Here is a 57,671-nt window from a genome sequence, read left to right as displayed (position 1 = left end):
CTGCTTTGATGACATCCGCATATAGGCGATGGCCTGTTTCATATCTTTTTCTGCCGTATTCCCGTCTTTGTTCATCATTTCGTCCAGTGATGAAATATTCCAATTTGCTGGGTGCCAGCGGATCCATTTCGGTTTCGGGATTTCCGCCTTCTCCAAATAACAGCTGCATCAACAGCTCCCAATAGGAATCCGTATCTTTCAGCATGTTCTTCGTGCCATTGGCTTCATCAGTTAATGCTTCATCAAGAATCGCCTTGAACAAATCTTCCTTATTGGAGAAATATTGATAGAGCCCGCCCCGGCTGACACCGGCTGCTTCCATCACGTGCTTCATCGACGTGTTTTCATAACCCTGTTCGATAAAAACAGTGGTTGCAGCCTGCAGAATTTCAGCCCGCCGCTGCTTCAGATGGTCTTCGCTCACTCGTGGAGCCATGTAATTTCCCCCGTTCCGCTTTCCTTCTTGCAATATATCCTGCCAGCGCCAGGAGCACCAGCAATCCCGACGTTATTATGAATGTCGGAATAATGCCAATCACCGTCGCTAACAAACCGCCCACCAACGGCCCAATGATCGTGGCCGTAGTCATGACACTGTTGATGACTCCAAAAATCCTGCCTGTCATATGGACAGGCGTATCGATTTGGACAGTTGCATGAAATGGCACAAAAATCAGGCTGGCAGAAAATCCGGCGGTAAAGCCGAGAATCGGCAGCCATATTGCCGAATAACTCAAATCGGCGTCAGTTAATATCCCCATCATACCAAAACTCAATCCAATTCCAAAAACACCTGCCAGCATAACCGGATACGGGCGGTAGCCCGTTTTTTTGGCAAGCAATAAACCCGCCAGAAACATGCCAAAACCAGAACCTGTAATCAGATATCCAAATAAATCAGGCGATGCCTCTGTCAATTCCCGGATCAAAACAATGAGCTGGGAGTCCGCCAATTGCAGAACCAGAAGGCTCATCCCCACCAGCGTTAAACCGACCACCATAAAGCGGCTTGATTTTAAGAGAGCAAATCCTTCGGCCAGTTCTTTTTTGAAAGAAGCCTGTGCCTTTTCTTCTTCTGTGGACTCTTGTTTTATTGTATTAGGCAATAATAACAGCAACCCGGCCGACACAATGAACGTGGCGGAGTCGACCAGAAATACCTGTTGTGTCCCCATTGCCACCACGAGCAGTCCGCTGAGGAGCGGTCCAAGGATTTTGGTTGATGAATCAATCATCGAAGTGATAGCCATGGCTGCCTTCATGTCCCCTTCACCGACGATTTCTTTCAGCTTCCCATTTTTCGCTGGAATGAATACTGCTGAAAAAACGCCGATTGTAAACAGGATCGCATACACCATCAGAATTGAACTTGCGGCTGCCAGCAGCAAAATCAAGGCAGCCCTGGCAATATCGGAAACGATCATAATCGTTTTTCGATTAAAGCGATCCGCGACAATTCCTGCGACTGGCCCGAGTAAAGCCATCGGCACTGCCAGGCAGAGAATAAGCAGCCCGATTTCCATTGGTGAGGCATTCCATTTAAATCCCACTACCGTAAAAATCGCGACTATGCTCAGCCAGTCACCGATGCTTGAAATTGCCTGTGCGGCCATCAACGCCATATAGCTTTTATTTCAAAGTAAATTTTTCAATTAGCAACCCTTCTTTCAAAACGACACTAGTGTCGTTATTAATAATTTAATTATATCGACAACCGTGTCGTTTTACAAGCTTCTTTTTATAGATAGCTGTAGATTGGCTAAATCTGAAACGATAACATGGGCGTTTGCACAAGCAGGAAGAAAAATATCCATAAAAAAACCGCAAGCACTCAGTATGCTTGCGGCAAAATCAAGAGGTTCGATTTATTTTTTCAGATCAAAACGGTCAGCGTTCATCACTTTGTTCCAAGCTTTGATGAAGTCGCGAACGAATCTTTCCTTGTTGTCATCTTGTGCGTATACTTCAGCAATGGCACGAAGAATCGAGTTAGAGCCGAATACGAGGTCAAAACGTGTCGCAGTCAGGCCTGTTTCACCTGTCTTGCGGTTTTTGCCTTCGTATTTGTTGAACTCGGACGGCGTCCAATCGATGTTCATATCCAATAAGTTGACGAAGAAATCATTTGTCAACACACCGACTTTGTCAGTGAAGACGCCTTCTGAAGCGCCTGCATAGTTTGCGCCAAGGGCGCGCATACCGCCGACAAGCACAGTCATTTCCGGTGCAGTCAAGCCGAGTAATTGCGCTTTATCAAGCAGCATCTCTTCAGGGCTTGTCGAATATTCTTTCTTCTGGTAGTTTCTGAAACCATCCGAAACCGGCTCCAGCACGTCGAAGCTTTCAGCATCCGTATGTTCTTCAAGCGCATCTCCGCGGCCTTGGGCAAATGGTACGTCAATATCGAAACCTGCCGCTTTTACAGCCTGTTCGATTGCAGCATTTCCTCCAAGGACGATCAAGTCAGCGATGCTGATTTTATTGTCCATGCTTGCTTGTAATTTTTCATAGAAAGAAAGCACTTTTTCCAATTCTTCCGGCTCGTTCGCTGCCCAGCTGCGTTGTGGAGCGAAGCGGATATGAGCTCCGTTTGCACCGCCGCGTTTGTCTGAATCGCGGTATGTGCTGGCAGATGCCCAAGCAGTTTTGATCAATTGCTGCGGGTTTAATCCGCTTTCCATGATCTTCCCTTTCAGCTCTTCCAATTCAGCTGCAGTCAGAACGCCTGGTGCTGCTGGAACTGGATCTTGCCAGATCAATACTTCTGTCGGTACTTCCGGTCCCCAATAACGCTCAATTGGTCCCATGTCGCGGTGAAGAAGTTTGAACCATGCACGAGCGAACGCATCCTGGAACTCTTCCATATTTTCATAGTAACGGCGTGAAATCTTTTCATAAGTCGGATCCATGCGAAGCGCCATGTCCGCTGTTGTCATCATTGTCTTCACTTTGACGGAAGAATCTTCAGCATCAGGTGCCATGTGATCTTCCGGTAAATCTTTAGCCGTCCATTGGTATGCGCCGGCAGGAGATTTCGTCAATTCCCATTCGTAGCCGAATAATTGCTCGAAAAAGCCGTTGTCCCATTGCGTCGGGTTGGCAGTCCAAGCACCTTCGATACCGCTTGAAATCGTATCGCGGCCTTTTCCTGAACCGTAAGTGCTCTTCCAGCCGATTCCCTGGTTTTCCATTACGGCTGCTTCCGGGTCGTCACTGACATTGGAAGGATCTCCAGCACCGTGGGCTTTACCGAATGTATGGCCGCCTGCGATCAACGCAACAGTCTCTTCATCGTTCATACCCATACGTCCGAAAGTTTCACGGATATCGACAGCACTTGCAAGCGGATCCGGTTTGCCGTTAGGGCCTTCCGGATTCACATAGATCAAGCCCATCTGAACAGCTGCAAGCGGATTTTCCAACTCGCGGTCGCCGGAATAACGGTTGTCTTCCAGCCATTCTTTTTCATTGCCCCAATATACGTCTTCTTCCGGTGACCAGATATCTTCACGGCCTGCGCCGAATCCGAAAGTTTTGAAGCCCATCGACTCAAGTGCGACGTTACCCGTCAACACCAACAAGTCAGCCCATGAAATTTTGTTTCCGTATTTCTGCTTGATTGGCCAAAGCAAACGGCGCGCTTTGTCCAAGTTTACGTTATCCGGCCAGCTGTTAAGCGGTGCAAAACGCTGGTTTCCGGTAGAACCGCCTCCGCGGCCATCTGCTGTACGATATGTACCTGCAGCATGCCAAGACATACGGATGAACAGACCGCCGTAATGTCCGTAATCAGCCGGCCACCAGTCCTGGCTGTCAGTCATCAAGTCACGAAGATCCTGTTTCAACGCATCATAATCCAATTTCTCGAATTCCGCTTTATAATCAAACTCATCCCCTAGAGGATTTGTTTTTGTATCGTGCTGATGCAGAATATTCACATTCAGCATATTCGGCCACCAGTCTTTGTTTTGCGTTTTGCCTGGTTTGTTGGATGTTGTTATTGCACTGTCAGCGTGTCCGCCTGTTTGGCTGCTTGGCTGTCCGCCGCCTGCACCCGTAAACGGACATTGTGCATCCGAAGCTGCAGTGTGGTTTTTTTGCTCGTTAGTTCCTTGTTCATTGTTTCCCATTCTCTAAACCCTCCTAATTGATAATGAAAAAACTGCATCTCTCTTTAAATCTGCGATTTTTATGCATTACTGCCGGCAGATAATAATTCTTACATTAGAATTATACTAAACTAGAGACAGACTGAACAGCAGAATGACTGCGAAAGACGATTTTTTTCATATACAACCTAATTAATGTAAAAAAGCGGATGAGGTTTGCTCATCCGCTTTTTTCTGTATTTATCCTGCAGTTGAATAGACGATCCTGTTTCTGCCGCTGTCCTTTGCCGCATAAAGCAATTTATCCGCTTTCTTCACCAATTGATCCGGTTTTTCTCCATTTTGCTTACAACTTCCGAAACTCATGGTCACAGAAAAAGTTTCTCCGTTGCTGTTGAATATGTGGTCCGCAACGGATTTCTTGGTTTCGACCAGCAGCTTATCCACTTCATCCTGCTTATTCGTATAGAGGATAATGGCAAACTCTTCCCCTCCATACCTGAATACCCTTCCCTGTTTGACTGGAATGATGGAAGTAATGATCGCGCCAACCTCACGCAAAACGGCATCCCCCATCACATGTCCATACTTATCATTTACCGCTTTGAACTTATCGATATCGGTGAGAGCAAGATGAAAATCTTTGCCGCTCTCCAAATCTTTCCGCAGGCATTCCTGAAATGACCGATGATTTAGTAAGTCGGTGAGGTAATCCCGGTTTGCCGCTTCTGCCAATATATTTTTATCTGAATGATGCTTTCTTTCTCTCGAAACGATAATGCCGCCCAAGCCGCCGATCATTAATAAAAAGACCGTCTGACTGATATATTCGGTAAAACTATTTAACGTAAACACGTCCGGGACCTGTGTGAAGAAAATAATCGAATAGACAAAAATGAACAGGAATGCAGCGATTATTCCGCCTGTGAACCTCCAATAAACCGTGATATGCAAAATAATTAAATAGGCCAAAGGAAAAAGCGGACTGTCCACTCCCCCAGTTAAAGGTATAAGGGCAGAAAAAGAAATAAAGTCAAAAAGCGGCCCGCATTTTGTCATGATCGTGTATCTTTTAGATCCTTCAGGTGATTTATGTAAATAATAATCGGAGACAGCCATGTATAAGATGCCAAACGCAACTAAAGATGAGAATGGAATCATTGTTGTCCGGTCTGGCTGTCCAATGTATTGAATATAAAAAACAGCTATTGCCATAACCAGAAAAAACCAGCGCAGCGAGGAAAAGATAATCTCCAGCGCATGATCCGAATGATGCGTATTCTTCGATAAAATCTTCATCCTTTTCACATCCCATACAAATTCTTACTTTTCTTAATTATAAGGTAAAAATTATTATTTGCGCTAATTTCAAAAAAATTATCACGCTTCAGGCTTATCCATGGGCAATTTCCCTTCATAATAAAAGCTGCCCCAAAAGTTAAACTTCCGGGACAGCTCCTCTTATTTCCGCGCTTCTATTCCAATTCCTCTTCCGCAATCAGCTTGAACCCTTCAATAATCGTGTCTTCTTCCACCTCGATCAACAAACAGCGCTTGCCGTTGTAATTCACTTCTTTGACGTAACGTAAGTCTTGCGGGCTGATCTTGATATCCGCGACTTTCGTGCTGATCTTAATCGATTTGGATGCGTAGCTTGGCACAATGTGGCTGGCTTTCATCTCGTAATTGCGGTCTTCCACAACTTGCTGGAATGCCCGCTCCACTTTTTCCGTGCTCAAATCCTTCACGCCGCTCGCCTTCAGCACCCGCTCCATTTCTTTTGCATCCAGTACAGGCGTCTCTTCATCTTCGTCGTCGTACTCTTCATCGACCACCAGCATGGCGTTGATTTCGTCGTAGACGTTGGCCAGCGTTTTCGAATTCACTTCATCCCCGATGACCGCTTTGACGATTTCCTCGAATACCGCTTTGTCTTCTTCTGCCGTGACGATTTCATCGCCGTTCAGCACATTCTCGATAAACTGGAAATCCGGTTTATTCGCCTTGCTCGCCGCGTAAAGCACGTGATGAATGTCTGCCGCATTATCCGTAAAGCTTGGGAATAGGAATCCGCCGATCGGCGATGTCAGTTTGATGACCGGATCCGTTACCAGGTTCGACTTGAATTCCTTTTCGACGAAATCAAACACCAGCGAACTTTTCGGCAGCTCGGTCGTGTTCATGCTGCACAGGATAAACGGCGTCGTGAACACTTCATCGCGCATATCGATCTCTGTTTCATCCGCCTCGCGCTTCGTCGTCTTGAAATAAGTCCCGCGGATGAACGTGACGACCATGTCCTTTTCGTACTGCTTGTCCAGCACCATCTTGAGCGCAAGCTGCTGCATATTCTCCTGCCACTCGGCCGAATCGTCCGCTTCCAGCCCTTCATAGAGAAGATGCTGCGTGTGGTCCGTCTGCCCTTCTTCCTGCGGCTGGAACTTCACTTCGAACAGCTTCTGATCCAGCTTCCCGCCCAATACCTTCTTGAAGTTGGCAAGAAACAGCTCCTGCTGCTCCCGGTCCAATAATGAAAAGGAACGGCTTTCTTCGTGAAAAATTTCACTGCTTTCCTTTTGGATATATACATTATAAATTTCATTGATTTTCAGTAAATCCGTATCCAGCTTAAACCGTTTGCGGATATCGGCTATGTCTTTCTTATTCATCTTTAATTCCAACTCCCTGGCTAATAAAATCCGTGCTGCGTACAAAAAAGAGCATCCAAAGCTGAGTCAGCTTTTGGTGCTCTATCATTATAACAACTATTGGGGTGGATGACGGTAGGTAAACCGTCCCTTAAAATAAAGAAAGCGATTATTTACCCTTTCGCCTCATGCAGCCGCCGATGGAGCTGGTGAACCATTTCCGCGAGTTCCGGAACAGGGCCGTCGACTGCCGGATCTTTAATGACATCTTCAATGGCCAGATTCCGGACAGGTGACGGCGGAGCACCCAGTTCACTCAACCAGCCGCCCAATTGCTCCGATGAACTGGCGAAGACGATCCTGCCGAGGCCAACCCAGCCGTGAGCCGCCGCACACATCGGACAATGTTCGCCGGACGTGTAAACCGTCGCCTTGCTGCGTTCTTCAGGAGACAGGTTATTGGCCGCCCACCTGGCAATCGCAAATTCAGGATGCTGCGTATGGTCGCCTCCCGCCACATGGTTATGGTCTTCAAAAAGCACTTCGCCATCAGCTGAAACCAGTATGGATCCGAACGGCTCGTCGCCTTTCTCCAAAGCCGTTTCGGCCAATACCACACAGCGGTGCAAATGTTTTAAATCGGTTTCGTTGATCATTTTGGGTCCTCCTTTTTAATGCCCTTTATCTTTAATATTTATGGTTGGCGTATAGAATCTCATGATTTGGATGAGTTGATCCGCCATATACGCCGAGGAGTTTTTGAAATCTGATTCGATCCATTCCTGGATTATGCCGATAATGCCGTATATCCGATAAGTGATAAAAAGCTCAATATCAATATTGGGCGCATTTTCAGTAATCGGAAATTCAAATTCTTTCCGGAATAAGCGATTCAGTTCTTTTATCATTTTCGTGTGAAACGGATATGTGGTTGAAGGTTTCATCATAAGTCTGTAAAATCTTTTATTTTCCAGGAAATGGTCAAAGAGAATAATGGAACTCGCGGGTATTTCGTTGAAATCAACAACTGATAAACCAGCATAAGGTTTCCGGATCGCTTCCGTCAATTGCTCAAACATCCCCTCCACAATCTCTTCCAATAAATCTTCCTTTTTCTCATAATGGGCATAAAAAGTTCCGCGATTGAAATCTGCCCGCTTAACGATTTCTGTAATCGTGATCTCATCGATGCTTTTTTCTTCCATCAGGTCCAACAGAACTTCGCTGAGTTTCTCTTTTGTCCTCATCACACGCTTATCGGGATATTGTATAGGCATATTCAGGCTCCTTCTAAATACTTTTAACATACAAATTCCAATGCTTTGTCCATTAACATACATTTTTCTAATTATTGCATATTGAAACTCTTTTACAACTATCTTATGCTTGAAGCGTCAATATATCTCGATTTCAAGATAATTAAGCAAAAGAAGTGGAAGCTTTTCACTTCGGCATCATCAGCCAGACCAAAATTTTTATTAAAAGGAGAGATTTCAAATGAATTTCGAAGACAAAGCAGTCATCATTACAGGTGCAGCCGGCGGTATCGGAAAAGAAGTGGTACGCAAATTGGCCAACGCACAAGCGAAAGTCGTATTGGTGGATGTAAACGAAGATGCAATCAAAGCTGTCCAAAAAGAACTGGGGTTAACAGAAGAAAATAGCCTAGTCGTCAAAGCGGATGTTTCAAACGAAGCAGAAGTCAAAAATTATGTGGATCAGACCATCTCCAAATTTGGACGTATCGATGGCTTTGTAAATAATGCAGGCGTCGAAGGGCCCGCTAAGTCGATTGAAGAAATCACCGAAAAAGATTTCGATTTTGTCTATGGCATCAATGTCAAAGGCGTACTTTACGGCCTTAAATATGTGCTGCCGGTAATGAAAGAGCAAAAGTCCGGTTCAATCGTGAACACATCATCGGTAGCCGGTTTAATCGGTTCACCGAACATGGCTTTGTATAATTCGTCCAAACATGCGGTCATGGGGCTTAATAAAGTTGCTGCTGCAGAAGCCGCAGCATTCAATGTCCGTGTGAACACAGTGAATCCAGGCGTCATCAATACCCAAATGATGCGCAACATCGAATCTAACGTTGCGTCAGGCTCAGCCGAAGGAGCGAAAGCTGCACAAACGGCATACAATGACGCTGTCCCGATGAAACGTTACGGGGAGCCTCAGGAAGTAGCGAATGTCATTGCATTCCTATTGTCTGATGAAGCTTCTTACGTAAGCTCATCTTCTTATACCATCGATGGCGGTTTGTACAACGTATAAACACGTATACAAAAAGGGATGTCCCAGCAAGTCAGTAAAATGACTCGGAGACATCCCTTTTTTTGTTGAAATCGGTTCCTTCAGAAAGTGAAATTCTGATTGCAAGAACATCAAACCGTCTTCTGCTGCTCAATATACTCTTTCAATTTTTTCAAATGATCTTTGTCTTCTTTTTTCAGGATCCGTTCGAACACGGGGCGGATCAATGCGTTTTTCAAGCCTTTGGACTGGATGGAACCAGTAAAATCGATGGTCGTGCCGCCTTCTTTTGCAGCGAACTCGTACCGGTAGACAACGGTCATGCCGGTACTGTCACTCTTCACCGAATACGTTTGATGCGGAACGTATTCAGAGACCGTCAGCACCGTTTCGATTTCCCGCCCTCTGACATTTCGGACTTCCTTAACTTCGGTCCCCGCCTGCATCGGCCCTTCCGTTAACTTTTCCGTCCTGATGACCGTCTCCATTATCGATGGCGCGTGTTCAAAATCCGTGGTGATGTCAAACACCGTTTCCACAGGTGCATCGATATAAACGCTTTCCTTAAAAGCCATGTCCACTCACTCCTTCGTCTCTGTGGTGCCTGATGAACGGTGATGCAATAAAAAAATGGATTCCCCGTTCTCTTCATCAACCTGTGCAAACCCCAATTTCTCCAGCAACTGTATAGAAGCAATATTCTTCGGCGCCGCTCCGGCCATAATTTTAAATTCGCCTTGCCGCTGGATCCACTGGATCATTGCCTGGACTATTTCATAGGCATACCCCTGCCGTTTAAAGGCCGGGCTGACGGTATAGCCGATCCAGAAAGTATCATCTTCCTTTTTAATGTAGACATCGCCAAGGAGAACTTGGTCGTCTGTCCGGACAATTGCAAATTGCGCCCCGCTTTCCACAGACTGTTCCTTCAATAAAGCCTCTTCATATTCTTGCCGCGACAGCCCTTTAAAATATTGATATTTCATCCATTCCTCGTTGTTGCGGTATTCGACAAAAGCATCCAGATCGCTTTCGGCAAAACGTCTTGTGTAGCATCTTTGGGATTGGAAGATTGGTTGTGAGTTATTCATGTTGGACACCTTCACTCTCGTTCATCATTCACTGATGATCATTTGAGCCACTTTAATAGTCTGCAGTTCCTTCTGAATATTATTTATGGATGTAACAGTGTCTAAGGATTGTAAAGCTAATTCATCAGGTAAATTTTCAACCTTTTCCTGTGAAGCTTCCAGATCCTTTTTAAAATCCTTTTTTATATCTGTTTCAATTTCAGCAATCTCTTTATTATCTTTCCAAAACTGAACTGCATCCAGGGTGTTTTTCCCTTTTTCCTGTATGGAATCATATAAGGATTTTGCGTTATTTACTGTTACCAAAACACTTGAAGATAGCTCAAAAACTTCACTAGCTTCCATCGTAATATTTTTTAAATCTTCAATCTGATAAATTAAATTTGAATTTAGTTCTTCTTCAATTAGAAGCAATTGTTCTATGTCGTTTTCCTTTTTGTACTCTTCGTATAATAAATACAACTCTCGGTGAGAGTCATTTATCTCTTTTTGGATCACTGTTATGTTGTCCATATGAAGTAATATATCATCAATTTTTTCGATTCTTTCCTCAGCAAAAGCTAATTGATCTTCAATCTTATTTACATATGGAAGATCAACGAAATTATTGACACCTGTAAGGATGGAAAGTGGTGTATTAAATTTATCTGTCGCAGCTCTTACAGGAGCTAAATTTTCTTTTAGCCAATCAACATTTTCTACTAAAAGATTTATATCCTGGTTATATTTTTCGAGATCGCTAATAATTTTCGGTATTTCTGTTTCTATTACTTTTATAGATTCATTCATTGCCTGAGTGGCTTCTTTTTCCATTGCATTTATCTCTGCTGAGTCATTAGAATTGTTATTGATCGCCATTTGACTGGCTGCATATCCGATTGAACCAGATATTAATATTGACGAAATTATAGTGATTGGAAATAAAAATTTTTGAAATGCTTTTTTCGGACCAAACTTAGCCCGCTTATTTTCCATATCCATCTGCAGCTCTCTCTTCTTATAGGATTAAAATACCTTAAAACTTTAATCAATTTTGGTATTAACTTAAATATATATATTTAAAATTAGCGGATACATTTTATCTTTGATAACCTTTTCATCCCCTCCAATTTTATATTATCACTTACTTTTCGGAAGTATATCCTAATAATTAAAAAATACTAAATGTTTCCAAAAAATATCTGCATATTATATACACGAAAAAACCAACAGCTTTTTTCAACTGTTGGTAAGGGAATTTACGGGAATAATTTAAATGGTCTTTCTTCCCTCTTCAGTTTTCAGTAAGGGAATAAATAAAATGCTGAAGCTGCGATCGCGATTGCGACCGCATAGTAGTGATACCATTTCTTGTGCATTTTATAGAGCCAGACTAAAGCTGCCGCTATAACCAGAATTATTACTCCCGTCATGATCATTGGCATTTCATATAATTGAACTCCAAATGCTGCAAAAAAACTGGTAAGCGCACCAGCCAGAATACTGGCTTTAAACCATTCCGGCAATCCGCTGCGGTAAACCGCCAGGCCCCCAAGCAGCCAGGCTATTCCATATCCCATCCTTAACCACGACACAAAATTAAGTGAATCGGGTTGATGGCCCACAACCATACCTTCCTGTTCACCCATAATCATCCCCTCGAATAAACGAAAGAGCAAGAAATAAAGTGCAAAGGAAAGGATTAATACCACAATACTTCCGATGGTAACAAAGATACCATCTTTGATTGACCGGGATTTTGCATTCATTTAAATCATACCCTTTCAAATGGATTATGATGTTTGGATTTTACGGCCATTAATAAGTATTTATATAGTCTAGTATAGATTATATATACCTTGAAGTAGAAAAATATGAATATCAGTCCATTAAAAGTCAGGATTGAGTTTGAGTCTGCGTCCAGTATCACCCTAAAAAATGAGTTTAATTCACTTGTGGTAAGGTTCTCCGTAATGAGTATAAGTGCCGTCTTCTCTTTAAAAGAAGAATGAACCTTTCTAGTAAACTCTATAAATGAAAAACACCTGCCTCAGACTTCTATGTAAGAAGAAAAAGGCAGGTGTTTTCTAAAATCTAATTGTAATACAGGTTCTCAGTTGGATATACCGGATCATTGGTGATGTCGATTCCAAGCTTCTTAAAAGTCTGTTCGTTTTCTCTATTCAATATAACCGTAGAATGCGCTTGGGTGTCTCTTAAATTTGGCAATTGCTTATAAGCCAATTCAGAAGTAGGATTGGTGACCGCACTGATTGCCAGTGCAATCAGCACTTCATTGGCGCTTAATGTGGGGACGCGGCTATTCAAGTCATCGGTTTTCAAACGTTGAATCGTTTGTAAAATCATTGGCGACAACAAATTAATTTCATCGGAAATATTGGTCAATTTCTTCAATCCATTCAGAATTGCGGCTGCTGAAGCATCCATCAAAGTGGTCGTTCGACCGGTGATCATCTCGCCATTCGGCAGTTCTAACGCAATTACGGCTTGTAAATTCGTGCTGTCAATTTGCGCTTGGATTGCTTTCGCATAATTACGGGCCGGCAATACAGGTGCCCGGTCCTCTTTCTTTAAACCGGTCTCTTCCAGAATCACTTGCATGTGGCGTACACTGTCTTCATCCGCAAGCCCTTTTTTATAGTCGTTCTCTACGATGAAACTGCGCCGGATGATTTCCTGCCTGGCAGCTTCCTGGACAATCATATCTTCGGTGATGCCCGATTTCAGGCGATTAACCCCCATATCAGTCGGTGAGCTGTAAACAGACTCTTTGCCGGTAATCCTTTCAATAATCCGTTTGATGACAGGAAACGTCTCAATATCACGATTGTAATTGATCGCAACTTTGCCGTATGCTTCATAATGATAATTATCAATCATATTTACGTCTTTCAAATCGACGGTAGCCGCTTCATAAGCGATGTTTACCGGATGCTTTAACGGCAAGTTCCAAACCGGGAAAGTCTCAAACTTGGCATAGCCGACTTCATTCCCCAGTTTGTTCTCATGGTACATTTGGTTAAGGCAGGTGGCTAGCTTTCCGCTGCCCGGACCAGGGCCCGTTACTACCACGATCGGCTTTGTCGTTTTGATATAAGGATTTGTCGCAAATCCTTCTTCCCCAAGGACCGCGTCCACGTTTGTCGGATAGCCTTCGATTTCGCGGTGAATACAGACGCTGATTCCGCTTCTCTCCAGCTTTGTCATAAATACTTTGACTGTTGGCTGCCCTTGATAACGAGTGATTAGGACACTGTTGACAGAAATGCCATATGCCCGATATTCGTCAATTAAGCGTAAGACATCCTGGTCATAAGTGATGCCGTAATCTTCACGGACTTTGTTTCGTTCGATGTCTCCAGCGTAGACACAGATGATGATTTCCGCCTTTTCTTTCAGTGTATGCAATAGTTTGATTTTGGCATCTTCATCAAATCCAGGCAAGACACGCTTGGCATGTTTGTCGCCTATCAATTTTCCGCCAAATTCCAAGTAAAGTTTATCGTACTGCTCCACTCGTTCCAGGATGTAGGCTGATTGTTCCTGCAAATATTTCTCCGAATCAAATCCAATTTTTTTCATTAATTTCCGTCCCGCCTTCTATGCTTCAAGCTTTCTCTTAACGCAGTATCTAAAAACGCCTTAAGAGAAAATCCCAGCTAAAATTCATCTTTTATCATTACATAACTTTTTAGAAAACCGTCCCAGCCAGTTCGATTATTGAGTGATTCTAATAAGCTTAATAATAATCTTATCATCAATGCATATAAAAAAATAACTAAAATTAGACCTGTGTTCAGCAAATCCAAACGGCCAAAACTTTAATTCTTTTGATATTTTTCAATAACTGCATCACTTTTAGCGTTTGAATAAAACATTGATAAGTTAGCGTTTGTTCAATAATAAAAACCGTACTCACTTATGATAAGGCTCACCCTTCATAATCCTAAAAGCCCGATACACCTGCTCCACCAATATCAGCTTCATCAATTGATGCGGGAACGTCATCTTGGAGAACGACAGTTTCTCATCCGCCCGCTTCAAAACCTCGTCATGCAGACCCAAAGATCCGCCGATGACGAAGACGATTTTGCTGCGGCCGTAAGTCATCAGGGATTCCAGGTCTTTCGCCAGCCCTTCCGACGTTTTCATCTTGCCGTCGATTGCCAGGGCGATGACATAAGCGTCGGCCGGGATTTTTGCGAGGATGCGGTCGCCTTCCTTCTTTTTGACGATTTCCATGTCCGCGTCGCTCAATTGCTCCGGCGCTTTTTCGTCGGCCACTTCGATTTCGCTTATTTTGCTGTAGCTTCCCAGCCGCTTCGTATATTCTTCAATTCCTGATTTCAAGTATTTCTCTTTTAATTTCCCTACAGTGATAATTGAGATATTCACAAGATATCCCCCTTTACAGTAAATTTACAAACAAGTTATCCACCATTGTTATACACATATCCACAGGCATTTCTATATGTTGTGGCGAATTAAGAACTGGCCACAAGATACAAAGCTTGCTCTTCGCAGTACTCGCACTTTGTGGATAACTTTTCGTCTTCTGATAATTCTGTTAGGATAGGATAACTTTCTGTCTTAGCGACAAATACATCCAAGCCATGTTCCACGTGGGTTTTGCAGCATATAATCTCCATAAATTCCATTCCTTTCGATTTCCGAATATTCCACACAGTTATGCACAATTCATTCACTTTTATCCACAAGTCATTGTAACAGAAGAAAGCGTTTACGTATAATCATGTTTTCTTTCTTCTGTGGATAGTTGCTGTTTCTCATTTCGCATGAAAGTTATCCACATGTCATTTTTCTGCTTTTCCGAACGATACAACTGTATTCTATGATTTTTCTTAACAAATTTTACAATAATGTTACAAAATAAAAAGAGGGCACGTTAAAACGAAAGTAAAAAACCGCAAAGCTCGACAGCTCTGCGGTTCCATTTATACAATCGGAGGCTCTGCCCCCATAGCAGCCCATTCTTCTTTTGCCGGTCCATACAATCCCGGCACTTTCAATCCAGCCTGGCGCATCAATACGGTCATTTGTGCCCGGTGATGCACTTGATGGAGCAGCAGCACTTTCAAAAGAGTGGCCACAGTCCACGTTTCTCCGTACAGGTCGTGTTCTTCATCCAGCGTTTCATCTGTCCAGTTTTCTTTCATTGCCGTGATCATCGACTGGTTAGTGAATCGATAAGCTTCAGCAATTTCTTCTGCCGTATCGGGTACCGGCTTGCTGAAATCCGCTCCTGAAAATTGAAGGCCCGTAAGCGAGACCATTTCTTCCAATGTTGTTGCCAAATGCCATCCGAGACGTCCAAGACTGCGGTAGCCGGCTGTAAATTCCTGATGCAGCGATTCATCCGTCAGCGACTCGAGCACCTGCTGCGTGCCTTTGGCTTCATCTTTCCAGACTTCATAAAAATCATCCATCGATCTGAACATTTCCATCCTCCGTTCTTCTATTTCTGCTCTCTATTCATTTCGCCTGAAACTCCTTTTTTCCTGCATAGAAAAAGCCGGAGATTTTTCTCCGGCTACCTTACAGATTTTATTGCAATGAAGAATTATCCACCAGCTCAAATTCGAACTCCAATAATTCCCCGTCACGATACGCTTTCACCTGCAGCGTTTCACCAATTTCCTTTTCTTCATATAGATGCTTGCGAAGCGCGATGCTGCCGTTTATCGGTTCACCATCCATTTCAACGATGACGTCAAACTCCTGCAGCCCCGCTTCAGCAGCCCCGGAATCCGGAATCACCGAGTTGACCACGACGCCTGCAGTGACGTCAGCCGGTAAGTTCAGCGTATCTTCCCGGTACATCTGCGGCACTTCGTTCAGGTCCATCAACGTGATGCCCATCGCCGGACGGATCATCTGCCCTTCGGACTCCAGCGTTTCAATGATCGGGATGGCTGTGTTGATTGGAATAGCAAAACCGATGCCTTCCGCCGTCGCCGCATTGATCTTCATCGAATTGATACCAATCAGCTGGCCGCTGATATTGATCAACGCGCCACCGCTGTTTCCTGGGTTGATCGCCGCATCTGTTTGCAGCACATCAACCTGCCAGTCGATCACATTGTCCCCATCGATGTCGACGGGGACTGCCCGGTCCTTACCTGACACAACGCCGGTCGTTACCGATCCATAAAAATCAAGTCCCAGCGGATTCCCGATGGCAATGACTGTCTCTCCTTGTTTCAGAACATCCGAATCACCGAATTCGGCAATATCTTCAATCCCATCGCCGTCCATGCTGAGGACAGCCAAATCCGTCCACACATCACTGCCGACAAGTGTCGCCGATTTTTTCGCACCATCCGGCATTGTCACTTCAATATCGGTGGCTCCTGTCACAACATGATGATTGGTCACCACGAACGCGGTGCCATTTTCATTTTTATAAATAACTCCAGAGCCTGTGCCCACTTCCTGGCTTGGCGATTCGGAGAAGAAATCCGATCCCGCCTGCAGGTTCGTAATGCCGACAACCGTATCATCGGCAATTTCCACAGCCTCGGTGACATCATTCGTTACTTCGACTGAACGCTGCTCCGTCTGCCCCTCTTCACTGGTCTCCACCGTTTCAACCTGGTTCTGTGACGTTTGCGCGCCGTTGCCCGGCAGTAAATCCGGACGCGAATAAAACAGCAGCCAGATCAGCAACGCGCCAATCAGCACACCGCCCAATCCCGCCAAAAATGTGCGCCCCCGGTTCGAGCGCCGTCTTCCATTAGGTGTCTGATCGTAATACCCCATCTGCTCCATCCTCTCAGAAAACTTCTTTCTCTAATTTTATGAATAGAATTCTGACAATGCAAGCTTGAGCACTCTGTTAGAGCTTCTATATATCTAGACTTACGAGTAAGAAAATTTGAAATCGATATTACGCAAAACAGCTTCGAAGACTTGAACGAAGCTGGCGAGGTCAAGTCTTTGCGACGAAGCAGCGAAGCGATGCAGGAGCACAATGGTTTTTCTAGGGGGTTGCACTGAGCTCGAAACGGAATTGGAAAGCCAACTCCGTTTCTGTCTCTGCATCGCTGCGCTAGCTTCGAGACATGGAAGGGCGCTGTTCCCTTGGGAGTCTTCTCTGTTTTGCTCCATATCTCTGATTGCATCTATAAAGGATTATCCGCTTATGTCTGTTAAGAATGGTAAGTCGACATTTCAATACTTTAGCTAAACTGAATGAAGCAATAGACGGCGACTCCTGCGGGATTTAGAGCGAGTCCTGAGACCCCGCAAGGAGCGAAGCGGATGAGGAGGCTTAGGCCGCTCCCCGCGGAAAGCGTCCGGCTAAAGCGAAATGATTTAAGAATTTATTGTTTTTCCGATAACTAAAAAAGGCTCCGCAAGTGCGAAGCCATTTTCTTTATACCAATACTAGTTTAGTCGGCACATTCGCGTCAGTATCGAGCAGATCGACATACTCGCCGACAATGATGCCTTTCGTCTGCAAGGTCTGCTCCACGCTCATGCGCGCCAAATCCTTCATATTATTGTCTTTGCTCAAATGTGACAGATAAATCTTCGTCGGCTTTTCAGCCATCACTTCGCTCATCGCGACTGCCGCGTCTTCATTGGAAACGTGCCCGACGTCACTCAAGATGCGGCGTTTGACCGACCATGGATAACGGCCCATCTGCAGCATGCCCACATCATGATTGCTTTCAAACACGTAGGCGTCGGATGCCTGGATGATGCCTTTCATCTTGTCACTGACATAACCGGTGTCTGTGATCAGCGCCAGCTTGCGGCCGTTTTCATGGAACACATAGAACATCGGGTCAGCGGCGTCATGGGATACCGCAAACGACTGGATATCCAATGAACCGAAAGTCTTCACACTATCCATATCAAAATGGAATCGCTGTTCAACCGGAATGGCACCGACCAGATTCTCCATCGCCAGCCAGGTTTTGGCGTTGGCGTAAATCGGTACTTTATGTTTGCGGGCTACTATTCCAAGCCCTTTAATATGATCGCTATGTTCATGAGTGACCAGGATGCCATCCAGGTCACTCATTTTTTTGCCGATGGAAGCGAATAATTCTTCCATTTTCCGGCCGCTTAAGCCCGCATCCACCAGAAATGAATGCTGGTCATTTTCTATATAGATGGCATTGCCGCTCGAGCCGCTTGCCAATACACTAAAACGCATAGTAAAAACTCCTTATTGAGAACCTTCTTCTTCCGGCTTGTTGAATTCAATGACTCCGTCTTTGATGGCATTCACAAAGTGATCCGTCGTTGAACCGTCTTCAAGTTCCACCATGATCCGCCAAGTCGGCAGGAACATCCGTGTATCTTCAGAAACGGAAACGTATACCGAATAACCAAGAACCACTGAAGTGATTTCAGAATTCTGCTGCAATGTACCTTTTCCATAGAGTGTTTCAATCGCTCGTTTTGGAGGAATGACATCTTTGCTCTGGGCATTTTCAACAAGGTCCGTAAAGATGGTTTGTTCGTAGCGCACAGCTTCTCCTTCTTCATTCCAGAGAAGCGTCACTTTTCCGCTATCACTATGATACAACGTTTTGCCGTTGATTTCCTGATAGAAGATTGCTTTGTTCTCTTCTTCCATGACATCCCATAATACATAGTCTTCGCCTTTATAGATGTTCGCAGCAAGAAAAGCTTCGAGGCTTTCCTTGTTTTGCTCGTCCCCGATGCGAATGGGTTCATTGAATGCGACATTCAACATATATTTATCGACGACCGCGACCCGGGTGTCTTTAACCGGTACGTCTTCTTTAGTGAACACTTTCCGGGTGCCGCTGATATACGGCTCCTCGCCCGGCTCCGTTTCCAGATCATCCGGGTATGTGATCTGGTCACCGGCCAGCCTGTCGTCCACCGCTGATTCCGTCAGGACTGAAAAGTTTTCGGCTTCTGTGTAACTTTCCAAATATAGGGTGTATAAAAAGATATTCAAAATGGAAAAGACGATGATAAAAATCGACTTTGTTCTACTCCAGTCCAAATGGTCCCCCCCCTAACACTTCATTCGTCAACTTCAGCCATGTGTCGTTGATTTTGAAATACCAATTCGGTTCGACCATCATCAGACGATCGGAATCGTTCGCATTCCGGGTCAACTCATAGCCCGGCATGATTTCTTCGACTTGCGCTCTTTCTTCCTCACTCAAGCGTGACAAGGCCGCAAGAACCGCCGTACCTGATGCCTGTTCTTTCGTCACTGTTCTGCCGGTAGGTTCCACTATATAAATTGGCCGGTTATAGCGGAAAACCTGCTCTTCGCCGTCGGCCGTCCCCCATTGCAATTCAATGACAGGCGATACGGTTGAACCGAATACCGGAAGATTGTTGATGAACAAGCGATAGTCGATCAACTGGTTGATCGGCTCCATGCCGAAATAATAATAGTCGTTGGTCCAGCCGCCATGGTCGTTGATGAACTTTGTCGTATTGAAAACTAGTTCAGAAGGAATGGCAGGATCGGTTGTTTCTGCCTTGGATTGAACAAATTCCAACCCTTTAGTGGTTTCATTTCTTTCCAGGAACGCCCCGGTATTATCTGTAAAGCTTCCGTCAGTAAGATTGTTTGCCGGTCCGTCGAAGAGCCGGCTCGCATATGCGTCCAACGGCGTTTCTTCATATAGATAAACGTAACTCGAAGTATCGACAGGCTCTTCCGGTATATAGATCGGCAGCGTTCCTATCGAGTTATCGGTTATATAAAGTGGATATTGTTCAGCAGGAACGATAATGCTCTGTTCAAAGCTTGCAATATCACCCAATTGCACAGCACCTTCGTAGATGCGTCCCGAATCCGAGTTCACGAAATAAATTTCAAGCGCTCCGTTCGAAGAGCTTTCCCAGTTGATGACCATCCGGTTGAAGGTTGCTTCCGGCACATTGGTGTCTGTAATATTCATCATCGCGTCGAACACCGGAAATGGCACGGCACCCGGGTAATAGAGAACCGCGCGGGCCGGGTCATGCATGATGTCTGTCATTTCACTCACTGTCGCTTCATCCGACAGCAAGGTCAAATCGCTGATTTCCCATTGGTTCATCGACTTCAATAATAAGTCTATTTCATCTTTATTCACTGTTCCGTTGACGTCTTCTTCCCCGTGGTAAAGAATTTTCACCGGTCTGACTACTTGCTCGATTTTTTTCGTTTCCACAATCGCGGATTCGAGCGAAGGTGCCGGGTCATCGATCGGAGCCAGCGTCTTCGGCGTGAAATTCCAGATTGTAAACGTCAGACCGAGACTGAGAAACACAAGCAGGAACAGGACGATCGATTTTATCTGTTCGATATATTTCATTCCCACTCACCTCCGTCATCTGTTTCAAATGGAAGCGTGAAGAATATCGTTGTCCCTTTGCCGTAATCGCTTTCCGCCCAAATAGCGCCGCCATGGACATTGATCACTTCCTTGGAAATCGCGAGCCCCAGTCCGGTGCCGCCCATTTCCCTTGAACGCGCCCTGTCGACACGGTAGAAACGATCGAAAATCTTATCCAGATTCTCTTTCGGTATACCCATCCCCTGGTCACTGATTTTCGTTTGCAGCAGGCCATCCACTTCACTTACCTGGAATGAAACCTTGCCGCCGTCAGGTGAATACTTCAGCGCATTGGAAATGATATTATCGAAAACCTGTGTCATCTTATCGGTATCTATTTCCACAAAATACGGGGATTTAGGCATATCACGCTCAAAAATGACATTCTGGGACTTCGACATTTCAAAACGGTCGATGATCCGGTTGAAGAATACTTTGAAATCGACCATTTCCTTATTGAGTTCGGTGTCGCCTGAATCCATTTTCGATAATTTCAGTAAGTCATTCACTAAACGGATCATTCGCTCTGTTTCCGTTTGCGTGACATTCAGGAAATTTGGAGCCAGCTCTTCATCCCGCCATGCGCCTTCTGCAAGCGCTTCTAGATAGCTGCGCATGGTCGTCAGCGGCGTACGCAGTTCATGCGATACGTTCGCAACGAATTCCCGGCGTTCCATATCAATTTTTTCCTGTTCCGTATTATCATGCAATACAGCAATCAAGCCATTCACAAATCCGGTCTCTTTCTGGATAACCGAGAAATTTGTCCGCAGCAAAGCACTCTGATCGTAAGTACCGAAATCGAGTGTGATCGCATCTTTCATGTGGATCAGATCCTCAAATGTATATTCACTTTCAAGTCCAAGAACGGTTGTAATCGGACGGTTCATCACCGTTTCACGTGAAACATTCAACAGGCGCAGCGCCGGATCGTTGATCAGGATAATTCTTCCCCTGCGGTCCGTCGATAGGACGCCATCCGTCATATTCGCCAGAATGGAAGCCAGTTTTCGGCGTTCACTTTCTGTTGATTGCTGGGATTCCTGCAAACGGTTCGTCAAATGGTTGAATGCTTTCGCCAATTGCCCAATTTCATCATCGCCGTAAACACGGACCTTGCGGGAGAAATTCCCTTTTGCCATGGCCTGGGCGTGTTTCCGCATATCTGAAATCGGTTTGGAGATGGTTTGGGCAACCAGAATACCCAGAATTGCCGTTATCACCAGGGACAATGCCGTCCCTCCGGCCAAAATCGAATTGATTTCGTCCATCTGGTCATAGACATTTTCCACTTTCGCTTCTATATAGAGGGTTCCGAGCAACTCGCCTCCAACTGTCATGATTGGCTGCGTGGCGACCCATACCCGGCGTTCGGTTTCTTTGTTTATTTTAATCTGCTGTTTGGCTTCCCCACTGAGGATGGTTTCCCTTACCAATCCATCCGCAGAACGCTGACCGATCAACGGCTGTTTTTCGATGGCCGAAGAGCCGATGATGCGGTACTGGGAATTGACCACACGGATTTCAGAAATATCATCGGATCTGAAGCCGTTCAATACTGAACGCAGGCTTTGTTCAACGGTCAAGTCGTCATCCGTCCGGTTCCTGATCATCTCTTCCCGCACACTGAATTCGATGATTTCCATCCGGTCGTTCAGGGATTCTTCAAAGCTCTGAATTAACGATTCTTCCAATTGCTGTACAAAATAAAGGCCGATGATCTGCATCGCCAAGAGGATCAGCAGGATATAAATCAGCACAATTTTCACATGAATTGATTTAAAAAAGGTTACTTTCTGCATTCAGTCTACTCCTGTTCAGGATTTCGCAAATAATACCCTACTCCGCGGCGTGTAACGATCCATGCCGGATGGCTCGGGTTATCTTCAATTTTTTCACGCAGGCGCCGGATGGTTACGTCCACTGTGCGAACATCCCCGAAGTAATCATAGCCCCATACTGTCTGGAGTAAATGTTCGCGTGTCATGACCTGACCGATATGCTTGCCCAGATAATGCAGCAGCTCAAATTCACGATGCGTCAATTCGATCGTTTCCTCACGTTTAAGTACCAGGTAGGCATCCGGCTGGATGGTTAAAGCACCCACTTGGATGTCATTCGAATTCGGTCCTGTTTCTTCAGAAGGAACGATATTCTGACGGCGAAGATTGGCTTTCACGCGCGCCACCAATTCTCTCGTCGAGAACGGTTTCGTCACATAGTCGTCCGCACCCAATTCCAGACCCAAAACTTTGTCGATTTCCGAGTCTTTCGCAGTCAGCATGATAATCGGGAAATCGTATTTTTTGCGTACTTCCCGGCATACTTCCATGCCATCGCGGTTCGGCAGCATGATATCCAAAAGCATCAAATCGGGCTTCACTTCTTCCGCCAGTTTGATCGCTTCATCTCCGTCGTAGGCACAAACGACATTGAATCCTTCTTTTTTAAGATTAAACTGCAGAATGTCTGCAATCGGCTTTTCATCATCCACTACCAAAATTGTCTTATTCATCAATGATCTCCCCTTTTTTGAATAGAAATTCCCATCCTGATCGTAAACTTTTCTACCTTAACTTTATCACTGTTCAGGCGGTTTAGCATCTCTCATTCATTGCGTGATATTTCCCGGGAAATATTCAAAGGTTTTTTGGTGGAATTGCCTGTTTATTTGCCGTAACATCCAGGGTCTTTACGCCGACAGAAAAATGAATGCCAGCGAATCGGAAATCATATTTCCCGCTCGCTGGCATTCCGATCATTTTATTGTTTTACATAATCCAATGGATTTTGAGTTGCGCCATTTTTCGAAATCTCGAAATGCAGATGGATTCCGGTTGAGCGTCCTGTCGTTCCCATCACACCGATTTTCGTCCCCTGCGGCACTTTAGCACCGACTTTGACGTCGATTGTTTTGAGGTGCGCATAGATCGTTTCATAGCCATTGCCGTGATCAATGATGACGCGATTGCCGAAAGTGCCGTCTGCACCTGCCGCTTTCACGACGCCGTGATCCGCAGCCAGAATATCAAAGCCGTCCGGCTGGGCAATATCGATGCCTTTATGCTCTCTGCCCCAGCGCGGCCCTTTTTTGCTTGAAATGTAACCGCCTTGAGCCGGCCACACAAATTTGCCGGTTCCGACAGACGGCAATTCTTTCACACCATTCAATACCACTTTTTCAACCGGCTCTGCCGTCACTTCTTCCTCCACGGCTTCACGTCCGGATTGTTCTCCATCAGTTTCCGTAATCGTGTAGACGACCTGCTTTTCACCGTCTTTGCCTTTTTGCTCGACTTTTGACTTGCCGATAAACAGCTCTTCGTCTTCTTTCTCGACTGTCTCAAATTTGAGCCCTTCTTTTACTTTTTCCTCTTTCTCAACAGTTACTGTGATGTCCTTTTCTTCCAATAGCAGCGTCGCTGCTTCTTCAGGCGTACTGATGTCTGCCGGCGCCGCCTGGTCGGACATGCCGGAAAGATTATCCTCTATATCGATCAATGTGACACGGGTTTCGCCTGCTTCCAGTTCAGGTAAAGCTTCTGGAGTACGTTTGCTGGCTTCCCACTGATCCAATTCTTCCGGACTTGCGTATGCTAGCAGCACTTGGCGGAGCGTTTCATCGTAAGCTGAACGGTCTTTCAGTTGGGCGATGACTTTACCGTCCAGTGTCAAAGCGAAAGTGGATGCTTTCACCTCCAGCTCTTCGTCCAATGCCGCCAGGATCTCTTCCTCATTCTTGGCTGCCGGTTCGAAAACCTGCTCCGCGATCATATTGAAGCTTTCGTCAGGCTCCAGATTCAATTCCTTAAATTCCTGTCCGGCTTCAGCGACTTTCGCCTCCACCAAGTCTTCCACTTTTTCGTCTTCATTTACGGCGCCGATATACTTGCCGCCGTTATATATATGATAAATCGTTTTTAAACCATCATGGCCAATATTTTCTGCTGCTGCAGGGTTCGTATTCAAACCCATCACCAGAAAAATCGATGCCGCTATTTTAATAAGGTTTGAGCCGCTAATGCTGAAGCTCTTGTCAGTTAAGTTCCTCATATAGTACTCATAATCCCCCTTCATTGATTCTCTCTGAAAATCTCCTGTTCAATTAAACCTCCATCACTTTATCACAAACTTATACCAAAATAGCATAAAACTGCTCAGTGTAAATAAAACGTATTGTTTAACCCATTTAATTACATTTAATGGTTTTTATTAGGATTACTTCTTAAGTTTATGGTTGTTTTTTCTTTTTCTATCCAATAAAAAAGCCTATTTAAGGTAAAAATCCGTCATATATGTCATATATCTGTAGTATTCAAAGTAATAGAATGTGGATGTTTTATTAACATAGCGAAAATTATGGACAGAATATGTACAACTTTAATAATCACTCTAAAAAAGAAGCCGGACTAAGCGTACGGCTTCTTTTGGATCTATTGAATAGCGGATGATAACCGATATTCCGCAAAACAGCTTCGCTTTCCTAGGGGCTTGCACTGAGCTAACTCGGTCTCGGTCCCCCTCGCCCGAGTGGATCTCAGCACTTCGCTCGAACCTGAGTTGGCAAGCCAACTCAGGTTCTACTCCCTTGGGAGTCTTCGCTGTTTTGCTTCATATCTCAGGTTACTTTCTAAAAAGGTTATCTATTTAAGTCTGTATTAAATAAGTAAGTACATAACGTAATTCTACACAAATCCTAATGGAGCGTCAGCCGGTGAAGGGCAAAGATGTGCTCCTGCATCGCTGCACTGCTTCGTCGCAAGGAGCGCAACGGATGAGGAGGCTTAGGCCGCTCCCCGCGGAAAGCATCCGCCTAAAGCGTAATGATTGTAGAGTAGATAATTTCTCTAAATCAAAAAAAGCCGGACGCAATGTCCGGCTTCTTGCTATATATCAAATCAACGTGTCTAGTCTCCGGCGACCCAGCTCTTCGGGTCATAAGCCACTTTGGCTGTGCGGCTGAAAACACGCCGCTTCGCCAAATCGTCTTATGCCTTTCAGAGCTTAACGGGTGCCGTCGCTTTTCTTTGTCTAGACTCCAACGGCCAACTCCTCGAGTCGTAAGTCTCTCTGGCTAGGCGGCTGAAAAAACACCGCTACGCCAGAGCGCCTTACGCTTGTCGGAGCTGAACGGCCGTTTCCGCTTTTCGGTGTGTCTAGTCTCCGGCGACCCAGCTCTTCGGGTCATAAGCCACTTTGGCTGTGCGGCTGAAAACACGCCGCTTCGCCAAATCGTCTTATGCCTTCCAGAGCTTAACGGGTGCCGTCGCTTTTCGTTGCTATCTCCAAACACTTGTTACAATATTAGTCTGGTTGCGGTCAGGTCCCACAGAGAAGATGGAAATTTGGACGCCTGTCAATTGCGCGATGCGCTCCAGGTAATGGCGCGCGTTATCCGGCAATTCACCAAGCGATTTGCATTTCGTTACATCTTCCGTCCAGCCTGGAAGTTCCTCGTATACCGGCTCACAATCAGCCAGCATGCGAAGGTTCGCTGGATATTCCGTGATCAATTCACCTTTATAACGGTATGCTGTACAGATTTTCACTGTTTCAAGCCCTGTCAAAACGTCGATCGAGTTGACCGTCAAGTCCGTCAATCCGCTGACACGTCTAGCATGGCGTACGACAACACTGTCGAACCAGCCAATGCGGCGCGGACGGCCCGTCGTTGTGCCGTACTCCTTGCCGACTTCGCGGATCTGCTGGCCCGTTTCGTCGAATAGTTCAGTCGGGAATGGTCCGTCGCCCACACGCGATGTATAGGCTTTGCAGACACCGATAACGTGTGAAATCGTCGTCGGTCCAACGCCCGCTCCGATCGTCACACCGCCGGCAACCGGGTTGGATGACGTCACGAATGGGTATGTCCCTTGGTCGATATCAAGCATGACACCTTGTGCACCTTCAAATAGGACACGGCGGCCTTCGTCGAATGCGTCATTCAATACTTTCGATGTATCCGTTACGTATTTGGCGATTTCCTGGCCGTATTGATAATATTCTTCCATGATTTCCTCGACAGTAAAGCCTTCTGTTTCGTAGAATTTCTCGAACAGGCGGTTTTTCTCTTTCAAGTTCATGCGAAGTTTTTCTTCGAATACGACATGATCCAACAGGTCGGCCATACGGATTCCGACACGCGCAGCTTTGTCCATATAAGCCGGCCCGATGCCTTTTCCTGTAGTCCCGATTTTATTGGCGCCGCGGCGCGCTTCTTCGACTTCATCCTGTTTGATGTGGTAAGGCAGAAGCACGTGCGCACGGTTGGAGATGCGCAGGTTTTCAGTGGTCACTCCACGGTCGTGAAGACCTTTCAATTCTTTTACCAAAGCCTTCGGATCCACGACCATGCCGTTGCCGATCACTGAAATCTTGTCTTTATAAAAAATCCCCGATGGAATCAAATGCAGTTTATATGTTTCTCCGCCAAAGATGATTGTGTGCCCAGCGTTATTTCCGCCCTGATAGCGTGCAATCACTTCCGCGTGCTCGGATAGAAAATCTGTGATTTTCCCTTTTCCTTCGTCTCCCCATTGCGTTCCTACTACTACGACTGATGTCATTGTCCGCACCTCCGTCAGGCTTGCGCCCTTGTTTCAAACAGGGTTAATTGTATCAATGAAAAGCGCTTTAGTCAATCAAAAACCAAAGAAAACACGAACGCAAATGTGCTTTCACATTTGAACGTTCGTGTTTAGAAGTCTCCGCCGGATTCGTGCTGACTCCAGTCGATGGTGACGAATTTATTGTATTCCTTCACAAATGCCAGCTTCACCGTACCGGTCGGGCCGTTACGCTGTTTGGCGATAATGATCTCGATCATGTTCTGGTCTTCTGTTTCTTTATCGTAATAATCCTCACGGTACAGGAACGATACAATATCGGCATCCTGCTCAATACTTCCCGATTCACGAAGATCCGACATCATCGGGCGCTTGTCCTGGCGCTGCTCCACTCCACGGGACAGCTGGGACAATGCGATGACGGGAACTTCAAGTTCACGGGCAAGGCCTTTCAGTGAACGGGAAATATCCGATACTTCCTGCTGGCGGTTTTCACCGGATTTGCCTGGTCCCTGGATCAACTGAAGATAATCGATCATGATCATGCCAAGGCCGTATTCCTGTTTCAGGCGGCGGCATTTCGCACGGATATCGTTGACCCGGATGCCTGGCGTATCATCGATGAAAATTCCGGCATTCGACAGACTGCCCATCGCCATCGTGAGCTTGCGCCAGTCTTCATTCTGCAAAGCACCGGTACGCAGCACCTGCGCATCGATATTGCCTTCCGCGCAGAGCATACGCATGACGAGCTGCTCCGCCCCCATCTCCAGTGAGAAGATGGCGACGTTTTCGTCCGTCTTGGTCGCGACGTTCTGCGCCACGTTCAGCGCAAAAGCCGTCTTACCGACAGAAGGCCGTGCAGCCACGATAATCAGGTCGTTCCGCTGAAACCCTGCCGTCACCTTATCGAGGTCCCGGAAGCCTGTAGGGATCCCTGTGACGTCCCCTTTGCGCGTATGCAGCAATTCGATATTGTCATACGTTTTCACCAAAACATCTTTGATGTGAATAAAATCTCCAGCGTTCTTGCGGCTGGATACTTCCATCATTTTCTTTTCCGCTTCAGCAAGCAACGCTTCCACTTCGTCTTCGCGTGTAAAACCGTCTTCCACAATGGAAGTCGCCACACGGATCAGACGGCGAAGCAGCGCTTTTTCTTCGACGATATGGGCGTAATGGCCGACGTTCGCCGCGGTCGGAACCGCGTTGGCGATTTCCGTCAGATACGACAGCCCGCCGACATCCTCCAATTCCTTTTTGGCGGAAAGCTCTTCAGTGACTGTCACTACATCAATCGCTTTTCCGCGATCCGATAAATTGATCATCGTCTGGAAGATTTTCTGGTGCGCAATGCGGTAGAAATCTTCCGGCATGACAATTTCCGCGACCGAAATCAGGGATTGCGGTTCCAAGAAGATGGCGCCAAGAACCGATTGCTCGGCTTCCTGGTTATGCGGGGGGACACGATCCATAATATCGTTCATCGGTCCATCCCCTTACGCTTCTTCTGTTACGTGAACTTTAAGCGTCGCTGTTACATCGTGATGCAATTTCACCGGCACATTCGTGTAACCGAGCGCACGGATGGCGTCATCCAATTCCATTTTGCGTTTATCGATTTTGATGCCATGTGTTTTTTCAAGTTCCTTGGCAATCTGTTTCGTTGTGATCGAACCGAATAGACGGCCGCCTTCACCAGATTTTGTCTGCAGTTCGATTGTCAGGCTTTCAAGCTCTTCTTTCAGTTTCTGTGCTTCTGCCAGTTCATGCGCAGATTCTTTTTCCTCTTTTTTCTTCTGGCCAGCCAATTGGCTGATGGCTGCCTGATCGGCTTCTTTCGCCAGGTTGTTCTTCAACAGGTAGTTGTGTGCGTAGCCATCCGCCACGTTTTTGATGTCGCCTTTTTTGCCTTTGCCTTTTACGTCTTTCAGGAATATAACTTTCATTCGGTTTGCTCCCCCTCATATGTTTCTGAAATGGTTTCTTTTAATGATGCAATCGCTTCTTCGATTGTCGCTTCCGGCATTTGGGTTGCCGCATTCGTCAAGTGGCCGCCGCCTCCGAGATTTTCCATGATCACCTGGACATTCACTTCTCCAAGCGACCGGGCTGAGATGCCGACGCCGCCTTCATTCCGTTCAGCTACAACAAACGATGCGTTGACATCTTTCATCGTGAGCAGAATATCAGCGGTCTGCGCAATCAGCACCGGGCTGTAGACGCGGTCCGGCTGGCCGTGGGCAATGACGATGCCACCCCCGACAAATTCGACGGTTTCCACGATTCTCGCGCGTTCAAGGTACGTGTCCATATCTTCTTTCAATAAACGCTGCACAAGCACCGTATCGGCGCCATTCGCACGGAGATAGGATGCCGCCTCGAAAGTACGGGCGCCTGTCCGCAATGTAAAACTTTTCGTATCCACGATAATGCCGGCAAGCATCGCTGTCGCTTCAAGCATCGACAGCTTTTCATGCTTCGGCTGATATTCAATCAATTCCGTCACCAATTCGGCTGTGGAAGATGCATATGGTTCCATATAAACCAGCATGGTGTTGGTGATGAATTCTTCGCCTCTGCGGTGGTGGTCGATCAGGACGACCCGTTCCATCCGCTGAAGCAGCCGTTCTTCTATCACCATCGACGGTTTATGGGTATCCACTACGACAAGCAAGGAATTATCCGTCATATCGGCAAGCGCCTCTTCCGGCGTGATGAATTGCTCAAACAGATCGGCGTCCCCTTCAATTTCCTCCATCAGCCGGCTGACACTGCGGTCATACTCATCAAAGTCGAGGACGATGCGCCCTTTGACTTTATTCATCGCGGCCATTTTGGCTACGCCTACCGCCGCGCCGATGGAATCCATGTCCGGCATCTTATGCCCCATGATGAAGACCTGGTCGCTGTCCTGGATCAAATCACGCAAAGCGTGTGAGATGACGCGTGCACGAACCCGCGTCCGTTTTTCAACGGGGTTGGTTTTCCCGCCATAGAATTTCACCTTGCCGCTCGGATGCTTGATGGCCACCTGGTCGCCGCCGCGCCCAAGTACAAGGTCAAGCCCAGATTGCGCCATGCTGCCAAGTTCGACGAGCGATGCGGATCCCGCACCCACTCCGATGCTTAACGTAAGCGCCAGATTATCCTTCGATGTCACATCGCGGATATCGTCCAGAATGGCGAATTTCGAAATTTCCAGTTGTTTCAGGATCGATTCATTGAAGACCGCCATGAAACGGTCGGATGAAACCCGTTTGACGAAGATGCCATGCGTCGCTCCCCAATCATTGATCAGCGAAGTGACCAGGCTGTTCAGGTTGCTGCGCGTCTGGTCATCCATGCCCTGCGCCAGTTCATCGTAATTATCGATGAACAGGATGCCGATGACGGTCCGGTCCGCATAATACAAGGATTCGATTTCCACTTGCTCTGTAATGTCGAATAAATAGAACAAACGGTCATCCGCTTTGTAATAGACACGGTATTTACGGTCGCCGAGTGTGACCGTCAAATCGCGGATTTCTTCCGATTTCACCAATGTGTGAAAGTCATCCGACAGGCTGTAGATCGATTCACCGATCAATGTATCATATTCAAGAACTGAACTGATATACGGATTCGCCCATTCGATCTTAAACTCTTCATTCGCCAGTAAAATGCCGATCGGCATCTCAAGCAAAGCCTCTTCCCCGACCTTTTTCATCCGGTAAGAAAGAGTTTCTATATGTTTTTCGGTTGCTTCGTATGTCCTTTTCTCAATCAGCCACGTAAATGCAAAAGCGGCAGCGAAAAGAAAAAAGAATATGCCCGCAATCAATTCCGATATAAAAGCGATCAGAATCGAAGCGGCCAGCCCCAGTATCAGCAATGCCAATAACGGGTACCTCAACTTCCTTTTCCTAAAAAAAGCCGACATTCATTTCAGCTCCTTATTTTCCTTTAAAATCATGTGCCTTTTTGACCCAGCCCCGGATATCGAATCCGAGGTCCACGATTCCAACGATTATTGTAAATGCCTGCAGCGGGAACGCGAAAACAGTGACGATCACTTTAACCCAATTCTGCCAGCCTTCCTGCTGGATATAGAAATGGTAGAAAGCGATCCCTTGCAGGAATAAAAGCATCTGTAATAGAACCATGGCGTTAGCGAAAGCTAAAAAGGCGATCGTGCCCGGTTCAAATTCTGAAAGCAGCGAAATAAGTAATACGATTAAATAATACCATAATACAGATTTCGGCAATTTCATATCAGCAAATGGCGGGAATTTCGGAATCGCTGTGCCAAGCCGTTTCAAAATCGGCAGATTGATCAGGAGATGGAACCAGACAATCACGAAAACCGATAAAATAATCAGAGCCGGCAATGTCGTCTCAAAAGTTGTCAGCATATTGCCGACGGATTCATTGTATTGTTCGATTTGTTCTTCCGTGCCGCCCAGGCGCTCCATCCAATTGCTGCCATTCCTCAAAGTGGCTTTGGAGGCGGTGAGGTACTCTTCAATGACATTAATGCCAAACAGCCAGATCATGGCCACGTATTGCACCATCACCGATATCAGCCAGACAATGGAAGAACCCATAAACAGGAACAATTTGCTCTTGCCATAATGGATCGACAAGCCGATCATCAAGCCGAAGGGAATGTACAGAAGCGCCACCGGCACCGCGAAAACTCCGCCGATAATCAGACTCAGCAAGAACGTTGCCAATGAAAACAGCGCAGACGGTTTCCATGGATATTTTGCGCTGTACCAGGCTACCGGCAAAGCCAGGAAAAACAATGTTGCTAAACTAATAATAGGAACGTATACAGTGATAGCCATCAGTACCGTAAAAACGGCTGCCATCAACGCACCGTTCGTAATTTGCCTTGTTCGTTGATTTTGCATGAAGCTGTTTTTCCCCTTCTTTCGGGTTTATTTCATCCTTATAATTGTAACACGATTGCAGAACCTGAACAAAAAAGGGTGTACCGGGTATGGGAGCGAAATGGGTATGCCTGTTCATATATAAATGAGAATAAAAAATGTTTCGCGGTCTTTTTGTAATACTTTCGAAATACTGACTACTTCTTCAACCATTCCGCTCATCGCTTCGCTCTTGCGGGGTCTCAGGACACGCTCTATTTCCCGCAGGAGTCGCCGCCTGACGCTTCATTCTAGCCCTGTTTAGAATTGAAGTGTAACTTTCTGGAAAGTGAATTGAAAAAGACCATTCTTTTATGGAAGGAAATTTGAGATATGGAGCAAAATAGCGCAGACTCCTGGGGGACCAAGCGAAGTGCTGAGATCCACTCGGGCGAAGTGTAACGAGTCCGAGTTAGCTCAGCGCAAGCCCCCCGGAAAGCAAGCTGTTTTGCGCAATATCGGCTACTAAAGTCTATTTATTCAACATATATAGTTAAAAGAGAACAAAAAAAAGACCGGTTTCCCGGTCTTTTCTGCAGTTATTATCTTTCTTCCGCAACAAACGGAATAAGTGCCATGATACGAGCGCGTTTGATAGCGATTGTCAACTTACGTTGCCATTTAGCGCTTGTGCCTGTAACACGACGTGGCAAGATTTTTCCTCTTTCAGAAATGAATTTCTTCAATAGGTCAGTATCTTTATAGTCGATGTGCGTGATGTTGTTTGACGTAAAGTAACAAACCTTTTTACGCTTTTTGCCTCCGCGACGTGGTGCCATATCGAATTACCTCCTTTTTGTTAAGATTTTAAGCCCTCTGGCCAGTCGTTCTTAGAACGGCAAATCGTCATCCGATACTTCGATCGGGCCGCTGCCGCTTGAGAATGGATCCTGGTCTACACGGGTATGATTGTTTTGCTGACTTGTCGGTTGGTTCTGCTGATAGGATGAAGGCTGCTGCCCTTGTGAACGGTCTGAACCGGCTCCGGCATTCCGCGGTTCAAGGAATTGAACGCTGTCCGCCACCACTTCAGTCGTATATACACGTTTTCCATCCTGTCCCTCGTAGCTGCCTGTCTGGATGCGGCCTTCAACACCTGCCAAACTCCCTTTTTTAAGGAAATTCGCTGTGTTTTCAGCTTGTTTGCGCCAAACAGTACAGTTGATAAAATCCGCTTCCTTTTCACCTTGCGCATTGGAGAAAGTACGGTTTACAGCCAGTGTAAAACGTGCCACCGCCGCACCGCTTGGTGTGTAGCGAAGATCTGGATCTTTTGTAAGCCTTCCGACTAATACAACTCGGTTAATCATCAGAATTCAACCTCCTTTAAGTCAAAGTTATTTACAGTTCCATATACTGCTTACGCGTCTTTGCGTACAGCGATATGGCGAATAATGTCTTCGTTAATGTTCGCAAGACGTGTAAATTCGTTGATAGCTTCAGATCCAGCGTTAGCTTTTACGATCTGGTAGAAACCTTCACGCAAATCGTTGATCTCGTAAGCTAAACGGCGTTTACCCCACTCTTTCGACTCGATGATTTCAGCACCGTTAGAAGTAAGGACTTCGTTAAAACGCTCAACTAGCGCTTTTTTCGCTTCCTCTTCAATTGAAGGCTGAATAATGTACATTAGTTCATACTCTCTCATCGTGTTGTCACCTCCTTATGGACTTGGGCCCTACTGATTCCAGCGGGCAAGGAGCAAGCAATTAAAAATATTACTCACATCACTGTATTGTATCACAAATGGATCTTCCCCGCAACCGCCATTTCCTTACGAAAATCAGCTATACTTTTCCTGGAAGCTGTGTTTAATTAGCATTAAGTCGTTCCACCTGAACAAGACCGTACTCCACGCGAATAAAAACTTTGCAACCGACCCTCACCGTTAAGGAAGTGAACCGATGAAACCGTCATCCGTAATCGAGTTGAAACTTGAAGAAGTCGCGACGAAAATGCTCTGGATCAATATCTTGCTGGTTGCCGTTTTTGCTGCTGCTTATCATCTGCTAGTCGAACCGTTGGCATTCGGATTCTCTCTCCGGGGCATCCTTTACTTCATAATCGGCTATATGGTGCTGATCATTTTGCACGAATTATTCCATTTGATCGGATTCGTCATTTTCGGCAGAGTGCCGCTCTCCTCCCTGACCTACGGCTTGGAGCTGTCGAAAGGCTATGCTTACGCCACAACCAGTTCACCGCTGCAAAATAAAAAAATGCGCCAGGTTTTGCTGCTTCCCTTCTGGACGACCGCAGTGATTCCCACCATCATCGGCTTCTGGATACAGGATCAGGTGCTTGTGCTGCTCGGCGCGATGCTCGCTGCCGGTGCCGCCGGCGACTTTTTCATGTACCGGGAATTGCGCAAAGAAAAAGACGAAGCCTGGATCCTTGATGATCCGTCTGAGCCCCGTCTGCATGTATATGATGAATATCCAAACCCCGAAGAATAGCTGCGTCCGTGACGCGCTGATTCTTTGGGATTATTTTATTTAAGCAAAAACAATCTCCCAATTCCCGCTCGAAATCTTCGTTTTCAACAAGCTCTTATCTTTTGCCAGATAAACTGTCGCTTCCAGCACTTCGCCGTTGACTTCAACTGGAATCACCGATTTTTCGTAAAGATCGGTCGCTTCGTCCCCTGTGCAATCCTCCAGGAAATCGAGTGCCGGCCACAGCACTTCCGGAATTTCGTAAACTTCGCCGTGGATCTGGTCCGTCCCTTCCAGGCTCATCGCCGGATAGCCGAGACCTGTATCGTAAAGTGAACCTGTGGCAACTGCCTGCTCAGCTTTCAAAGACGCTTCTTCCAGATAGAAATGGTATTTTCCACCTGTTTTTAATGTTCCGTATACAAATAACAACATGTTTTTTCCCTCCCAAATTAAAAACCGGATGCAAATAGGCATCCGGTTTGGTTTATTATTCCTGACTCGGTATGTCGCCCTAGTTATTCTTGAATTGTATCCATGGCAACATCCAACGTCTTACACATTAAATCTGAACAACATAACGTCGCCGTCTTTGACAAGATATTCCTTGCCTTCCTGGCGAACCTTCCCTGCTTCTTTTGCGGCAGCCATCGAACCGGCTTCCACTAAATCTTCATACGCCACTGTTTCTGCGCGAATAAAACCGCGTTCGAAATCGGAGTGGATGATACCGGCACATTGCGGTGCTTTCATTCCCTTTTTGAATGTCCAGGCACGAACTTCCTGCACGCCGGCAGTAAAGTATGTAGCCAGTCCAAGCAAACTGTACGATGCTTTGACCAGTTGATCCAAGCCCGATTCTTCAATGCCAAGTTCTTCAAGGAACATTTCTTTTTCCTCGTCTTCCAGCTCAGCCATTTCTTCCTCGATTTTCGCACAGACAACGATGACATCCGAGTTGTCTTCCGCTGCATACTCACGCACTTTTTGTACATAAGGGTTGCTGTCAGCTTCGGCAATTTCATCTTCAGACACGTTGGCAACATAAAGCATAGGCTTTAACGTCAATAAATTCAAGTTTTTTGCAATGCGCATTTCATCATCAGTGAAATCGATGGAGCGGGCAAGTTTTCCAGCTTCGAATGCTTCACGCAATTTAAAAAGAACCGGCTCTTCAGCAACAGCCTCTTTGTCTCTTTGCTTCACAAGTTTCGCTGCGCGCGCAATTCTCTTTTCGATGCTTTCCATATCAGCCAGGATCAATTCGAGATTGATGACTTCAATATCAGAAACCGGGTCTACATTCCCCGATACGTGTGTAATGTTGTCATCTGCAAAACAGCGTACAACCTGACAGATGGCATCAACTTCACGGATATGGGAAAGGAATTTATTTCCAAGCCCTTCTCCTTTGCTGGCGCCTTTGACGATGCCGGCGATATCAGTAAACTCAAATGCAGTCGGTATGGTTTTCTTCGGTACGACTAATTCAGTCAGTTTGTCCAAGCGCTCATCCGGAACTTCTACAATCCCGACGTTTGGATCTATTGTACAGAACGGGTAGTTTGCCGCTTCCGCGCCCGCTTTTGTTATGGCGTTAAATAATGTGGATTTCCCTACGTTTGGTAATCCTACAATCCCTGCAGTTAATGCCAAAGGATTCACGACCTTTCTTCTTTGAAAAACGATTTATTTTTATACAGCCATTCTATTATAGGAACAGAATACTGAAATGTCCATTAATCATTCCGCTTCTGTTTCTGCCTTCACAAGCACCTTTTTCATTTTTTTGTTGAATTCCACTCTTGGAATCATGACACTATGCTGGCATCCTTCGCATTTGATGCGGATATCGGCGCCCATCCGAATAATTTTCCAGGCATTCGCGCCGCAAGGATGCCCTTTCTTCATTTCGACGACATCATTCAAACCGAATTCCTTCATTTCCATCGCCCATTCTCCTTCCAAATCAAGTGACACCAAAAATCCGATCTACCCACGCTTCACTTCTTGGCAATAGCCGCCGAATTCGAAGCTTCCGGCGACCGCTGCATCATCACCATGCGAGGATAAGGAATTTCAACCCCACGCTTATCGAGGAATTCCTTCAAATCACGGCGCATGCTTCTGGCAATTGCAAAATGCTGCATCGGCAGCGTTTCCGCTGTAATCCGCATGACCACTTCAGTAGTCGTCAAGTTCTGCACCCCCAGCAATTCAGCCGGTTTGATGATCTGTTCGTAACGGTCCTGCAAAGTTTCAAGAAACTCTACGATGAGATTCTCCACTCTCGCAATATCCGATTCGTAGGAAATATTGACATCCACTACAGCAATCGAATTATGGATGGAAAAGTTGACGACGTCTGTAACATTGCCATTCGGGAAGATGAATAACTCCCCTGTCCATGCTTTCACTTTCGTCGTCCGCAAACCGATTTCTTCCACCGTTCCCTCGGCTTGGCCAATCCGGACATAATCCCCGACCGAGAACTGGTCTTCAAAAATGATGAAAAATCCGGTGATAATATCGCGCACCAGGTTCTGTGCGCCGAAACCGATGGCGAGACCCAACACACCGGCACCGGCGATCAATCCGGTGATGTCTATTGTAAATGCAGACAAGACCGCTATAATAGCCACAAAATATACAACATAAGCTACGATATTCTCCAGCAATTTCGATAATGTCTGCTGGCGCCGTTCGTTGTACTTCAACGGACCGCGGATCCTCACAGAGAAGGTCTTCCTGATAACAACTCTCGCGACAATAACGACAATGTATGCGGCCAATAAGATGAAAATCACTTTCAGGAATACAACCCCGATACCAATCCACATTTTTTCATCGGTCAGCATATCAACGGCTGTCTGATAAAGGCTTTCTATAGTCAATCCTGCATCACTGTCTAAACCCAAACTCATTTCGTTCACTTCCTTAAGGCATTAAATTGAATTGATAAATCACCGTGACTGCCAATGCAACAACTAAAATACCCGGCAATAAATTCGCCACTCTAATTTTTGTAATGCCCATCAAGTTCAAACCGATGGCAACGATCATTACGCCGCCGGTCGCCGACATTTCAGCGATAAACAGATCCAGCGCCGCTTCCGGAACCATCAAACTGATCTGCGTCGCAAAAAGCGCAATCAATCCCTGGTATACAAACACCGGAGCTGCGGATATCAAGACTCCTATGCCTAGCGTCGACGCTAGAATGATCGATGTGAATCCATCTATGATCCCCTTGGAAATCAGGACTCCATGTTCATTGCTCAGCCCGCTTTCCAGCGCGCCAATTACCCCCATCGCTCCAATGACAAATATCAAAGTAGCGGTTACGAAACCCTGTGCGATGCTCCCTTTACTTTCCTTTGCGCCGAGTTTCCTTTCAATCCAGTGGCCGAATCGATTCAGTTTCTGATCAAGATCCGCCCATTCACCTATTACTGTACCCAGAACCAAACTGATGATGACGATGACAAAATTCGTGCTTCCGAATCCCATTTGCAGACCCAGCACAACGACAGCAAGTCCGATGGCATACATCACTGTCTCTTTCATCTTTTCCGGAATGTTTCGAAGAGCTCTGCCGATAAGGGTTCCCACAATTATTAATGCCGCGTTTATCAATGTTCCCAAGAGAACCATTTATCCAGCCCCTTCCCCCACACTATATGGCTCCAGCACATAAACAGAACCTATTCCCCATTATTGGAGAATAGGCACCGTCTCATTAATTCAAAAGTTCCAAAATCCGTTCCAGATCTTCTTCCGAGAAAAACTCAATTTCAATTTTCCCTTTATTCTTGTTCTTCTTGATTTGCACATTCGTTCCGAAGCGGTCACGAAGTTCGGATTGTTTTTCTTCTATAAAGATATCTTTCTTTTTTTCGATTGTTTCACGTGGAACATCTTCGTTCATCCGCTGGACCAGATTTTCAAGCTGGCGGACGTTCAAATTGTCTTTAACGACTTTTTCTGCTACATCCGGAATGCTCTTCTTCGCACGCAGTCCAAGCAGCGTCCGTCCGTGCCCCATCGATAATTTCTTATCTGAGATCAATTGGCGGACATCTTTCGGCAACGCCAACAAACGCACGTGATTGGCAATATGCGGGCGGCTTTTCCCTAAACGGAATGCAAGTTGTTCCTGGGTCAGATTTAATGCTTCCATTAATTTCTGATAGGCTTCAGCTTCTTCAATTGGGGTTAAGTCTTCCCGTTGAAGGTTTTCTAATATAGCAAGTTCCATCATTTGCTGATCAGTCAACTCTTTGACGATTGCTGGAATTTCATCCAGTTTTGATAATTTAGCTGCCCGGAAACGTCGTTCCCCGACCACCAATTCGAAACTTTTTCCCGCTTTTCTAACGACAACCGGTTGCAGGATGCCGTGTTCTTTGATCGATTCCGCCAATTCATTCAAGGCGGCATCGTCGAAAATTTTACGCGGCTGATAAGGGTTCGCTTTTATATCAGATACACTGATTTGACTGACCGTTTCATTTGTCGTTAAGTTCTCGCCTGGAAACAAGGCGTTGATGCCTTTGCCTAATCCTTTAGCCATTACGAATCACTTCCCTCGCCAATTCTAAGTACATTTCCGCGCCTCTGGATTTTGCATCGTAGATGATGATCGGTTCACCATGGCTCGGAGCTTCGCTCAAGCGCACATTCCGCGGAATGATGGTCCGGTAAACTTTGTCCTGGAAATATTTCTTCACTTCTTCGATGACCTGGATACCCAGATTCGTACGGGCATCAAGCATCGTCAATAACACACCGTCAATCTGCAAATCATGGTTCAAATGCTTTTGGACCAGACGGATCGTGCTTAATAATTGGCTCAAACCTTCAAGTGCGTAATACTCACATTGCACTGGAATGATAATGGCATCGGACGCAGTCAGGGAATTGATCGTCAATAAGCCAAGCGATGGCGGACAGTCGATGATGATGTAATCGTACATCTCCTTGACTTCTTCAAGCGCATTTTTCAAACGGACTTCGCGGGACATTGTGGATACCAATTCTATTTCAGCACCCGCCAGGGAAATCGTGGCCGGCACCACATGAAGATTTTCAACTTTCGTTTCCATGATCGTATCTTTGATATCGACGTCATCGATCATGACTTCATAGATGCATTGGTCGACGTCCCCTTTATTGACGCCTACCCCACTGGTTGCGTTCCCTTGCGGATCTATATCTATTAAAAGAACTTTTTTGCCCAAGTATGCAAGGCAGGCACTCAAGTTCACTGAAGATGTTGTTTTTCCTACGCCGCCTTTCTGATTGGCGATCGCAATTGTTCTACCCACACCTGCACCAACTTTCTTTATGCTCTTCTCATTTTTTTACGGGAAACAGAGCTTGCGCATTTGTTTCCACCCCCGTCCCCCTATTGTATCAAAATATTTCTACAGTAGGATTACAAAGCTATTAAAAAAAGCCTTTCCCTCGCAGGAAAGAGCTTTTATGATTTTTTCTTCGGTATTTTCACGGTTATCTGGTAGTAATCATCATGCTCTTCCTCTTCAGAAGAAACATCAATCCCGCTTTTGGTCACCATCGTCAGCGATTGCTTGATCGTATTCATCGCAATCCGGACATCACGGCTGAACGCTTTGCGTTTCGGCTTCGCTTTCTTCGGCTCTGTCGACAGATGGTTTTTCACTTTCAACTCCAATTGCTTCACATTCAAGTTCTGCTCAACCGCTTCATTGAAGAACTTCAGCTGTACAGCAGGATCCTTCAATTGCAGCAGCACTCTCGCATGGCGTTCCGTGATTACCCGGTCCAATAAAGCCTGCTGCAGTTCTTCAGGCAATTTCAGCAAGCGCAGTTTGTTGGACACAGTGGACTGCCCTTTACCCAAACGCTGGGCTAAGGCTTCCTGTGTAATATCATGGATTTCCAGGAGATTCTGATAGGCATTAGCTTCCTCAATCGCAGTAAGCTCTTCGCGCTGCAAATTCTCTATTAAAGCAATGGACGCCGTTTCTTTGTCGTTCAATTGACGGACGATGGCCGGAACTTCTTCCCAGCCCAAAGATTTCATTGCCCGGTAACGCCGCTCCCCTGCAATGATTTCATAATTATCATCTTCATCTACACGGACGACAATCGGTTGAATGACGCCGTGCATATGAATGGTCCGTGCCAATTCTTCGATCTTTTCTTCATCAAAGATCGTTCTTGGCTGGAACTTATTCGCAATTACTTTATCAATCGGCAGTTTAACAACTTCTTCAGAAGCTTCACTTACCGGTTTTTCAACAACTTCTGTCTCTTCTTTATCTCCGCCCCCGAAGAAACGTGAAAAAGGACTTTTCATCCTCAAGCACCACCTTTTTAAAGCTCACTTGTACACAATTCGCTGTTTTCTGATCCAATACCTGCTTTTGTCAATGTTTCACGTGAAACATTCATTTTCGCCTTTTCAGGAAATAGGCGATTTATTTGGAACACCCGGTTTTCTTGGGTATTTTTTCGGTGTTTCCTTGAATTTGCGGAACACTTGGATATAACGTTCGCTTTCTTCGATCGGCAAGGTGAACGCATGTACGTCTTCCAGTTTCACGCCGAGTTTTTCAAGCGCCGGCTTGGCGTCTTTCAACTCATCCGGCGCAGAAGCTGCTTTCATTGCCGCGAATATTCCGCCATTTTTCACCAGTGGCACACATAATTCCGCTAATACGGACAATCTTGCAACGGCTCTGGCTGTCACCAGGTCGTATTTTGCACGGTGCAGGGACTGGCCGAAATCTTCGGCGCGGGCATGGACAAATTCAACATGGTCCAATTCCAATTTCTCGCTTAGATGATTGAGGAAATTTATGCGTTTATTCAATGAATCCACTATCGTCACCTGAATATGAGGAAAACAGATTTTCAATGGAATGCTTGGAAAACCGGCTCCCGCTCCTACGTCACAGACTTTCAGCGGCTTCGTGAAATCCAAGTAAAACGCGGCTGTTATGGAGTCGTAGAAATGCTTCAGGTAAACAGACGGCTGATCCGTGATGGCTGTCAAATTCATCTTTTCGTTCCATTCCACCAATTCTTGATAATAGGTGCTGAACTGACTAAGCTGCCGGTCGTTCAGTTCAATTCCTTTTTCACTGAGGGCGTCTTTAAATTGCTGTTCATTCAATTCGCTTCTTCCTCCCTCTTTTTGTTCAACTTTCGCGTACTTGCATCATATGTAAAAAGGGCTGGTGTATCCCAGCCCTTTTAATCGGCTTTTTGTTAATGTTTTTTTGTATGTCTACTTCAACATACGCTTCGGCGCTTTGGACAGGGCAAAGATTATGCTCCTGCGCACTGCTCGTCGCAAAGGCGGGCCATCTTCATATGGCACACCTTGACTCCCGCAATAAGCCGAGAAAATCACTCGTCTTATTACTCCGTCCCGTCCTGAGCCGCGCCGGCGCTGGGTAATTAACTTTGGTGAAGATAGTCTCTAAGATATGGAGCAAAACAGCGAAGACGCCTTGGGGATCAAGCGAAGTGCTGAGATCCACTCGGGCGAAGTGGAACGAGACCGAGTTAGCTCAGCGCAAGCCCCTGGCAAGCGAGCTGTTTTGCGGAATATCGGTTGCTATGATTTTTTAACTTATTAATCATGCCTAATATTTAATGTCTAAATCAAACCGAAACTTTAGCAATTCTTCCTTGTTCAATATACACCAAAAGAATCGAAATGTCAGCAGGGTTTACGCCTGAAATTCGGGAAGCTTGTGCGATGGAAAGAGGTCTGACTTCTGATAGTTTACCTCGGGCTTCCGTTGCAATCCCGGAAATCGCATGGTAATCGATATCTTCCGGAATTTTTTTGTTTTCCATTTTTTTGAGTTTATCCACTTGCTGCAAAGATTTTTCGATATAGCCTTCATACTTCACTTGAATTTCGACTTGCTCTTTGATTTCATCGCTGAGTTCAATGTCGGATTCTGTGAGTTTAGAAATCATATCGTACGTCATTTCCGGGCGTTTCAATAAGTCTGCCCCGCGGATGCCGTCTTTCAGCTCGCTGCCGCCTGCATCACGGATAGCTGCCTGCGTTTCTTCATTCGGCTTGATCATGACTTTCCGCAAACGTGCGATTTCATCTTCGATCAATTGTTTTTTCTCGACAAAACGCTCATAGCGCGCATCGTCGATCATGCCGATTTGATGGCCCAGCTCCGTCAAACGCATGTCAGCATTGTCATGGCGGAGCAACAGGCGGTATTCAGCGCGCGATGTCAATAGACGGTAAGGTTCGCTCGTCCCTTTTGTCACCAAATCATCGATGAGGACACCGATATAGGCGTCGGAACGGCTGAGAATCACTTCTTCTTTGCCCAAAACTTTCGCTGCTGCGTTGATGCCAGCCATCAATCCTTGGCCTGCCGCTTCTTCGTAGCCGGAAGTTCCATTGATCTGGCCAGCTGTATAGAGATTTACAATTTGTTTTGATTCGAGTGTCGGCCATAATTGAGTCGGTACGATCGCATCGTATTCGATGGCATAGCCGGCACGCATCATATCCGCTTTTTCAAGTCCTGGAATGGATTCCAGAAGCTTGCGCTGGACGTGTTCAGGAAGGCTTGTAGACAGCCCCTGTACATAGACTTCACTTGTATTGCGGCCTTCCGGCTCAAGGAAAATCTGGTGTCTCGGCTTGTCGGCGAAACGGACGATTTTGTCTTCGATGGATGGGCAATAACGCGGCCCTGTACCTTTTGCCATACCTGAATACATCGGTGACAAGTGAAGATTTTCATCGATGATCTGGTGAGTTTCGGCAGTCGTATACGTCAGCCAGCAAGGCAATTGATCAAGAATGAATTCTTTTGTTTCGAAACTGAAAGCGCGCGGCTCGTCATCGCCGGGCTGGATTTCCGTCTTCGAATAATCGATGCTTTTGCTGTTGACGCGCGGAGGTGTACCCGTTTTGAAACGCACAGTTTCAAAGCCAAGCTCCTCCAGGTGTTCAGCCAATTTGATCGATGGCTGCTGGTTGTTCGGTCCGCTTGAATAGCGTAGGTCACCGATGATGATTTCACCGCGCAGGAAGGTACCAGTCGTGATGACCACTGAATTGGCGCGGTAAATGCCGCCAGCCTGCGTGATCAACCCTTTGACTGTGCCGTCTTCGACAATCAGCTTTTCAACCACTCCCTGGTGAAGAGCGAGATTTTCTTCGTCTTCCATCAGGCGTTTCATTTCCTGCTGGTAAAGCACTTTATCGGCTTGTGCGCGTAATGCGCGTACAGCCGGCCCTTTTGCCGTATTCAACATTCTCATCTGAATGTGTGTTTTATCGATAACGCGTCCCATGGCTCCGCCAAGTGCGTCAATTTCGCGTACAACGATCCCTTTCGCCGGTCCACCGATGGACGGGTTACAAGGCATAAACGCGATCATATCCAAATTCATCGTCAAGGCGAGCGTTTTCGCTCCCATGCGGGCAGAGGCGAGTGCTGCTTCAGCACCTGCATGTCCCGCTCCTACAACGATTACATCGAACGTGCCTGCTTCAAATTGTGGCATGTCCGTTCATTCCCTTCAAAGTTTATTTCCCTAGGCAGAACTGCGAGAATAATTGGTTCAGTAGGCCGTCATCCGCTGTATCGCCGATGATTTCCCCTAGTATTTCCCAAGTGCGTGTAACATCTATTTGGATCATATCGACCGGCACGTCCATTTCCGCGGCTGCTATAGCGTCCGAGATGGTTTGATGCGCCTGGTGCAGCAATGAAATATGGCGTGCGTTCGAAACGTATGTCATATCCCCTGCTTCGATTTCCCCTTCGAAAAACAGGTCGGCAATCGCCTGTTCAAGCTGGTCGATTCCTTCTTCTTCTATTAAAGATGTCGTCACCATCAACTTATCGCCCGCAAGTCCCTGCAATTGCTCCATGTCGATTTTACGGGGCAAATCGGTTTTATTGACGACAACGATGTAATTCATCCCTTTGACCGCTTCAAACAATAAAACATCTTCTTCGGTCAGTTCTTCAGCATAATTCAGCACATAAAGGATCAGATCCGCTTCCTTCAGCACTTTGCGTGAACGTTCCACGCCGATGCGTTCAACAATATCCTCGGTCTCCCGGATTCCGGCCGTATCGACCAGCCGAAGCGGGACGCCGCGCACATTCACATATTCCTCTATTATATCACGGGTCGTCCCCGCAATTTCAGTGACGATGGCTTTATTTTCCTGGACCAGGCTGTTCAGCAAGGAAGATTTCCCGACATTCGGCCGCCCCACGATCACCGTGGAAAGCCCTTCCCGCAAAATTTTCCCCTGTGAAGAAGTCTGGAGCAATTTATCGATCTCCGCTTGTACCCATTTCGCCTTTTCAAGCATCATTGGGCGCGTCATTTCTTCGACATCGTCGTATTCCGGATAGTCGATATTGACTTCCATCTGCGCAATCGATTCAAGCAGCGCCTGGCGCAGTGTGCCGATCAGTTTCGACAGCCGCCCTTCCATTTGCCCGAGCGCCACATCCATAGCCCGATCCGTTTTCGCCCGAATCAAATCCATGACAGCTTCCGCCTGCGACAAATCGATCCGGCCATTCAGGAAAGCGCGTTTCGTGAATTCACCCGGCTCCGCGAGGCGTGCGCCTGCGCGCAGCACAAGCTGCAGCACACGGTTTACCGAAACGATTCCGCCGTGGCAATTTATTTCAATGACATCTTCACGTGTAAAGGTTTTCGGCCCTTTCATGAAAGACACCATGACTTCTTCCACTACTTCCTCTGTCCACGGATTTTCGAGATGGCCGTAATGGATGGTATGTGTGGCTTGTGCAGCCAGATTTTTGCCGCTTGGTGCGCGGAACAGCCGGTCGGCAATCGAAATCGCTTCCGGTCCGCTCAAACGGACAATGGCGATGGCTCCTTCGCCGCTGGGTGTCGATATCGCAGCAATCGTATCGAACTCCATGATAGATCCTCCTCTATGTGCAGAAAAATCAAATGCCGGGCCAGAAAAATTATCCACACCCGCCATTTCATCTTTTCATCTATAAAAATTATTGTTTGCTCTTTAAAAAAGTTGTCCACATGTGGACAACCCGGAAAAGTACATGACTTTCTAACATATTACAATAGCATAAATTGCCTTGAACCGAAAGACAGAGAACTTGGTTTGGCGGATTTATTTCGCCCACTGCCGGCTGAATTTCCCTATGCACTCATCTGTATGTTTACTCATTCGACCGATTCAGCGTAATCATTAGCCTCTTCTCCCTCTTTTTCTTCCTCGCTCCCCTCAGATTTTTGGCAATAAAAAAAGCAGCCCACTTCTGAAAGTGGACTGCTCATCTTCATCGCAATGGTTCAATGACCAGATAGCGGTTCGGATCTTTTCCTTCTGAATAGGTATCGATGTCAAGCCTTCTCGACAAAGCCTGGTGAATCACTTTGCGTTCGTAGGACGGCATCGGTTCAAATTGGACACGGCTGCCGGTGCGGATCGCTTTGTCAGCCATCCGGTCCGCCAGCTGCTCCAATGTTTCCTGGCGGCGTTCCCGGTAATTTTCAGCATCCAATTCGACCATCATGAAATGATTCGCGTATTTATTGGCCACTAATTGCGCCAATTGCTGAAGTGAATTCAAGGTATGGCCTCTTTTTCCGATCAGCATCGCCACTTTTTCACTTTCCAGATAAAAACTGGCTTGTTTGCCTTTGACAGTGTGGCTGATCGACAAATCTTCGATGCCCATTTCTTTCGCAACAGACTGCAAATATTTCTTGGTTTCTTCAATCGCCTGGTCATTTGAAGGGCGGGATTTTTCCTGCACATCGGCAGTCGCTTCCTCTTCTCCCTCTTTTTCAACCGTTTTTTCGCCAGGAATTTCAATTATTGCAGGAATTTCCGGTTCAACTTCGTTTTTCGGCGTTTCCGGTTCCGGTTTGTTCACCGTCACTTCGACTTCCGCCTCTTTCGCGCCAAATCCGAAAAATCCTTTTTTCTCTTCCTGGATTATGTTGATGCTCACTTCTTTGCGTGTAACTTGGAGTTTTTCTAATGCTGCAGATATCGCGTTTTCAACAGTTGTACCCGTCTGCGTAATCTGTTTCACTTTTTAGCCCCTCCTGCTTTCGTTTTAACAGGTTGCTGCACTTCTTTCTTTTCCCATGGACGGTAAATGAACATATTTTGAATGATTGAAATGATGTTTCCGATTACCCAATAAAGCGTTAGAGCCGACGGCAAAACGATACCGAACCCGACAATCATGACCGGCATGAAATACATCATGGCCTTCATTTGCGGATTGTCCATCGCAGGACCCGTACGCAACACGACAAATTGCATCAAGCCGGCGATTACCGCCAGAATAATGCTTGGTTCTGCCAGCGGAAAAATAAAGAACGATCCCAGATTAATCTCCGGAGTGCTGTTCATGCGGCTGATCGCGTGGTAAAAACCGATCAGAACCGGCATCTGCACGACAACTGGCAGACAGCCCGCCATCGGATTGACGCCGCGTTCCTGGAACATTGCCATCATTTCTTTTTGGTATTTCTGCTGTGTTACAGCATCTTTTGATTTATATTTTTCTTTTAAATTCTTAAGTTCCGGCTGGATTTCCTGCATCCGCTTCGAACTTTTCGTCTGTTTGATCATCAACGGCAGCATCACCAAACGGATGATGATCGTTACTGCAATGATCCCGAATGCATAAGTTCCCAAGAGGTCTGCAAAATAGGTGATGGCTGATACTAACGGCCAAACTATAAATTCGTTCCAGAATCCTTCGCTGTCTCCGCTGATCGGCTGGTCAAATTCTGTACAGCCGGACAACAGCAAGGCAACGCCTATCAGCGCGATAATCAATAAATTACGCTTATTCAAGCTTCTTCCCCCAAACTGATTCTATATTACTTCTATAGTAACATTCCCCTATGCGCGCTTTCTACTTCTTTGGCAAAGCGCGGGCAATTTTTAAAACATGCTCCAAACTCTTCTTGCTTTCATGAAAATCCATTTTGGCCGCCTGTTGCCGGGCGATGATAACATAATCCGCATTCGGCGCCAGCTCTTCCTTCATTTCCAGGAAAGCCTGCCTGATATAACGTTTGATGCGATTCCTTGCCACCGCGTTTCCGACCTTCTTGCTGACTGATAAACCGATCCTGAATTCGGGCTGGTCGCTTTTCAGCACATAGACAATGAATTGACGGTTCGCAAATGACTTTCCTTGCTTAAAAACCTTTTGAAATTCTTTGTCCTTCTTGATCCGTTGATGCTTGTTCATTTTTTCACCTGCTTATTGAGCTGTATATAAGGAAGTGCGGTTTTAAGGGCTGAACGGCCGTTTCCGCTTTTCTGGATCCAGACTCCGGCGACCCAGCTCTTCGGGTCATAAGCCGGCCCAGCTGCGCGATCAGGATCGCTTCGCTGTTCCGTCTTATGCCTTTCAGAGCTTAACGGGTGCCGTCGCTTTTCTAGTGTCCAGACTCCAACGGCCAACTCCTCGAGTCGTAAGCCACTCTGGCTATGCGGCTGAAAACACGCCGCTTCGCCAGATCGTCTTACGCTTGTCGGAGCTGAACGGCCGTTTCCGCTTTTCTAAAAAAAAAAGACCACTGATGCGGTCAGTGGACTTAAGCTGATAATACTTTTCTTCCTTTACGACGGCGTGCTGCGATAACGCGACGTCCGTTCTTTGTGCTCATACGTGCTCTGAAGCCGTGTACTTTGCTGTGTTTACGTTTATTTGGTTGATATGTGCGCAATGTCATATTAGGACACCTCCTGAAATGAGAGTTAACTATTCATCTTTATTAATCTTAAAGACAGTCTCGACTATTATAATGGCTGAGCCCATCAAATGTCAATATCTTATTCTGACTCCCGTTATTCTTTGATAATAATGTTATCCACATCCCCGAAATTTTTTTCCGGATTTGCTGTGCAGTATTTTTTTCGGTAAAATAATTATCCACACCCCTTATCTACAAGTTCCGCACATAACAACGGCCTGTGGACAGCCTGGATGTGCATTATTCGGCTTATGTGGATAACTGTAAGAAGTTCTTGTATTGTCTATTCTTTTTTGGTAACATTAACTTGTTTTCACTTGTTGATAATTTTTATACCAAAATACTTATCCACAAACTGTGGGTAAGATGTGGATAGTTATTCACCACCCTGTTCACGAATGTTATCCACAGCCTGTGGCTTTGTGTATGATATACTTAAAAAATATTTTACATATAAAGGAGAAACGCTATTGGAACACTTAGACGAAATTTGGTCGAGTGTCTTAGCTCAAGTCGAAACAAAAATCTCCAAACCCAGTTTTGAAACATGGTTAAAATCAACAAAACTACTATCTTATCAGAGTGACACCGTCACCATATCCGCTCCTAATTCCTTTGCGCGCGACTGGTTGGAAAACCATTACGTCCATTTGATTACAGGAATCCTTTCGGATCTGACGGGGGACGATCTGCTGATAAAATTTGTTGTGCCCAAAGATCAGGACATGGATGATTTTCAGCTTCCAGCGCCCCGCATTAAGCCGGGCCAGAATGATCAGCAGGAGTTTTTGCCGGGAATGCTGAACCCCAAGTATACGTTTGATACTTTCGTAATTGGATCAGGCAACCGTTTTGCGCATGCTGCATCTCTTGCAGTAGCCGAAGCTCCCGCAAAAGCATATAATCCGCTGTTTATCTACGGGGGCGTAGGACTTGGCAAGACCCACCTCATGCATGCAATCGGACATTATGTCCTTGAACACAACCCCAATGCCAAAGTGGTTTATTTGTCATCGGAAAAATTCACCAACGAATTCATCAACTCCATCCGTGATAACCAGACCGTCGATTTCCGCAATAAATACCGGAGTGTCGATATTCTTCTGATTGATGATATTCAGTTTTTGGCTGGAAAAGAGCAGACGCAGGAAGAGTTTTTCCATACTTTCAATACGCTGCACGAAGAATCCAAGCAGATCATCATCTCCAGTGACCGGCCACCGAAAGAGATTCCTACACTTGAAGACCGCTTGCGGTCGCGTTTCGAATGGGGATTGATTACGGATATTACACCGCCTGACCTGGAAACACGGATCGCCATCCTCCGCAAGAAAGCGAAAGCGGATGGTCTCGATATTCCGAATGACGTGATGACGTACATCGCCAATTCGATCGATTCCAATATCCGTGAATTGGAAGGTGCTTTGATTCGCGTTGTGGCTTATTCTTCATTGATCAACCGTGATATGAGCGCTGATCTGGCAGCGGAAGCGCTGAAGGATATCATGCCGAACGCAAAACCGAAAGTCATTACGATCCTGGATATTCAGCATGCTGTCGGTGATCAGTTCAATATCAAAATTGAAGATTTCAAGACGAAACGCCGTACGAAAGACATCGCTTATCCAAGACAGGTGGCCATGTATCTTTCCCGCGAGCTGACTGATTTTTCATTGCCTAAAATCGGTGAGGAATTCGGAGGGCGCGACCATACGACGGTCATCCATGCCCACGAAAAGATTTCAACGATGCTGAAAGACAATCAGCAGCTCCAGCAGGATGTAAAAGACATCAAAAAAGCGCTCACCAACTAAAAAAGAGCTGTGGATAAGCGTTTAAATAGTCCCGTGCTTTGCGCACAGCTTATCTACATGTGGATAACCCGTCAGGATTCAGTAAAAAGGGGTTATCCACATATTCACAGGCCCTACTACTGTTATTACTTTAAAAGCTTTAAACAAAATATATATATAAGCGAGGTTCGAGAATGAAATTCGAGATAATGCGTGAACGATTAGTTGAAGGTTTAAACGATGTAATGAAAGCAGTCAGTTCAAAAACAACGATCCCGATTTTAACGGGAATTAAAATGGACGTTTCTTCAGAAGGAATGAGATTGACGGGCAGTGATTCAGATATCACAATCCAGACTTTCATCCCGGCTGAAGAAGACGGCGAACAGATCATTCGGGTCGCACAGGGAGGAAGCATTGTTCTCCAAGCGAAAGTTTTCGGGGAAATTATCCGTAAATTGCCGACAAGTGACGTTGAAATCGAAATCACAGGCAATTTCCAGACCCACATTCGTTCAGGTAAATCCGAGTTCCATCTAATAGGACTGGATGCAATGGATTATCCACAATTGCCGGAAATTCAGGACGACCGCCTGTTTACAATACCGGCCGATCTATTGAAGACAATCAACCGTGAAACTGTTTTTGCAGTATCGAGTTCTGAAACCCGTCCGGTTCTTACTGGCGTCCATTGGGAAGTCAAAGATGGGGAATTGGTTTGTGTCGCTACTGACAGCCACCGTCTTGCCCGCCGTAAAACGAAATTGGAAACTCTTCCTGAAGGCGAATACAGTGTCGTCATTCCAGGAAAGAGTCTGAATGAGCTGAATAAAATCCTTGATGACAATTCCGAACCGGTTGAAATCGTCATGACGAATCAGCAAGTGCTTTTCAAATCGAAGCACATCCTTTTCTTCTCAAGATTATTGGAAGGGAATTACCCGGATACTTCACGGTTGATCCCGGCAGAGTATAAAACAAACGTCACAGTAAATGGCCGTTCGTTGCTGCAAGCAATTGACCGAGCTTCTTTATTGGCACGCGAAGAACGCAATAATGTCGTTCGATTCTCAGCATCAGAAGGCAGCGATGTCGAAGTTTCTTCCAATTCGCCGGAAGTCGGTAAAGTTGAAGAGCAGCTTCAGGCACAATCTATAGAAGGGGAAGATCTGAAAATCTCCTTCAGCGCGAAATTCATGATGGATGCATTGAAAGCGATTGATGGCCAGGATGTGGTCATTCAATTCACAGGTGCAATGCGCCCATTCGTTTTGAAATCGGCACTGGATGATTCGATTCTTCAGCTTATTCTTCCTGTCCGGACATATTAAACACCCAGTAACACCTCAGGATAGCCCATACAGGCTATCCTTTTTTACTTCTGGGGGTATTTAGGGTAAAATAGAGGGATAGACTACGAATTGAAGGATGAGTGCATTTTGAGAGAAATCGGTATTGAGACAGAATTTATTACATTGGGTCAATTATTGAAAATGACAGATACGATCAGTTCCGGTGGAATGGCGAAATGGTTCCTGAGCGAACATGAAGTTTTCGTCAATGGCGAAGCGGAAAACCGCAGAGGCAAAAAGCTGCGTCCGGAAGACACGGTATCCATTCCAGAAGTGGGGGAATTCCGTATCGTTATCGCCGAAGGCATGAGCTTCGATGCGGATTGACCGTCTCGAACTTCTGAATTACCGCAACTATGAAAAGCTGGAGCTGGAGTTCTCTCCTGAGATCAACGTCTTTATTGGAGAGAACGCACAAGGCAAAACGAATATCATGGAAGCACTCTATGTTCTGTCGATGGCCAAATCCCATCGTTCCTCAAACGATAAGGAATTGATACGCTGGGATGCGGAATATGGTAAAATTAAAGCTGATGTTTACCGCAAATACGGCAAATTGCCGCTTGAAATCACCTTATCCAAAAAAGGCAAAACAGCGAAAGTCAATCATCTGGAGCAGCGGAGGCTGAGCGATTATATCGGACAATTGAATGTGGTAATGTTCGCACCGGAGGATCTGCATCTTGTCAAAGGCAGTCCACAGGTACGCCGCCGCTTCATCGATATGGAAATCGGCCAAATATCTCCTGTTTATTTGCATGATCTTTTGACTTACCAGAAATTATTGAAGCAACGGAATCATATATTGAAGCAGCATTACGGCAAACAATCGATCAATGACGTCATGTTTGATGTCTATACCGATCAATTTATAGAAGCAGCGGTGAAAATCATCCGGAAAAGGTTTCATTTCATGGAGCTGCTCCAGAAATGGGCAGCCCCGATTCATCAGGGAATTTCAAGGGGACTCGAGCAATTGGAGATCCGCTACCAGCCGATCAGTGGTTTGGACCCTGATTGGACGCCGGAAGAAATGGCGTCTTTTTTACAGAAAAAGCTGCTCGAAGTGAGAAAAAGGGAAATCGACCGCGGAGTGACGCTTGTCGGACCGCATCGGGATGAGCTTCAATTTATCGTCAATGGCTATGATGTCCAGACTTACGGCTCGCAGGGCCAACAGCGGACAACCGCCCTGTCGTTGAAATTGGCTGAAATCGAGCTGATCAAACAGGAAGTGGGAGAGCCTCCGGTTTTATTGCTGGACGATGTATTGTCGGAATTGGACGATTACCGCCAATCCCATCTGCTGAATACGATTCGCGGTTCGGTCCAGACGTTCGTGACCACGACGAGTGTGGACGGCATCCAGCATGAAACGATTCAAAGCGCGCGCCTCTTTGAAGTAACAAAAGGCACCGTCAAAGAGTAATACAGCAAGTGGAAGCAGCCGAATAGCTGAAAGTTGGGCCGTCATCAGGCATGTAATGTAAATGGCGGTGCTTTTGTGCGGCCGGCGATGAAAAATATTTTATTTGCATAACAGTGAAGCAGTTCAGAGAATTACAGCTTGCCATGGGAAATAGAAATGTTGTGAGGAAGAGCAGGTGAATGGAATGGCTATGGAAGAAAATGAACTTCAGCAATCATATGGCGCCAATCAAATCCAGGTGTTGGAAGGATTGGAAGCGGTACGTAAAAGACCAGGTATGTATATCGGTTCGACAGGCTCACGAGGCCTTCACCATTTAGTATGGGAAATCGTCGATAACAGTATCGATGAAGCACTTGCCGGTCATTGCGACCAGATCAAAGTGACCATCGAAAAAGACGACTGGATCCGCGTTGAAGACAATGGCCGCGGGATTCCGGTCGATATGCAGGAAAAAATGGGGCGCCCGGCTGTCGAAGTCATCATGACCGTGCTCCATGCCGGCGGTAAATTCGGCGGCGGCGGTTATAAAGTATCAGGAGGCCTGCACGGCGTTGGGGCTTCAGTTGTAAATGCCCTGTCAGAAGTGACGGAAGTTTTTGTAAACCGTGATTCCAAGCGCCATTATATTAAGTTCGAGCGCGGAGCGGTGACGGAAGAATTGAATGTCATCGGTGAATCCGATCATACAGGTACGACTATCCGCTTCAAGGCGGACGGCGATATCTTCAAGGAAACGACTGTTTATGAATTCGATATCCTCGATCACCGCCTGCGTGAGCTTGCGTATTTGAACAGAGGGTTGAAAATCGTCGTTGCCGATGAGCGCGAAGGTGAAGAAAAAGAGAAAGTCTATCATTTCGAGGGTGGGATCAAGTCCTACGTCGAACATTTAAATAAAACAAAAGATCCGATCCACGAAGAAGCGATTTTCGTGGAAGCTGAAAAAGAAGGCATCAATGTAGAAGTCGCTATGCAATACAATGCGGGCTATGCAGCCAATATTTTCTCTTTTGCCAATAATATCAATACACATGAAGGCGGAACGCACGAATCCGGTTTCAAAACTGCGTTGACGCGGGTCATCAATGATTACGGCCGCAAAAACGGCATGCTTAAAGATGCCGATCCGAATTTGACGGGCGATGACGTCCGTGAAGGGTTGACGGCGATCATTTCCGTTAAACACCCGGATCCTCAATTTGAAGGCCAGACTAAAACGAAACTGGGCAATACGGAAGTAAGCACAATCGTCAATAACCTGTTTTCCGGTGGATTTGAACGGTTCATGCTTGAAAATCCTGCCACGGCGCGCAAAATCGTCGAAAAAGGCATCATGGCTTCCCACGCCCGTATGGCTGCTAAAAAAGCGCGTGAATTTACACGCCGCAAATCGGTCCTTGAAGTTTCAAGCCTGCCCGGGAAACTGGCGGATTGCTCTTCACGCGATCCGAAAATCAGTGAAATCTATATTGTTGAGGGTGATTCTGCAGGAGGATCGGCCAAATCCGGCCGTGACCGCCATTTCCAGGCGATTCTGCCATTGCGCGGTAAAATCCTGAACGTTGAAAAAGCCCGTTTGGACAAAATTTTATCAAATGCAGAGATTCGCAACATTATCACTGCGTTAGGGACAGGAATCGGAGAAGAATTCAATCTTCAAAAAGCCCGTTACCATAAAGTGGTCATCATGACTGACGCCGACGTCGATGGCGCGCATATCCGGACTTTATTGCTGACGTTCTTCTTCCGCTATATGCGTCCGTTGATCGAAGCCGGTTACATTTATATCGCACAGCCGCCTTTATTCCAGATTAAACAAGGCAAGCATGTTGAATACGTCTATACGGATGCGCAATTGAAAGAAGCATTGTCGAAGCTTTCAAGTAATCCGAAACCGAATATCCAGCGTTATAAAGGGCTCGGTGAAATGAACGCTACACAATTATGGGATACGACAATGGATCCGGATGTCCGCACGTTGCTGCAGGTGACATTGAATGATGCCATGATGGCGGACGAAACCTTCCATATTCTTATGGGGGACGACGTGGAACCGCGCCGGAACTTCATTGAAGAAAATGCCCGCTATGTTAAGAACTTGGATGTTTAAGGTGATACAGGTGAGAGGAGGCTGCGGAAATGGCGGAACGGCCTAGCAGTGGAGTAGAAGAAATAAATATAAGCACGGAGATGCGCACGTCGTTTTTGGATTACGCGATGAGCGTCATCGTATCACGTGCCTTGCCGGATGTTCGCGACGGATTGAAACCGGTCCATCGCCGTATCCTGTATGCAATGCATGATCTCGGAATCACTTCCGATAAAGCCTATAAAAAATCTGCGCGTATCGTTGGGGATGTAATCGGTAAATACCACCCCCACGGTGACAGTGCAGTTTATGAAACAATGGTCCGTATGGCGCAGGATTTCAGTTACCGCTATATGCTGGTTGACGGACATGGAAACTTCGGTTCAGTCGACGGCGATGCGGCGGCTGCCATGCGTTATACCGAGTCAAGAATGTCCAAAATCGCAATGGAATTATTGCGTGACCTGAACAAGAACACGATTGATTATAAAGAAAACTATGATGGCCAGGAAAAAGAGCCGATCGTCCTGCCGAGCCGTTTCCCGAACCTGTTGGTTAACGGTACGTCAGGGATTGCTGTCGGTATGGCTACAAATATTCCACCGCATAACCTGGGTGAAACGATTGACGCTGTTTTGGCGTTGGCGGAAAATCCTGCAATCACTACAGAAGAACTGCTTGAATATATCCCTGGCCCCGATTTTCCGACTGGCGGCATTATCCTGGGACGGAGCGGAATCCGCCGTGCTTATGAAACAGGAAAAGGCTCTGTTCTCATTCGTTCAGTTGTAGAAATTGAGACGAAACCGAATGGCCGTGAGACAATTCTGATCCACGAATTGCCTTACCAAGTCAATAAAGCGCGGTTGATTGAAAAAATTGCCGAATTGGTGCGCGATAAGAAAATCGACGGCATCACAGACCTTCGTGACGAATCCGACCGTAACGGTATGCGTGTTGTCATTGAAGTCCGTCGTGACGCAAGCGCCAATGTACTGTTGAACAATCTGTATAAGCAGACTGCAATGCAAACGAGCTTCGGCATCAATATGCTGGCTTTGGTAGACGGCCATCCGAAAGTTCTTGGTTTGAGAGATGTATTATTCCATTACTTAGAGCATCAGAAAGTTGTCATCCGCCGACGCACTCAATTTGATCTGCAAAAAGCGGAAGACCGCGCACATATTCTGGAAGGATTGCGCATAGCGCTGGATCACATCGATGCAATCATTGCGTTGATCCGCGGATCGCAGACAACAGAAGAAGCACGTAACGGATTAATGAACGATTTCAACCTTTCTGAGCGCCAATCCCAAGCTATCCTTGATATGCGCCTTCAGCGCCTCACGGGTCTGGAACGCGATAAAATCGAAGATGAGTACCAGGGATTGGTGAAAACCATCGAAGAGCTGCGCGAAATTCTGGCCAATGAGTACCGGATCATTGAAATAATCCGTGAAGAGATGACAGAAATCAAAGAGCGTTTCAACGATGAAAGAAGAACCGAAATCACTACTGGCGGTACTGAAATGTTCGAGGATGAAGATTTGATTCCACGTGAAGATTCAGTGCTGACATTGACTCATAACGGTTATATCAAACGTTTGCCTGCAAATACGTACCGCAGCCAGAAACGCGGCGGACGCGGCGTTCAGGGGATGGGCACAAACGAGGATGATTTTGTAGAACACCTTCTATATACCTCTACCCATGACACGATCCTGTTCTTTACGAGCAAAGGGAAAGTATACCGTAAAAAAGGTTATCAGATTCCTGAGTATGGCCGTACTGCAAAAGGTTTGCCTTTAGTGAATCTGCTTGAAATCGGCAAAGACGAAAAAGTTACAGCTGTTATCCGTGTAGAAGAATTCAAGGAAGACGCCTTCTTCTTCTTTACAACACGTGACGGAATCAGCAAGCGGACTCCAGTAACCAATTACGCGAACATCCGCCAAAATGGTTTGATTGCCATCGGTCTTCGCGAAGAAGACGAACTGATTTCAGTCAAACTTACCGATGGAACCAAAGAAATGGTTATTGGAACACGCAACGGCGCATTGATCCGTTTCCCTGAAACCGATATCCGCAGCATGGGCCGTACGGCAAGCGGAGTCCGGGGCATCCGACTCCGCGAAGGCGATAAAGTCGTTGGTATGGAAATATTGGATCCTGAAGATAATGTCCTTGTCATTACAGAAAATGGCTACGGCAAACAAACGAAGGAATCCGAATACCGCGTTCAGTCCCGTGGCGGAATGGGAATCAAAACGTGCCAGATCACCGATAAGAACGGACCGCTTGTCGCAGTCCGGACTGTCAGCGGCACGGAAGATATCATGCTGATTACGATCAACGGCGTGCTGATCCGAATGGATGTTAATGATATTTCTACAACTGGCAGAAGCACACAAGGTGTTCGCTTGATCCGTTTAAGCGAGGATGAAATTGTGGCCACAGTTGCTAAAGTGAAGAAAGATATCGATTTGCCGGAAACAGACGAAGATGGCAGCGATGAACTTCTTATAGAAGAAAGCGCTGGAGCAGACGTTTACGCGGAAGATGAAATCGTAGCGGACGATGCAGCAGACGGCGTTGAAGAAGTACCAGAAGAAGACGAAGAATAAATTTTAAGGACCTGCAGAGGAATTCTGCGGGTTCTTTTTTTGGCATTTGCTGTTGACGCAATTTTTTTGCAATTCAGCTGAAAATAATCTCCGAAAACAAATCGTCCCAATCAGAAGTTTTTTCTGGTTTTGTGTTGACGCAGCTTACGTGGCGTGGTATATTAATCAAGTCGCCAATGAGCGCGGCGTTATCATTTGAACCTTGAAAACTGAACAGCAAAACGTCAACAAG

53 protein-coding genes (1 of these 53 running past the window's edge) are annotated in these 57,671 nt (G+C 46.1%); 8 read left to right on the top strand and 45 right to left on the bottom strand.

Annotation, left to right across the window (positions count from 1 at the left end; translation table 11 throughout):
- The 7 genes from CXF70_RS00365 to CXF70_RS00335 form a co-directional block, all read right to left on the bottom strand.
- On the bottom strand, nucleotides 1–436 hold the 5' portion of the coding sequence (locus CXF70_RS00365; RefSeq protein WP_101801312.1) for a TetR/AcrR family transcriptional regulator. It extends 185 nt beyond the left edge of the window; 436 of the gene's 621 nt are visible here — the first part of the coding sequence; the start codon lies at nucleotides 434–436; its stop codon lies off the left edge, out of view.
- Nucleotides 390–1,622, bottom strand: a complete 1,233-nt coding sequence (locus CXF70_RS00360) for an MFS transporter (protein ID WP_233208498.1) — start codon at nucleotides 1,620–1,622, stop codon at nucleotides 390–392. Before CXF70_RS00360 ends, CXF70_RS00365 begins: the two co-directional genes overlap by 47 nt.
- A gap of 243 nt (nucleotides 1,623–1,865) precedes the next feature.
- The gene (gene katG / locus CXF70_RS00355; RefSeq protein WP_101801012.1) at nucleotides 1,866–4,130 is read right to left on the bottom strand and encodes a catalase/peroxidase HPI; all 2,265 of its coding nucleotides are present in this window, start codon (nucleotides 4,128–4,130) and stop codon (nucleotides 1,866–1,868) included.
- 219 nt (nucleotides 4,131–4,349) lie between these two features.
- Entirely contained in the window at nucleotides 4,350–5,408 is a 1,059-nt protein-coding gene (locus CXF70_RS00350; protein ID WP_101801011.1) for a GGDEF domain-containing protein, read from the bottom strand.
- Nucleotides 5,409–5,584: 176 nt separating this feature from the next.
- On the bottom strand, nucleotides 5,585–6,778 hold the full coding sequence (locus CXF70_RS00345) for a DUF4317 domain-containing protein (RefSeq protein ID WP_101801010.1): 1,194 nt from the start codon (nucleotides 6,776–6,778) through the stop codon (nucleotides 5,585–5,587).
- Nucleotides 6,779–6,930: 152 nt separating this feature from the next.
- Nucleotides 6,931–7,413, bottom strand: a complete 483-nt coding sequence (locus CXF70_RS00340; protein ID WP_101801009.1) for a nucleoside deaminase — start codon at nucleotides 7,411–7,413, stop codon at nucleotides 6,931–6,933.
- 15 nt (nucleotides 7,414–7,428) lie between these two features.
- A complete protein-coding gene (locus CXF70_RS00335; protein WP_101801008.1) occupies nucleotides 7,429–8,034 on the bottom strand; it encodes a TetR/AcrR family transcriptional regulator in 606 nt (201 codons plus the stop codon).
- A gap of 220 nt (nucleotides 8,035–8,254) precedes the next feature.
- Between CXF70_RS00335 and CXF70_RS00330 the strand changes: the two genes are divergently transcribed.
- Entirely contained in the window at nucleotides 8,255–9,034 is a 780-nt protein-coding gene (locus CXF70_RS00330) for an SDR family NAD(P)-dependent oxidoreductase (RefSeq protein ID WP_101801007.1), read from the top strand.
- 110 nt (nucleotides 9,035–9,144) lie between these two features.
- On the opposite strand, the gene CXF70_RS00325 is transcribed toward CXF70_RS00330, so the two are convergent.
- The 23 genes from CXF70_RS00325 to rpsF form a co-directional block, all read right to left on the bottom strand.
- Nucleotides 9,145–9,588, bottom strand: coding sequence for an SRPBCC family protein (locus tag CXF70_RS00325; protein ID WP_101801006.1), 444 nt, complete (start codon nucleotides 9,586–9,588; stop codon nucleotides 9,145–9,147).
- A gap of 6 nt (nucleotides 9,589–9,594) precedes the next feature.
- Nucleotides 9,595–10,104 (bottom strand): GNAT family N-acetyltransferase, encoded by a 510-nt coding sequence (locus CXF70_RS00320; RefSeq protein WP_101801005.1) that lies wholly within the window; start codon nucleotides 10,102–10,104, stop codon nucleotides 9,595–9,597.
- Nucleotides 10,105–10,128: 24 nt separating this feature from the next.
- Nucleotides 10,129–11,085, bottom strand: a complete 957-nt coding sequence (locus CXF70_RS00315; RefSeq protein WP_101801004.1) for a hypothetical protein — start codon at nucleotides 11,083–11,085, stop codon at nucleotides 10,129–10,131.
- Nucleotides 11,086–11,384: 299 nt separating this feature from the next.
- Complete coding sequence (locus CXF70_RS00310) at nucleotides 11,385–11,852, bottom strand: hypothetical protein (RefSeq protein ID WP_101801003.1); 468 nt, start codon at nucleotides 11,850–11,852, stop codon at nucleotides 11,385–11,387.
- Between the two features lie 325 nt (nucleotides 11,853–12,177).
- Entirely contained in the window at nucleotides 12,178–13,686 is a 1,509-nt protein-coding gene (locus tag CXF70_RS00305; protein WP_101801002.1) for a DUF1846 domain-containing protein, read from the bottom strand.
- 333 nt (nucleotides 13,687–14,019) lie between these two features.
- Nucleotides 14,020–14,499 (bottom strand): 23S rRNA (pseudouridine(1915)-N(3))-methyltransferase RlmH, encoded by a 480-nt coding sequence (gene rlmH, locus CXF70_RS00300; protein ID WP_084243459.1) that lies wholly within the window; start codon nucleotides 14,497–14,499, stop codon nucleotides 14,020–14,022.
- An 89-nt stretch (nucleotides 14,500–14,588) separates the two neighbouring features.
- The gene (locus CXF70_RS00295; RefSeq protein WP_101801001.1) at nucleotides 14,589–14,753 is read right to left on the bottom strand and encodes a CxxH/CxxC protein; all 165 of its coding nucleotides are present in this window, start codon (nucleotides 14,751–14,753) and stop codon (nucleotides 14,589–14,591) included.
- Nucleotides 14,754–15,059: 306 nt separating this feature from the next.
- On the bottom strand, nucleotides 15,060–15,563 hold the full coding sequence (locus CXF70_RS00290; protein WP_101801310.1) for a DinB family protein: 504 nt from the start codon (nucleotides 15,561–15,563) through the stop codon (nucleotides 15,060–15,062).
- A gap of 106 nt (nucleotides 15,564–15,669) precedes the next feature.
- Complete coding sequence (locus CXF70_RS00285; RefSeq protein ID WP_101801000.1) at nucleotides 15,670–16,884, bottom strand: S1C family serine protease; 1,215 nt, start codon at nucleotides 16,882–16,884, stop codon at nucleotides 15,670–15,672.
- 616 nt (nucleotides 16,885–17,500) lie between these two features.
- Complete coding sequence (locus CXF70_RS00280) at nucleotides 17,501–18,289, bottom strand: MBL fold metallo-hydrolase (protein WP_084243455.1); 789 nt, start codon at nucleotides 18,287–18,289, stop codon at nucleotides 17,501–17,503.
- A gap of 12 nt (nucleotides 18,290–18,301) precedes the next feature.
- Entirely contained in the window at nucleotides 18,302–19,114 is an 813-nt protein-coding gene (locus CXF70_RS00275; protein WP_084243454.1) for a two-component system regulatory protein YycI, read from the bottom strand.
- Entirely contained in the window at nucleotides 19,101–20,429 is a 1,329-nt protein-coding gene (locus CXF70_RS00270; protein WP_084243453.1) for a YycH family regulatory protein, read from the bottom strand. The genes CXF70_RS00275 and CXF70_RS00270 overlap by 14 nt, the downstream gene beginning before the upstream one ends.
- On the bottom strand, nucleotides 20,426–22,252 hold the full coding sequence (gene walK, locus CXF70_RS00265; protein ID WP_101800999.1) for a cell wall metabolism sensor histidine kinase WalK: 1,827 nt from the start codon (nucleotides 22,250–22,252) through the stop codon (nucleotides 20,426–20,428). The genes CXF70_RS00270 and walK overlap by 4 nt, the downstream gene beginning before the upstream one ends.
- Nucleotides 22,253–22,257: 5 nt before the next feature.
- Nucleotides 22,258–22,965 carry a response regulator YycF gene (yycF, locus tag CXF70_RS00260; RefSeq protein WP_084243451.1) on the bottom strand — a complete coding sequence of 236 codons (708 nt, stop codon included), beginning with the start codon at nucleotides 22,963–22,965 and terminating at the stop codon, nucleotides 22,258–22,260.
- Between the two features lie 248 nt (nucleotides 22,966–23,213).
- The gene (locus CXF70_RS00255) at nucleotides 23,214–24,503 is read right to left on the bottom strand and encodes a M23 family metallopeptidase (RefSeq protein ID WP_158241135.1); all 1,290 of its coding nucleotides are present in this window, start codon (nucleotides 24,501–24,503) and stop codon (nucleotides 23,214–23,216) included.
- A gap of 1,226 nt (nucleotides 24,504–25,729) precedes the next feature.
- Entirely contained in the window at nucleotides 25,730–27,016 is a 1,287-nt protein-coding gene (locus CXF70_RS00250; protein ID WP_084243448.1) for an adenylosuccinate synthase, read from the bottom strand.
- A 131-nt stretch (nucleotides 27,017–27,147) separates the two neighbouring features.
- Nucleotides 27,148–28,503, bottom strand: coding sequence for a replicative DNA helicase (dnaB, locus tag CXF70_RS00245; protein ID WP_101800997.1), 1,356 nt, complete (start codon nucleotides 28,501–28,503; stop codon nucleotides 27,148–27,150).
- 12 nt (nucleotides 28,504–28,515) lie between these two features.
- Complete coding sequence (gene rplI, locus CXF70_RS00240; protein WP_084243446.1) at nucleotides 28,516–28,965, bottom strand: 50S ribosomal protein L9; 450 nt, start codon at nucleotides 28,963–28,965, stop codon at nucleotides 28,516–28,518.
- Nucleotides 28,962–30,938: a DHH family phosphoesterase gene (locus tag CXF70_RS00235; RefSeq protein ID WP_101800996.1), complete on the bottom strand. Its 1,977-nt coding sequence runs from the start codon at nucleotides 30,936–30,938 to the stop codon at nucleotides 28,962–28,964. The genes rplI and CXF70_RS00235 overlap by 4 nt, the downstream gene beginning before the upstream one ends.
- Before the next feature lie 13 nt (nucleotides 30,939–30,951).
- The gene (locus CXF70_RS00230) at nucleotides 30,952–31,911 is read right to left on the bottom strand and encodes a YybS family protein (RefSeq protein ID WP_101800995.1); all 960 of its coding nucleotides are present in this window, start codon (nucleotides 31,909–31,911) and stop codon (nucleotides 30,952–30,954) included.
- Between the two features lie 560 nt (nucleotides 31,912–32,471).
- The gene (rpsR, locus tag CXF70_RS00225) at nucleotides 32,472–32,708 is read right to left on the bottom strand and encodes a 30S ribosomal protein S18 (RefSeq protein ID WP_084243442.1); all 237 of its coding nucleotides are present in this window, start codon (nucleotides 32,706–32,708) and stop codon (nucleotides 32,472–32,474) included.
- A 51-nt stretch (nucleotides 32,709–32,759) separates the two neighbouring features.
- On the bottom strand, nucleotides 32,760–33,239 hold the full coding sequence (ssb, locus tag CXF70_RS00220; protein ID WP_084243441.1) for a single-stranded DNA-binding protein: 480 nt from the start codon (nucleotides 33,237–33,239) through the stop codon (nucleotides 32,760–32,762).
- A gap of 50 nt (nucleotides 33,240–33,289) precedes the next feature.
- Entirely contained in the window at nucleotides 33,290–33,577 is a 288-nt protein-coding gene (gene rpsF, locus CXF70_RS00215; RefSeq protein WP_084243440.1) for a 30S ribosomal protein S6, read from the bottom strand.
- A gap of 256 nt (nucleotides 33,578–33,833) precedes the next feature.
- On the opposite strand from rpsF, the gene CXF70_RS00210 reads away from it, so the two are divergent.
- Nucleotides 33,834–34,385, top strand: coding sequence for a DUF3267 domain-containing protein (locus CXF70_RS00210; protein ID WP_101800994.1), 552 nt, complete (start codon nucleotides 33,834–33,836; stop codon nucleotides 34,383–34,385).
- A 39-nt stretch (nucleotides 34,386–34,424) separates the two neighbouring features.
- On the opposite strand, the gene CXF70_RS00205 is transcribed toward CXF70_RS00210, so the two are convergent.
- The 15 genes from CXF70_RS00205 to rpmH form a co-directional block, all read right to left on the bottom strand.
- Nucleotides 34,425–34,799, bottom strand: coding sequence for a gamma-glutamylcyclotransferase family protein (locus tag CXF70_RS00205; protein WP_084243438.1), 375 nt, complete (start codon nucleotides 34,797–34,799; stop codon nucleotides 34,425–34,427).
- Nucleotides 34,800–34,919: 120 nt separating this feature from the next.
- The gene (ychF, locus tag CXF70_RS00200; protein ID WP_084246658.1) at nucleotides 34,920–36,020 is read right to left on the bottom strand and encodes a redox-regulated ATPase YchF; all 1,101 of its coding nucleotides are present in this window, start codon (nucleotides 36,018–36,020) and stop codon (nucleotides 34,920–34,922) included.
- 87 nt (nucleotides 36,021–36,107) lie between these two features.
- Nucleotides 36,108–36,314, bottom strand: a complete 207-nt coding sequence (locus CXF70_RS00195) for a DUF951 domain-containing protein (protein ID WP_084243437.1) — start codon at nucleotides 36,312–36,314, stop codon at nucleotides 36,108–36,110.
- A gap of 53 nt (nucleotides 36,315–36,367) precedes the next feature.
- Nucleotides 36,368–37,288, bottom strand: coding sequence for a mechanosensitive ion channel family protein (locus CXF70_RS00190; RefSeq protein WP_179135711.1), 921 nt, complete (start codon nucleotides 37,286–37,288; stop codon nucleotides 36,368–36,370).
- A 13-nt stretch (nucleotides 37,289–37,301) separates the two neighbouring features.
- Nucleotides 37,302–38,018, bottom strand: a complete 717-nt coding sequence (locus CXF70_RS00185) for a DUF554 domain-containing protein (protein WP_084243436.1) — start codon at nucleotides 38,016–38,018, stop codon at nucleotides 37,302–37,304.
- Nucleotides 38,019–38,103: 85 nt separating this feature from the next.
- The gene (locus CXF70_RS00180) at nucleotides 38,104–38,937 is read right to left on the bottom strand and encodes a ParB/RepB/Spo0J family partition protein (RefSeq protein ID WP_084243435.1); all 834 of its coding nucleotides are present in this window, start codon (nucleotides 38,935–38,937) and stop codon (nucleotides 38,104–38,106) included.
- A complete protein-coding gene (locus CXF70_RS00175) occupies nucleotides 38,930–39,691 on the bottom strand; it encodes a ParA family protein (protein ID WP_084243434.1) in 762 nt (253 codons plus the stop codon). Before CXF70_RS00175 ends, CXF70_RS00180 begins: the two co-directional genes overlap by 8 nt.
- A 155-nt stretch (nucleotides 39,692–39,846) precedes the next feature.
- Nucleotides 39,847–40,707, bottom strand: a complete 861-nt coding sequence (gene noc / locus CXF70_RS00170) for a nucleoid occlusion protein (protein ID WP_101800993.1) — start codon at nucleotides 40,705–40,707, stop codon at nucleotides 39,847–39,849.
- 105 nt (nucleotides 40,708–40,812) lie between these two features.
- Nucleotides 40,813–41,526, bottom strand: a complete 714-nt coding sequence (gene rsmG, locus CXF70_RS00165; protein ID WP_101800992.1) for a 16S rRNA (guanine(527)-N(7))-methyltransferase RsmG — start codon at nucleotides 41,524–41,526, stop codon at nucleotides 40,813–40,815.
- Nucleotides 41,527–42,020: 494 nt separating this feature from the next.
- Complete coding sequence (mnmG, locus tag CXF70_RS00160) at nucleotides 42,021–43,910, bottom strand: tRNA uridine-5-carboxymethylaminomethyl(34) synthesis enzyme MnmG (RefSeq protein WP_101800991.1); 1,890 nt, start codon at nucleotides 43,908–43,910, stop codon at nucleotides 42,021–42,023.
- Nucleotides 43,911–43,932: 22 nt separating this feature from the next.
- Nucleotides 43,933–45,318, bottom strand: a complete 1,386-nt coding sequence (mnmE, locus tag CXF70_RS00155) for a tRNA uridine-5-carboxymethylaminomethyl(34) synthesis GTPase MnmE (RefSeq protein ID WP_101800990.1) — start codon at nucleotides 45,316–45,318, stop codon at nucleotides 43,933–43,935.
- A gap of 382 nt (nucleotides 45,319–45,700) precedes the next feature.
- The gene (jag, locus tag CXF70_RS00150) at nucleotides 45,701–46,462 is read right to left on the bottom strand and encodes an RNA-binding cell elongation regulator Jag/EloR (protein ID WP_101800989.1); all 762 of its coding nucleotides are present in this window, start codon (nucleotides 46,460–46,462) and stop codon (nucleotides 45,701–45,703) included.
- Nucleotides 46,459–47,238: a membrane protein insertase YidC gene (gene yidC / locus CXF70_RS00145; RefSeq protein ID WP_084243428.1), complete on the bottom strand. Its 780-nt coding sequence runs from the start codon at nucleotides 47,236–47,238 to the stop codon at nucleotides 46,459–46,461. Before yidC ends, jag begins: the two co-directional genes overlap by 4 nt.
- A 61-nt stretch (nucleotides 47,239–47,299) precedes the next feature.
- Nucleotides 47,300–47,641 (bottom strand): ribonuclease P protein component, encoded by a 342-nt coding sequence (gene rnpA, locus CXF70_RS00140; protein ID WP_084243427.1) that lies wholly within the window; start codon nucleotides 47,639–47,641, stop codon nucleotides 47,300–47,302.
- Between the two features lie 349 nt (nucleotides 47,642–47,990).
- A complete protein-coding gene (rpmH, locus tag CXF70_RS00130; RefSeq protein ID WP_033544046.1) occupies nucleotides 47,991–48,128 on the bottom strand; it encodes a 50S ribosomal protein L34 in 138 nt (45 codons plus the stop codon).
- A 491-nt stretch (nucleotides 48,129–48,619) separates the two neighbouring features.
- On the opposite strand from rpmH, the gene dnaA reads away from it, so the two are divergent.
- The 6 genes from dnaA to gyrA all read left to right on the top strand — a co-directional run bounded on the left by dnaA (nucleotide 48,620) and on the right by gyrA (nucleotide 57,439).
- Nucleotides 48,620–49,963, top strand: a complete 1,344-nt coding sequence (gene dnaA, locus CXF70_RS00125) for a chromosomal replication initiator protein DnaA (RefSeq protein WP_084243426.1) — start codon at nucleotides 48,620–48,622, stop codon at nucleotides 49,961–49,963.
- Between the two features lie 173 nt (nucleotides 49,964–50,136).
- Nucleotides 50,137–51,273, top strand: a complete 1,137-nt coding sequence (gene dnaN / locus CXF70_RS00120; protein WP_101800987.1) for a DNA polymerase III subunit beta — start codon at nucleotides 50,137–50,139, stop codon at nucleotides 51,271–51,273.
- A gap of 108 nt (nucleotides 51,274–51,381) precedes the next feature.
- Nucleotides 51,382–51,621 carry a S4 domain-containing protein YaaA gene (yaaA, locus tag CXF70_RS00115; protein ID WP_084243424.1) on the top strand — a complete coding sequence of 80 codons (240 nt, stop codon included), beginning with the start codon at nucleotides 51,382–51,384 and terminating at the stop codon, nucleotides 51,619–51,621.
- Nucleotides 51,611–52,723, top strand: a complete 1,113-nt coding sequence (gene recF, locus CXF70_RS00110) for a DNA replication/repair protein RecF (protein WP_084243423.1) — start codon at nucleotides 51,611–51,613, stop codon at nucleotides 52,721–52,723. Before yaaA ends, recF begins: the two co-directional genes overlap by 11 nt.
- 184 nt (nucleotides 52,724–52,907) lie before the next feature.
- Complete coding sequence (gene gyrB / locus CXF70_RS00105) at nucleotides 52,908–54,836, top strand: DNA topoisomerase (ATP-hydrolyzing) subunit B (protein WP_084243422.1); 1,929 nt, start codon at nucleotides 52,908–52,910, stop codon at nucleotides 54,834–54,836.
- 29 nt (nucleotides 54,837–54,865) lie between these two features.
- Nucleotides 54,866–57,439, top strand: a complete 2,574-nt coding sequence (gene gyrA / locus CXF70_RS00100) for a DNA gyrase subunit A (RefSeq protein WP_101800986.1) — start codon at nucleotides 54,866–54,868, stop codon at nucleotides 57,437–57,439.
- Nucleotides 57,440–57,671 lie beyond the last annotated feature (232 nt).

It is taken from the genome of Planomicrobium sp. MB-3u-38, from assembly GCF_002836425.1.
In the GTDB taxonomy this organism is placed as follows: Bacteria; Bacillota; Bacilli; order Bacillales_A; family Planococcaceae; genus Planococcus; species Planococcus okeanokoites.
Note: the sequence above shows the minus strand (reverse complement) of the source record. Positions and strands in the feature narration are given on the sequence as shown.

Bases quoted from the DNA above. Each gene is read 5' to 3' on its own strand.
- CXF70_RS00360 (WP_233208498.1), bottom strand. From the start codon at position 1,622: ATGGCGTTGATGGCCGCACAGGCAATTTCAAGCATCGGTGACTGGCTG.
- katG (WP_101801012.1), bottom strand. From the start codon at position 4,130: ATGGGAAACAATGAACAAGGAACTAACGAGCAAAAAAACCACACTGCA.
- CXF70_RS00350 (WP_101801011.1), bottom strand. From the start codon at position 5,408: ATGAAGATTTTATCGAAGAATACGCATCATTCGGATCATGCGCTGGAG.
- CXF70_RS00345 (WP_101801010.1), bottom strand. From the start codon at position 6,778: ATGAATAAGAAAGACATAGCCGATATCCGCAAACGGTTTAAGCTGGAT.
- CXF70_RS00340 (WP_101801009.1), bottom strand. From the start codon at position 7,413: ATGATCAACGAAACCGATTTAAAACATTTGCACCGCTGTGTGGTATTG.
- CXF70_RS00335 (WP_101801008.1), bottom strand. From the start codon at position 8,034: ATGCCTATACAATATCCCGATAAGCGTGTGATGAGGACAAAAGAGAAA.
- CXF70_RS00330 (WP_101801007.1), top strand. From the start codon at position 8,255: ATGAATTTCGAAGACAAAGCAGTCATCATTACAGGTGCAGCCGGCGGT.
- CXF70_RS00325 (WP_101801006.1), bottom strand. From the start codon at position 9,588: ATGGCTTTTAAGGAAAGCGTTTATATCGATGCACCTGTGGAAACGGTG.
- CXF70_RS00320 (WP_101801005.1), bottom strand. From the start codon at position 10,104: ATGAATAACTCACAACCAATCTTCCAATCCCAAAGATGCTACACAAGA.
- CXF70_RS00315 (WP_101801004.1), bottom strand. From the start codon at position 11,085: ATGGATATGGAAAATAAGCGGGCTAAGTTTGGTCCGAAAAAAGCATTT.
- CXF70_RS00310 (WP_101801003.1), bottom strand. From the start codon at position 11,852: ATGAATGCAAAATCCCGGTCAATCAAAGATGGTATCTTTGTTACCATC.
- CXF70_RS00305 (WP_101801002.1), bottom strand. From the start codon at position 13,686: ATGAAAAAAATTGGATTTGATTCGGAGAAATATTTGCAGGAACAATCA.
- CXF70_RS00295 (WP_101801001.1), bottom strand. From the start codon at position 14,753: ATGGAGATTATATGCTGCAAAACCCACGTGGAACATGGCTTGGATGTA.
- CXF70_RS00290 (WP_101801310.1), bottom strand. From the start codon at position 15,563: ATGTTCAGATCGATGGATGATTTTTATGAAGTCTGGAAAGATGAAGCC.
- CXF70_RS00285 (WP_101801000.1), bottom strand. From the start codon at position 16,884: ATGGGGTATTACGATCAGACACCTAATGGAAGACGGCGCTCGAACCGG.
- CXF70_RS00280 (WP_084243455.1), bottom strand. From the start codon at position 18,289: ATGCGTTTTAGTGTATTGGCAAGCGGCTCGAGCGGCAATGCCATCTAT.
- CXF70_RS00270 (WP_084243453.1), bottom strand. From the start codon at position 20,429: ATGAAATATATCGAACAGATAAAATCGATCGTCCTGTTCCTGCTTGTG.
- walK (WP_101800999.1), bottom strand. From the start codon at position 22,252: ATGCAGAAAGTAACCTTTTTTAAATCAATTCATGTGAAAATTGTGCTG.
- yycF (WP_084243451.1), bottom strand. From the start codon at position 22,965: ATGAATAAGACAATTTTGGTAGTGGATGATGAAAAGCCGATTGCAGAC.
- CXF70_RS00255 (WP_158241135.1), bottom strand. From the start codon at position 24,503: ATGAGGAACTTAACTGACAAGAGCTTCAGCATTAGCGGCTCAAACCTT.
- CXF70_RS00250 (WP_084243448.1), bottom strand. From the start codon at position 27,016: ATGACATCAGTCGTAGTAGTAGGAACGCAATGGGGAGACGAAGGAAAA.
- dnaB (WP_101800997.1), bottom strand. From the start codon at position 28,503: ATGAACGATATTATGGATCGTGTCCCCCCGCATAACCAGGAAGCCGAG.
- rplI (WP_084243446.1), bottom strand. From the start codon at position 28,965: ATGAAAGTTATATTCCTGAAAGACGTAAAAGGCAAAGGCAAAAAAGGC.
- CXF70_RS00235 (WP_101800996.1), bottom strand. From the start codon at position 30,938: ATGTCGGCTTTTTTTAGGAAAAGGAAGTTGAGGTACCCGTTATTGGCA.
- CXF70_RS00230 (WP_101800995.1), bottom strand. From the start codon at position 31,911: ATGCAAAATCAACGAACAAGGCAAATTACGAACGGTGCGTTGATGGCA.
- rpsR (WP_084243442.1), bottom strand. From the start codon at position 32,708: ATGGCACCACGTCGCGGAGGCAAAAAGCGTAAAAAGGTTTGTTACTTT.
- ssb (WP_084243441.1), bottom strand. From the start codon at position 33,239: ATGATTAACCGAGTTGTATTAGTCGGAAGGCTTACAAAAGATCCAGAT.
- rpsF (WP_084243440.1), bottom strand. From the start codon at position 33,577: ATGAGAGAGTATGAACTAATGTACATTATTCAGCCTTCAATTGAAGAG.
- CXF70_RS00210 (WP_101800994.1), top strand. From the start codon at position 33,834: ATGAAACCGTCATCCGTAATCGAGTTGAAACTTGAAGAAGTCGCGACG.
- CXF70_RS00205 (WP_084243438.1), bottom strand. From the start codon at position 34,799: ATGTTGTTATTTGTATACGGAACATTAAAAACAGGTGGAAAATACCAT.
- CXF70_RS00195 (WP_084243437.1), bottom strand. From the start codon at position 36,314: ATGGAAATGAAGGAATTCGGTTTGAATGATGTCGTCGAAATGAAGAAA.
- CXF70_RS00190 (WP_179135711.1), bottom strand. From the start codon at position 37,288: ATGAGTTTGGGTTTAGACAGTGATGCAGGATTGACTATAGAAAGCCTT.
- CXF70_RS00185 (WP_084243436.1), bottom strand. From the start codon at position 38,018: ATGGTTCTCTTGGGAACATTGATAAACGCGGCATTAATAATTGTGGGA.
- CXF70_RS00180 (WP_084243435.1), bottom strand. From the start codon at position 38,937: ATGGCTAAAGGATTAGGCAAAGGCATCAACGCCTTGTTTCCAGGCGAG.
- noc (WP_101800993.1), bottom strand. From the start codon at position 40,707: ATGAAAAGTCCTTTTTCACGTTTCTTCGGGGGCGGAGATAAAGAAGAG.
- mnmG (WP_101800991.1), bottom strand. From the start codon at position 43,910: ATGCCACAATTTGAAGCAGGCACGTTCGATGTAATCGTTGTAGGAGCG.
- mnmE (WP_101800990.1), bottom strand. From the start codon at position 45,318: ATGGAGTTCGATACGATTGCTGCGATATCGACACCCAGCGGCGAAGGA.
- rnpA (WP_084243427.1), bottom strand. From the start codon at position 47,641: ATGAACAAGCATCAACGGATCAAGAAGGACAAAGAATTTCAAAAGGTT.
- rpmH (WP_033544046.1), bottom strand. From the start codon at position 48,128: ATGACATTGCGCACATATCAACCAAATAAACGTAAACACAGCAAAGTA.
- dnaN (WP_101800987.1), top strand. From the start codon at position 50,137: ATGAAATTCGAGATAATGCGTGAACGATTAGTTGAAGGTTTAAACGAT.
- recF (WP_084243423.1), top strand. From the start codon at position 51,611: ATGCGGATTGACCGTCTCGAACTTCTGAATTACCGCAACTATGAAAAG.
- gyrB (WP_084243422.1), top strand. From the start codon at position 52,908: ATGGCTATGGAAGAAAATGAACTTCAGCAATCATATGGCGCCAATCAA.
- gyrA (WP_101800986.1), top strand. From the start codon at position 54,866: ATGGCGGAACGGCCTAGCAGTGGAGTAGAAGAAATAAATATAAGCACG.